At 66.3% G+C, this 55,724-nt stretch carries 56 protein-coding genes (1 of these 56 running past the window's edge); 30 read left to right on the forward strand and 26 right to left on the reverse strand.

The annotated features are described in order from the left end of the window. Positions 1–116: 116 nt before the first annotated feature. From AU193_RS05570 to AU193_RS05580, 3 genes are all read right to left on the reverse strand, one after another. Positions 117–1,310: a cytochrome P450 gene (locus AU193_RS05570; protein WP_064421370.1), complete on the reverse strand. Its 1,194-nt coding sequence runs from the start codon at positions 1,308–1,310 to the stop codon at positions 117–119. A gap of 2 nt (positions 1,311–1,312) precedes the next feature. Beyond that, positions 1,313–2,017 (reverse strand): acetoacetate decarboxylase family protein, encoded by a 705-nt coding sequence (locus tag AU193_RS05575; protein ID WP_064421371.1) that lies wholly within the window; start codon positions 2,015–2,017, stop codon positions 1,313–1,315. 77 nt (positions 2,018–2,094) lie between these two features. Then, positions 2,095–3,135, reverse strand: coding sequence for an LLM class F420-dependent oxidoreductase (locus AU193_RS05580; protein WP_064421372.1), 1,041 nt, complete (start codon positions 3,133–3,135; stop codon positions 2,095–2,097). A gap of 58 nt (positions 3,136–3,193) precedes the next feature. On the opposite strand from AU193_RS05580, the gene AU193_RS05585 reads away from it, so the two are divergent. The 5 genes from AU193_RS05585 to AU193_RS05605 are packed head-to-tail and all read left to right on the forward strand — an operon-like array spanning position 3,194 to position 7,779. Beyond that, positions 3,194–4,198 (forward strand): Zn-ribbon domain-containing OB-fold protein, encoded by a 1,005-nt coding sequence (locus AU193_RS05585; RefSeq protein WP_064421373.1) that lies wholly within the window; start codon positions 3,194–3,196, stop codon positions 4,196–4,198. Between the two features lie 10 nt (positions 4,199–4,208). Beyond that, complete coding sequence (locus AU193_RS05590; RefSeq protein ID WP_064421374.1) at positions 4,209–5,294, forward strand: thiolase domain-containing protein; 1,086 nt, start codon at positions 4,209–4,211, stop codon at positions 5,292–5,294. Beyond that, entirely contained in the window at positions 5,294–6,472 is a 1,179-nt protein-coding gene (locus AU193_RS05595) for a thiolase domain-containing protein (RefSeq protein ID WP_064421375.1), read from the forward strand. Before AU193_RS05590 ends, AU193_RS05595 begins: the two co-directional genes overlap by 1 nt. A gap of 5 nt (positions 6,473–6,477) precedes the next feature. Then, positions 6,478–7,356 (forward strand): TIGR03619 family F420-dependent LLM class oxidoreductase, encoded by an 879-nt coding sequence (locus tag AU193_RS05600; protein ID WP_064421477.1) that lies wholly within the window; start codon positions 6,478–6,480, stop codon positions 7,354–7,356. Between the two features lie 6 nt (positions 7,357–7,362). Further along, positions 7,363–7,779, forward strand: coding sequence for a nuclear transport factor 2 family protein (locus AU193_RS05605; protein ID WP_064421376.1), 417 nt, complete (start codon positions 7,363–7,365; stop codon positions 7,777–7,779). On the opposite strand, the gene AU193_RS05610 is transcribed toward AU193_RS05605, so the two are convergent. After that, positions 7,776–8,762, reverse strand: a complete 987-nt coding sequence (locus tag AU193_RS05610; RefSeq protein ID WP_064421377.1) for an MOSC domain-containing protein — start codon at positions 8,760–8,762, stop codon at positions 7,776–7,778. The genes AU193_RS05605 and AU193_RS05610 overlap by 4 nt on opposite strands. Before the next feature lie 106 nt (positions 8,763–8,868). Between AU193_RS05610 and AU193_RS05615 the strand changes: the two genes are divergently transcribed. Continuing rightward, entirely contained in the window at positions 8,869–9,528 is a 660-nt protein-coding gene (locus AU193_RS05615) for a hypothetical protein (RefSeq protein ID WP_156425135.1), read from the forward strand. A gap of 10 nt (positions 9,529–9,538) precedes the next feature. Here AU193_RS05615 and AU193_RS05620 read toward each other — a convergent pair whose 3' ends face one another. Next, on the reverse strand, positions 9,539–10,069 hold the full coding sequence (locus tag AU193_RS05620) for a gamma carbonic anhydrase family protein (protein ID WP_064421378.1): 531 nt from the start codon (positions 10,067–10,069) through the stop codon (positions 9,539–9,541). 130 nt (positions 10,070–10,199) lie between these two features. Here AU193_RS05620 and AU193_RS05625 point away from each other — a divergent pair, with 130 nt between their 5' ends. The 3 genes from AU193_RS05625 (at position 10,200) to AU193_RS05635 (ending at position 12,608) form a co-directional block, all read left to right on the forward strand. Beyond that, positions 10,200–11,366 (forward strand): Rieske 2Fe-2S domain-containing protein, encoded by a 1,167-nt coding sequence (locus AU193_RS05625; RefSeq protein WP_064421379.1) that lies wholly within the window; start codon positions 10,200–10,202, stop codon positions 11,364–11,366. Positions 11,367–11,503: 137 nt separating this feature from the next. Next, positions 11,504–11,914, forward strand: coding sequence for a hypothetical protein (locus AU193_RS05630; RefSeq protein ID WP_064421479.1), 411 nt, complete (start codon positions 11,504–11,506; stop codon positions 11,912–11,914). Between the two features lie 109 nt (positions 11,915–12,023). Then, entirely contained in the window at positions 12,024–12,608 is a 585-nt protein-coding gene (locus tag AU193_RS05635) for a sensor domain-containing protein (protein WP_371259146.1), read from the forward strand. 13 nt (positions 12,609–12,621) lie between these two features. Here the strand turns inward: AU193_RS05635 and AU193_RS05640 are convergent, their stop codons facing one another. The 3 genes from AU193_RS05640 to AU193_RS05650 are packed head-to-tail and all read right to left on the reverse strand — an operon-like array spanning position 12,622 to position 15,673. Beyond that, a complete protein-coding gene (locus AU193_RS05640) occupies positions 12,622–13,764 on the reverse strand; it encodes a sulfotransferase (protein WP_064421381.1) in 1,143 nt (380 codons plus the stop codon). Continuing rightward, positions 13,761–14,543: an SDR family oxidoreductase gene (locus tag AU193_RS05645; RefSeq protein WP_064421382.1), complete on the reverse strand. Its 783-nt coding sequence runs from the start codon at positions 14,541–14,543 to the stop codon at positions 13,761–13,763. Before AU193_RS05645 ends, AU193_RS05640 begins: the two co-directional genes overlap by 4 nt. 2 nt (positions 14,544–14,545) lie before the next feature. Further along, a complete protein-coding gene (locus tag AU193_RS05650) occupies positions 14,546–15,673 on the reverse strand; it encodes a hypothetical protein (RefSeq protein ID WP_064421383.1) in 1,128 nt (375 codons plus the stop codon). Positions 15,674–15,758: 85 nt separating this feature from the next. Here AU193_RS05650 and AU193_RS05655 point away from each other — a divergent pair, with 85 nt between their 5' ends. Together AU193_RS05655 and AU193_RS05660 are read left to right on the forward strand one after the other, a co-directional pair. Then, a complete protein-coding gene (locus tag AU193_RS05655) occupies positions 15,759–16,667 on the forward strand; it encodes an IclR family transcriptional regulator (RefSeq protein WP_064421384.1) in 909 nt (302 codons plus the stop codon). A 172-nt stretch (positions 16,668–16,839) separates the two neighbouring features. After that, on the forward strand, positions 16,840–17,244 hold the full coding sequence (locus AU193_RS05660; protein WP_064421385.1) for a hypothetical protein: 405 nt from the start codon (positions 16,840–16,842) through the stop codon (positions 17,242–17,244). Positions 17,245–17,394: 150 nt separating this feature from the next. Here the strand turns inward: AU193_RS05660 and AU193_RS05665 are convergent, their stop codons facing one another. Beyond that, positions 17,395–19,476 (reverse strand): RecQ family ATP-dependent DNA helicase, encoded by a 2,082-nt coding sequence (locus tag AU193_RS05665; protein WP_064421386.1) that lies wholly within the window; start codon positions 19,474–19,476, stop codon positions 17,395–17,397. A 398-nt stretch (positions 19,477–19,874) separates the two neighbouring features. Here AU193_RS05665 and fmdA point away from each other — a divergent pair, with 398 nt between their 5' ends. After that, positions 19,875–21,128 carry a formamidase gene (gene fmdA / locus AU193_RS05670; protein WP_064421387.1) on the forward strand — a complete coding sequence of 418 codons (1,254 nt, stop codon included), beginning with the start codon at positions 19,875–19,877 and terminating at the stop codon, positions 21,126–21,128. 16 nt (positions 21,129–21,144) lie between these two features. On the opposite strand, the gene dmpG is transcribed toward fmdA, so the two are convergent. Genes dmpG through AU193_RS05685 form a run of 3 tightly spaced genes read right to left on the reverse strand, consistent with a single transcriptional unit; the run spans position 21,145 to position 23,928 of the window. Further along, entirely contained in the window at positions 21,145–22,203 is a 1,059-nt protein-coding gene (gene dmpG / locus AU193_RS05675; RefSeq protein WP_064421388.1) for a 4-hydroxy-2-oxovalerate aldolase, read from the reverse strand. Continuing rightward, positions 22,200–23,129 carry an acetaldehyde dehydrogenase (acetylating) gene (locus AU193_RS05680; RefSeq protein WP_064421389.1) on the reverse strand — a complete coding sequence of 310 codons (930 nt, stop codon included), beginning with the start codon at positions 23,127–23,129 and terminating at the stop codon, positions 22,200–22,202. The genes dmpG and AU193_RS05680 overlap by 4 nt, the downstream gene beginning before the upstream one ends. A 13-nt stretch (positions 23,130–23,142) precedes the next feature. Then, positions 23,143–23,928 carry a 2-keto-4-pentenoate hydratase gene (locus AU193_RS05685; RefSeq protein WP_064421390.1) on the reverse strand — a complete coding sequence of 262 codons (786 nt, stop codon included), beginning with the start codon at positions 23,926–23,928 and terminating at the stop codon, positions 23,143–23,145. Positions 23,929–24,001: 73 nt separating this feature from the next. Here AU193_RS05685 and kstD point away from each other — a divergent pair, with 73 nt between their 5' ends. Both kstD and AU193_RS05695 read left to right on the forward strand, forming a co-directional pair. Further along, positions 24,002–25,684 carry a 3-oxosteroid 1-dehydrogenase gene (gene kstD, locus AU193_RS05690; protein WP_064421480.1) on the forward strand — a complete coding sequence of 561 codons (1,683 nt, stop codon included), beginning with the start codon at positions 24,002–24,004 and terminating at the stop codon, positions 25,682–25,684. 3 nt (positions 25,685–25,687) lie between these two features. After that, entirely contained in the window at positions 25,688–26,548 is an 861-nt protein-coding gene (locus AU193_RS05695) for a MaoC family dehydratase (protein ID WP_064421391.1), read from the forward strand. A 131-nt stretch (positions 26,549–26,679) separates the two neighbouring features. Here AU193_RS05695 and AU193_RS05700 read toward each other — a convergent pair whose 3' ends face one another. From AU193_RS05700 to AU193_RS05725, 6 genes are read right to left on the reverse strand one after another with little or no spacing between them, the layout of a single operon-like run. Continuing rightward, complete coding sequence (locus AU193_RS05700) at positions 26,680–27,846, reverse strand: lipid-transfer protein (RefSeq protein WP_064421392.1); 1,167 nt, start codon at positions 27,844–27,846, stop codon at positions 26,680–26,682. Continuing rightward, a complete protein-coding gene (locus tag AU193_RS05705; RefSeq protein ID WP_064421393.1) occupies positions 27,846–28,250 on the reverse strand; it encodes a MaoC family dehydratase in 405 nt (134 codons plus the stop codon). Before AU193_RS05705 ends, AU193_RS05700 begins: the two co-directional genes overlap by 1 nt. Beyond that, entirely contained in the window at positions 28,247–29,227 is a 981-nt protein-coding gene (locus AU193_RS05710; RefSeq protein ID WP_064421394.1) for a bifunctional MaoC family dehydratase N-terminal/OB-fold nucleic acid binding domain-containing protein, read from the reverse strand. Before AU193_RS05710 ends, AU193_RS05705 begins: the two co-directional genes overlap by 4 nt. A gap of 28 nt (positions 29,228–29,255) precedes the next feature. Beyond that, positions 29,256–30,419 carry an acyl-CoA dehydrogenase FadE29 gene (fadE29, locus tag AU193_RS05715; RefSeq protein ID WP_064421395.1) on the reverse strand — a complete coding sequence of 388 codons (1,164 nt, stop codon included), beginning with the start codon at positions 30,417–30,419 and terminating at the stop codon, positions 29,256–29,258. Between the two features lie 2 nt (positions 30,420–30,421). Beyond that, complete coding sequence (locus tag AU193_RS05720; protein ID WP_064421396.1) at positions 30,422–31,468, reverse strand: acyl-CoA dehydrogenase family protein; 1,047 nt, start codon at positions 31,466–31,468, stop codon at positions 30,422–30,424. A 51-nt stretch (positions 31,469–31,519) separates the two neighbouring features. Then, on the reverse strand, positions 31,520–32,773 hold the full coding sequence (locus AU193_RS05725) for a cytochrome P450 (RefSeq protein ID WP_064421397.1): 1,254 nt from the start codon (positions 32,771–32,773) through the stop codon (positions 31,520–31,522). Between the two features lie 129 nt (positions 32,774–32,902). Between AU193_RS05725 and AU193_RS05730 the strand changes: the two genes are divergently transcribed. Further along, a complete protein-coding gene (locus AU193_RS05730) occupies positions 32,903–34,066 on the forward strand; it encodes a steroid 3-ketoacyl-CoA thiolase (RefSeq protein ID WP_064421398.1) in 1,164 nt (387 codons plus the stop codon). On the opposite strand, the gene AU193_RS05735 is transcribed toward AU193_RS05730, so the two are convergent. Then, positions 34,063–34,443, reverse strand: a complete 381-nt coding sequence (locus AU193_RS05735; RefSeq protein WP_064421399.1) for a hypothetical protein — start codon at positions 34,441–34,443, stop codon at positions 34,063–34,065. The two genes, AU193_RS05730 and AU193_RS05735, sit on opposite strands and share 4 nt — an antisense overlap. Before the next feature lie 23 nt (positions 34,444–34,466). Between AU193_RS05735 and AU193_RS05740 the strand changes: the two genes are divergently transcribed. Beyond that, positions 34,467–34,922, forward strand: a complete 456-nt coding sequence (locus tag AU193_RS05740) for a nitroreductase family deazaflavin-dependent oxidoreductase (RefSeq protein ID WP_064421481.1) — start codon at positions 34,467–34,469, stop codon at positions 34,920–34,922. Positions 34,923–34,937: 15 nt separating this feature from the next. Here AU193_RS05740 and AU193_RS05745 read toward each other — a convergent pair whose 3' ends face one another. From AU193_RS05745 to AU193_RS05755, 3 genes are all read right to left on the reverse strand, one after another. Further along, positions 34,938–36,320 carry a PE-PPE domain-containing protein gene (locus tag AU193_RS05745; protein WP_253867638.1) on the reverse strand — a complete coding sequence of 461 codons (1,383 nt, stop codon included), beginning with the start codon at positions 36,318–36,320 and terminating at the stop codon, positions 34,938–34,940. A gap of 221 nt (positions 36,321–36,541) precedes the next feature. Then, complete coding sequence (locus AU193_RS05750; protein WP_064421401.1) at positions 36,542–37,459, reverse strand: SDR family oxidoreductase; 918 nt, start codon at positions 37,457–37,459, stop codon at positions 36,542–36,544. Between the two features lie 18 nt (positions 37,460–37,477). Beyond that, positions 37,478–38,233, reverse strand: coding sequence for an SDR family oxidoreductase (locus tag AU193_RS05755; RefSeq protein ID WP_172798227.1), 756 nt, complete (start codon positions 38,231–38,233; stop codon positions 37,478–37,480). 92 nt (positions 38,234–38,325) lie between these two features. Here AU193_RS05755 and echA20 point away from each other — a divergent pair, with 92 nt between their 5' ends. From echA20 to AU193_RS05790, 7 genes are read left to right on the forward strand one after another with little or no spacing between them, the layout of a single operon-like run. Continuing rightward, positions 38,326–39,081 (forward strand): (7aS)-7a-methyl-1,5-dioxo-2,3,5,6,7,7a-hexahydro-1H-indene-carboxyl-CoA hydrolase, encoded by a 756-nt coding sequence (echA20, locus tag AU193_RS05760; protein WP_064421403.1) that lies wholly within the window; start codon positions 38,326–38,328, stop codon positions 39,079–39,081. Further along, positions 39,078–39,953: a cholesterol ring-cleaving hydrolase subunit IpdA gene (ipdA, locus tag AU193_RS05765; protein ID WP_064421404.1), complete on the forward strand. Its 876-nt coding sequence runs from the start codon at positions 39,078–39,080 to the stop codon at positions 39,951–39,953. The genes echA20 and ipdA overlap by 4 nt, the downstream gene beginning before the upstream one ends. Further along, complete coding sequence (gene ipdB / locus AU193_RS05770; RefSeq protein ID WP_064421405.1) at positions 39,950–40,696, forward strand: cholesterol ring-cleaving hydrolase subunit IpdB; 747 nt, start codon at positions 39,950–39,952, stop codon at positions 40,694–40,696. The genes ipdA and ipdB overlap by 4 nt, the downstream gene beginning before the upstream one ends. Continuing rightward, positions 40,693–41,769 carry a (3aS,4S,5R,7aS)-5-hydroxy-7a-methyl-1-oxo-octahydro-1H-indene-4-carboxyl-CoA dehydrogenase gene (gene ipdC / locus AU193_RS05775; protein ID WP_256364328.1) on the forward strand — a complete coding sequence of 359 codons (1,077 nt, stop codon included), beginning with the start codon at positions 40,693–40,695 and terminating at the stop codon, positions 41,767–41,769. The genes ipdB and ipdC overlap by 4 nt, the downstream gene beginning before the upstream one ends. A 43-nt stretch (positions 41,770–41,812) precedes the next feature. Beyond that, entirely contained in the window at positions 41,813–42,466 is a 654-nt protein-coding gene (locus AU193_RS05780) for a SatD family protein (RefSeq protein WP_064421406.1), read from the forward strand. Beyond that, the gene (locus tag AU193_RS05785; protein WP_064421407.1) at positions 42,463–43,188 is read left to right on the forward strand and encodes a hypothetical protein; all 726 of its coding nucleotides are present in this window, start codon (positions 42,463–42,465) and stop codon (positions 43,186–43,188) included. The genes AU193_RS05780 and AU193_RS05785 overlap by 4 nt, the downstream gene beginning before the upstream one ends. A 45-nt stretch (positions 43,189–43,233) precedes the next feature. Further along, complete coding sequence (locus AU193_RS05790) at positions 43,234–44,346, forward strand: NDMA-dependent alcohol dehydrogenase (protein WP_064421408.1); 1,113 nt, start codon at positions 43,234–43,236, stop codon at positions 44,344–44,346. A 14-nt stretch (positions 44,347–44,360) separates the two neighbouring features. Here AU193_RS05790 and fadA6 read toward each other — a convergent pair whose 3' ends face one another. From fadA6 to ipdE1, 4 genes are all read right to left on the reverse strand, one after another. Next, positions 44,361–45,518 carry a steroid 3-ketoacyl-CoA thiolase FadA6 gene (gene fadA6, locus AU193_RS05795; RefSeq protein WP_064421409.1) on the reverse strand — a complete coding sequence of 386 codons (1,158 nt, stop codon included), beginning with the start codon at positions 45,516–45,518 and terminating at the stop codon, positions 44,361–44,363. 7 nt (positions 45,519–45,525) lie between these two features. Then, positions 45,526–46,110, reverse strand: a complete 585-nt coding sequence (gene kstR2, locus AU193_RS05800) for a TetR family transcriptional regulator KstR2 (protein WP_064421483.1) — start codon at positions 46,108–46,110, stop codon at positions 45,526–45,528. A 93-nt stretch (positions 46,111–46,203) separates the two neighbouring features. Next, positions 46,204–46,992 (reverse strand): (5R,7aS)-5-hydroxy-7a-methyl-1-oxo-2,3,5,6,7,7a-hexahydro-1H-indene-carboxyl-CoA reductase, encoded by a 789-nt coding sequence (gene ipdF, locus AU193_RS05805; protein WP_064421410.1) that lies wholly within the window; start codon positions 46,990–46,992, stop codon positions 46,204–46,206. Then, positions 46,989–48,170 (reverse strand): acyl-CoA dehydrogenase IpdE1, encoded by a 1,182-nt coding sequence (ipdE1, locus tag AU193_RS05810; protein WP_064421411.1) that lies wholly within the window; start codon positions 48,168–48,170, stop codon positions 46,989–46,991. The genes ipdF and ipdE1 overlap by 4 nt, the downstream gene beginning before the upstream one ends. 47 nt (positions 48,171–48,217) lie before the next feature. Between ipdE1 and fadD3 the strand changes: the two genes are divergently transcribed. The 7 genes in view from fadD3 to AU193_RS05845 are tightly spaced (at most 52 nt apart) and all read left to right on the forward strand, a layout consistent with a single transcriptional unit that may run on beyond the window. Further along, positions 48,218–49,798: a 3-((3aS,4S,7aS)-7a-methyl-1,5-dioxo-octahydro-1H-inden-4-yl)propanoate--CoA ligase FadD3 gene (gene fadD3, locus AU193_RS05815; protein WP_064421412.1), complete on the forward strand. Its 1,581-nt coding sequence runs from the start codon at positions 48,218–48,220 to the stop codon at positions 49,796–49,798. Beyond that, positions 49,798–50,922 carry an acyl-CoA dehydrogenase family protein gene (locus AU193_RS05820; RefSeq protein ID WP_064421413.1) on the forward strand — a complete coding sequence of 375 codons (1,125 nt, stop codon included), beginning with the start codon at positions 49,798–49,800 and terminating at the stop codon, positions 50,920–50,922. The genes fadD3 and AU193_RS05820 overlap by 1 nt, the downstream gene beginning before the upstream one ends. A 4-nt stretch (positions 50,923–50,926) precedes the next feature. Further along, positions 50,927–51,883 carry an acyl-CoA dehydrogenase family protein gene (locus AU193_RS05825; RefSeq protein WP_064421414.1) on the forward strand — a complete coding sequence of 319 codons (957 nt, stop codon included), beginning with the start codon at positions 50,927–50,929 and terminating at the stop codon, positions 51,881–51,883. Continuing rightward, entirely contained in the window at positions 51,880–52,821 is a 942-nt protein-coding gene (locus tag AU193_RS05830) for an acyl-CoA dehydrogenase family protein (RefSeq protein ID WP_064421415.1), read from the forward strand. Before AU193_RS05825 ends, AU193_RS05830 begins: the two co-directional genes overlap by 4 nt. 52 nt (positions 52,822–52,873) lie before the next feature. After that, positions 52,874–53,986, forward strand: coding sequence for a pyridoxal phosphate-dependent aminotransferase (locus AU193_RS05835; protein WP_172798229.1), 1,113 nt, complete (start codon positions 52,874–52,876; stop codon positions 53,984–53,986). Between the two features lie 13 nt (positions 53,987–53,999). Then, positions 54,000–55,166, forward strand: coding sequence for an MFS transporter (locus tag AU193_RS05840; RefSeq protein ID WP_064421417.1), 1,167 nt, complete (start codon positions 54,000–54,002; stop codon positions 55,164–55,166). 46 nt (positions 55,167–55,212) lie between these two features. Next, positions 55,213–55,724, forward strand: partial view of a DUF222 domain-containing protein gene (locus tag AU193_RS05845; protein WP_064421418.1) — the 5' portion only. It continues 769 nt past the right edge of the window; the window shows 512 of its 1,281 coding nt (coding positions 1–512); its start codon is at positions 55,213–55,215; its stop codon lies beyond the right edge, outside the window.

The following is a 55,724-nucleotide window of genomic DNA, read 5'->3' on the forward strand; positions in this document are numbered from 1 at the left end:
AACCGAAACTCCGAACGGACTCGGCATAGCGCAACTCCAATCACAACAGATGTTGCACTGACCGTATGAATCTGCCGTCGGATTCCGTCGCTCGTTTCACAAACGGCGCACTGGGACTAGAGCACTTTCGCGGTCGGCATGAACACGACGGGCATCTTCTCCAGTCCCGACACGAAATTGGCGGGCCGCAACGGCAATTCGTCGTCGGAGGCCAGCCGCAGATCGGGCAACCGCTGCAGCAGTTTGGTCTGCATGATCGACAGCTCGAGCCGCGCGAGCTGGTTACCGAGGCAGAAGTGGGTGCCGAACCCGAAGGCGAGATGGTTGTTCGGATAGCGCTCGATGTCGAAAGACTCCGGATCGTCGAACACCTTCTCGTCGAAGTTCGCCGACTCGAACAGCAGGATCATCTTCTCGCCCTCTTTGAGGGCCGTCCCGTGGAACTCGGTGTCGGCGGTGACCGTTCGGGCCATGTTCTTCACCGGCGCCGTCCAGCGCAGCATCTCCTCGATCGCGTTGGGCAGCAACGACAGATCGCTCGCCAGCCGCCGATGCTGGTCGGGGTGCAACAGCAACTGCCGGGTGCCGCCGGACAGCGTATGCCGAGTGGTCTCGTCGCCGCCGATCAACAGCAGCAGCACCTCGGTGACGATCTGATGGTCTTCGAGCTTGCTGCCCTCGACCTCGGCGTGCACCAGCACACTGACCAGGTCGTCGGTCGGCTCGTCCTTACGGGCCGCGATCATGCCCATCATGTATTCGCTGTAGGCCGCGAAGGCGTCCATCGTGAGCTGGAACTGCTCCGGGTCCGCGGTGCTGCTCAGGAAGCTGACGAGGTCGTCGGACCACTTGAGGAACATCTCGCGTTCTGCAGGACGGACCCCGAGCATGTCGCCGATGACGGCCATGGGCAGCGGCGCGGCGATGTCCCAGACGAAGTCACATTCACCACGCTCACACACATTGTCGATCAGGGTGTCGCACAACGTCGCGATCGAGCCTTCGAGGTCTTTGACCCGCTTTCGCGTGAAGCCTGAGTTGACCAGCTTGCGCCGCAGCAAGTGCTGCGGATCGTCCATCTCGATCATCATTTCGACGCCCGGTTGGTCGGGGCGAATACCGCCGGCGTTGGAGAAGAGTTCCGGGTTGCGCTCCGCCTCGATGACGGCGGCATACGTTGCGGCCGCGGCCAATCCGTTTCGGTCGCGGAAGACCGGTTCGTTCTCGCGCATCCACTTGTAGGCCGAGCGCGAGTCGCCGGCGTAGAACGCGCCGTCGGTGAGGTCGACATCGGGTTTCGTGAGCGTCATCGTCAAACCTCCCGGGCGTCGCCGAACGTCATCGCAATGTTCTCAGAAGAATTCGAAACCAGTGCCCGCTTCGGCAAGCCAAGCGTGGCAAGCTCTTTCGCGAGTGGGTGATCACCCAGCCAGACCCGCGCTCCACCCGGGCGAACGCGCGCACCGGTTGGCGCCATCTCGAACCGGCTCTCCCGGCGAACTCCGTCGAGACACGAGTACGACGACAACTCTTGCTGCCGCGACGCCGCCGCCGGAAGTCTCACACCGGGTGAGAATTCCATTCCGACCACCAGTCGACCGTCGATACGGGCATCGAAGCCGAAGTGCTTGCCATCGCGGATGTTGTAGTCGGCCATGACCTTCGGGAAGCCCCAGATCGTCCGGCCGGCCTCCAAGGTGAAGGACTGGTCGACGAACATGTGGTGGACGAACGCCGTTTGCAGAGACCGCAGACCGGGCTTCGAGCCCGGCGGATTCACGCTCACACAGGTGCTGTACTCGTGGTAAGCGCCGAGATCGCTGTCGATGAAATGGGTCATGATCAGCGTCACGATCGCACGGCCCGGCAGCGGACGGTAGACCTGCAGGCCGCTGTAGTCGATCATCCGCTGCGTGGCGTCGGCGTCGACGGCGAACATCGCAGTGTGTTGGGTGGCAGTGCGAACCCGTACCGGCATCGTGAGCACGGTCCCGGCGATCGTGTGTCGCGAGGTCATCGCGTCAATCTAGAACGCCGGGTAGACAACAAGCAAGAAGTGTCTACTCGGGCTCGATGGGCGGCTCGCCGCCGGAGCTACACCAGCGCGGCGAGATCCCGAATCTGCTCGGGCGAACGCGCGCCGACGACCATCATCGTCACGCCCGCGGCCTCCCAGGCCTTGATCTGCTCCTGCACGTACCCGAGGTCGCCGACGATCGCCGAGTCGTCGACCAACTCGTCGGGGATGATCTTGGCAGCTCGCTCTTTGCCGTCCTTGGTGCCAGAGCGGAACAGCCGCGTCACGTCGTCGACCACTTCCGCATAACCCATCCGGCGGTAGACGTCGGCGTGGAAGTTGGTGTCCTCGGCGCCCATCCCGCCGATGTAGAGGGCCAGATGCGGCTTCATCAGCTCCATCATCTCGGCGCGGTCGTCGGTGACGACCACCTGCGCCGTCGCGCAGATCTCGAAGTCCTCGCGGCTGCGGCGCGCGCCGGGCCGGGCGAAACCCTCGTCGAGCCACTCGTTGTACATGTCGGCGATGCGCGGCGAGTAGAAGATCGGCAACCAGCCGTCGCAGATCTCCGCGGCCAGCGCGACGTTCTTCGGCCCTTCGGCGCCCAGCATGACCGGGATGTCGGCGCGCAGCGGATGCGTGATCGGCTTGAGGTTCTTGCCCAGACCCGTCGTTCCCTCGCCGGTCAACGGCAGCGGATAGTGCGGACCGTCGCTGCGCACCGGCGCCTCGCGCGCCCACACCTGGCGCAGGATGTCGATGTACTCACGGGTGCGGGCCAGCGGCTTCGGGAACCGCTGGCCGTACCAACCCTCGACGACCTGCGGCCCGGACACCCCGAGCCCGAGAATGTGCCTGCCGCCGGAGAGGTGGTCGAGCGTCAGCGCCGCCATCGCGCACGCGGTCGGGGTGCGCGCCGACAGTTGGATCACCGATGTTCCCAACCGCATGCGTTTGGTCTCGCGGCCCCACCAGGCCAGCGGCGTGTAGGCATCCGAGCCCCAGGCTTCCGCGGTGAACACCGTGTCAAAGCCGACCTCCTCGGCGGCGGCGACCAGTTCGGCGTGATTCTCCGGCGGTTGCGCGCCCCAATACCCCAGTTGCAGTCCGAGCTTCATTCGCAGACCTCATAACGGTGTCTTGAAACCATTCTTAGAACCTGTTCTACTCGATGCCGTGACCACCAGCCACAGCAGCCCGGTGCAGATCGATCCCCATCAGCGGCCCCTTTCGGCGCCGCTGCGGCTCTCATTCGACTACACCCGTTCAGTCGGACCACTCCTCGGCCAATTCTTCACCGCCCTCCGCGAGCGACGCATCCTCGGAGTGCGCGGTTCGGACGGGCGCGTACTCGTGCCGCCCGCCGAGTTCGACCCGGTCACATACGAGCGATTGACCGAGATCGTACCGGTGTCCGGCGTCGGGACTGTGGTCTCGTGGACCTGGCAGCCGAGCCCGCTGGAGATGCAGCCCTTGGACCGCCCGTTCGCCTGGGCGCTGATCAAACTCGACGGCGCCGACACCCCGTTGCTCCACGCCGTCGATGCCGGATCGCCCGACGCGATCAGCACCGGAACGCGGGTGCACGCGCACTGGGTCGACGAGCCCGTCGGCGCAATCACCGACATCGCTTACTTCGCGCTCGGTGAGGACGCCGAACCCGAGGGCGAGACGGACGACCGTGACCCGATCGCGGTTCAGCTGACCCCGTCAGCGATCGAGATCCAGCACACCGCGTCGTTCCCCGAGACGGTGTTCCTCAAGGCGCTCGAGGACGGCAAACTGCTTGGGGCGCGGACAAAGCGCGGCCGCGACGGCAAGCCCGGCAAGGTGTACTTCCCGCCGAAGGAGGCCGACCCCGCAACCGGTCTGGAGCTCGACGAGTTCATCGAGCTGCCGGACAAGGGCACGGTTACGACGTTCGCCGTCATCAACATCCCGTTCGCCGGGCAGCGCATCAAACCGCCCTACGTCGCCGCCTACGTTCTGCTCGACGGCGCCGACATCCCGTTTCTGCATCTGGTGACCGAGATCGACGTCTCCGAGGTACGGATGGGCTTGCGCGTCGAGGCGGTGTGGAAGCCTCGCGAGCAATGGGGCCTGGGCATCGACAACATCGACCACTTCCGGCCGACGGGTGAGCCCGACGCCGAGTACGACACCTACAAGCACCACCTGTAAAGGGCTGGACGTGACCGATTCAAGAGATGTAGCAGTCGTCGGCTTCGCGCACGCACCACATGTGCGCCGCACCGACGGAACCACCAACGGCGTCGAGATGCTGATGCCCTGCTTTCACCGGCTCTACGACGAGCTCGGGCTGCAGCAGACCGATATCGGGTTCTGGTGCTCCGGATCGTCGGATTACCTTGCGGGCCGGGCGTTCTCGTTCATATCTGCGATCGACTCGATCGGTGCGGTGCCGCCCATCAACGAGTCGCACGTCGAAATGGACGCGGCCTGGGCCCTCTACGAGGCCTACATCAAGTTGCTGACCGGCGAGGTCGACACCGCGCTGGTATACGGCTTCGGCAAGTCCAGCGCCGGCATCCTGCGCCGCGTGCTGGCGCTGCAGACCGACCCCTACACCGTCGCCCCGCTGTGGCCGGACGCCGTGTCGATGGCGGGTCTGCAGGCCCGTTTCGGACTCGACGCCGGCAAGTGGACCGCCGAGGACATGGCTCAGGTCGCGCTGGACTCGATGGCAGTTGCGCAGCGCACCGACAGCGAGAAAGCTCCTACTGCCTCAGACGAGGCGAAGGCGATCTCCGAGCTGCTGTCGCGTCCCTACTTCGCGGATCCCCTGCGGCGCCACGACATCGCGCCCATCACCGACGGCGCGTCGGCGATCGTGCTGGCGGCGGGCGAGCGGGCGCGCGAATTGCGCGAGAACCCGGCGTGGATCACCGGTATCGAGCACCGGGTCGAGACACCGGTGCTCGGCGCACGCGATCTGACCACCTCGCCGTCGACGTCCGCCTCCGCGCAGGCGGCGACGGGGGGTGACGCGGGTTCCATCGATGTCGCCGAGATCTATGCGCCGTTCACCCACCAGCACCTGATCCTCAAGGAGGCCATCGGGCTTGGTGACGCGACGAAGATCAACCCGTCGGGCGGCACGCTGGCGGCCAACCCGATGTTCTCCGCCGGCCTGGAGCGGATCGGTTTCGCCGCCCAGCACATCTTCGAGGGCAACGCGCAGCGAGTGCTTGCCCACGCCACGAGTGGCCCTGCGCTGCAACAGAATCTGGTGGCCGTTCTGGAAGGACACGCCTGATGTCGAAGAATCTCGCTGCGGTGCTGGGCACCGGGCAGACGAAGTACGTCGCCAAGCGTCAGGACGTGTCGATGAACGGCCTGGTGCGAGAGGCCATCGACAGGGCCCTGGCCGATTCGGGTTCGACGATGGACGACATCGACGCCGTGGTGGTCGGCAAGGCACCGGACTTCTTCGAGGGCGTGATGATGCCTGAGTTGTTCATGGCCGATGCCGTCGGTGCCACCAACAAGCCGCTGATCCGGGTGCACACCGCGGGCTCGGTCGGTGGGTCCACCGGTGTGGTGGCCGCGTCGCTGGTGCAGTCGGGCAAGTACCGTCGCGTGCTGGCGATGGCCTGGGAGAAACAGTCGGAGTCGAACGCCATGTGGGCGTTGAGCATTCCGGTACCGTTTACCAAGCCGGTCGGCGCCGGGGCGGGCGGCTACTTCGCCCCGCACGTGCGCGCCTACATCCGTCGTTCCGGGGCGCCGAACCACATCGGCGCGATGGTGGCGGTCAAAGACCGGCTCAACGGCGCGAAGAACCCGTTGGCACACTTGCACCAGCCCGACATCACTCTGGAGAAGGTGATGTCTTCCCAGATGCTGTGGGATCCCATTCGGTTCGACGAGACCTGCCCGTCGTCCGACGGCGCCTGCGCGCTGGTGATCGGAAACGAGGAGATCGCCGATCGCCATGTCCAGGAAGGCAATCCGGTCGCCTGGATCCACGCCACCGCGTTGCGCACCGAACCGTTGGCGTACGCAGGCCGCGACCAGGTCAACCCACAGGCGGGCCGCGACGCCGCCGCGGCGTTGTGGAAGGCGGCCGGCATCAAGAGCCCGATCGACGAGATCGACGCCGCCGAGATCTACGTGCCCTTCTCATGGTTCGAGCCGATGTGGTTGGAGAACCTCGGGTTCGCGCCCGAGGGCGAGGGCTGGAAGCTGACCGAGGCCGGTGAGACGGCGATCGGCGGGCGCATTCCGCTGAACCCGTCGGGTGGCGTGCTGTCGAGCAATCCCATCGGCGCGTCTGGCTTGATCCGCTTCGCCGAGGCCGCGATCCAGGTGATGGGCAAGGCCGGTGAGCACCAGGTGCCGAATGCCCGCAAGGCTTTGGGCCACGCGTATGGCGGTGGGTCGCAGTACTACTCGATGTGGGTGGTCGCGAGCGACAAGCCCGGCAAGCGGTGACCGTGATGAAATACACCTGCGCGGTGCCGATGTGTCAGATCGACCACCTGGTCGACATCGCCAGAACGGCCGAGGAAGTCGGCTTCACGTCGATCGCGTTGCCCGACTCCATCTTCTACATGGAGAAGCAGTCGGCGGACTACCCGTACACCCCGGACGGTTCCCGAATGTGGGACGAGAACACCCCCTGGGTGGACCCGCTGATCGCGGCCGCTGCGATGGGTGCGGTGACGTCGACGCTGCGCTTTTACACCAACGTGATGAAGTTGGGCTCGCGCAATCCGCTCCTGCTCGCGCGCCAGGTCGGGTCCGTGGCCAACCTGACCAACAACCGGTTCGGCTTCGGTGTCGGGATCGGCTGGGCGCCCGAGGAATTCGAGTGGTGCGGCCAGCCGTATGCCCGACGCGGCAAGCGGGTCGACGAGATGATCGAGGTGATCAGGCTCGTGCTGGCCGGCGGCATGGTCGAGTTCCACGGTGAGTTCTACGACTTCGACAGGCTGCAGATGAGCCCTGCGCCCACCGAACCGGTGCCGTTCTACGTCGGCGGCCACACCGACGTCGCACTCAAGCGTGCGGCGCGCGTCGGTGACGGGTGGACCAGCGCGATGATGACCGGTGAGCAGTTGGCCGAGACGATCGCCAAGCTGAAGTCACTCCTTGCCGAACACGACAGAGCCGACGACCCGTTCGAGTTCCAGGCCGTGTGCATCGACAAGTTCGGCGTCGACGGCCATCGCGAACTCGCCGAGTCCGGTGTCACCGACAACATCGTGATGCCATGGGTTTTCGAGGGGCTGGGCTTCGACGCACCGCTGCAGGCGAAGCTCGACTCGATGAAGCGCTTCGCCGACACCTACATCCATTCGGGCTGGCAGGACTGATTTCCGATGACCGTCACCAATCCCGACGCACTGGTTCATCTGGCGGGTAAGCGCTCCCGCGAGGCGGCGATCGCGCATGACAGGCAGGCGTGGCTGGACAACTTCGCTGACGACGCCATCGTCGAGGATCCGATCGGACCGTCGCACTTCGACCCTGAGGGCAAAGGCCACCGCGGCAAGGAAGCGATCGCGAAGTTCTACGACAAGGCGATCGCGCCCAGTGAGCTGCAGTTCAACTTCGAGAAGACGTATCAGTGCGGCAACGAGGAAGCCAATGTCGGGTCGATCGTGATCCGGTCCGCCGGCTACGAGGTGACGGCCGAGGGTGTGTTCACCTACCGCGTCGACGACAACGGCAAGCTGGTGGCGTTGCGCGCATATTGGGAACTGGACCGCGCTACCGCCAGCGCCCGCAAGATTTAGCGGCCGAACCGATCCGCGGCTGACGCGGCCAGACTCAAGGTGAGTCGTTTCGCACGCCTGGCCGCGTCGGTGAGGACGCGTTTGGGGGTTCCCGGCGCGCGAAGGTCGACCGCGTCGCCTACGCGCACGGCGCCCGCGGCGTCCACCCAGCAGTAGCTGCCCAGGCACCGCTGCGCTCGCCCGGCGACGGCTTTGGTGATGCGGCGGTCGACCTCGAGGCCCGGTTGCGCGCGACTCGGGACGACGCAGCGGATCGTTGGCATCGTCACCTCGAGCACCGCGCCGCCGACGGTGAGGTGCCCGCCGGTCCACTGCCGTTCGGGCAGCCCGTCGAACGAGTCCTCAAGCGCGACAAGCACATTCGGCCGGAATCGGCGTACGTCCAGCGGGTCACCGTCGACCTCGGCACCGATTGTCGAAAGACTCGTCGTGCTCAGCACATGGACCGGCGCCAGGTCGACGAACATGCCCGGCGGCGTCGAGTAACGGGCGAAGGTCGCGAGGTCGGCGATCCGGAACATCGAGACATCGGGCAACCTCTCACCCTGATCGATTCCGAAATCGGCGCGCAGCGATGCGATCGATGCGTTGTCGCGTTCGTGCTTGCTCAACCGGTGAAGGCTGGTGTCTTCGACTGGCGGCAGTGCGGTCAGGTGCATTTCACGCCCGGCCAACTCCGACAGCTTCGCGTTCACCGCTTCGTCGCTGCTGGAGAACTCACTTCCCTCCGGGAAGGTGATGACGACCTCAGGCACATTGCCCGGACCCGCATCCGGCGGCAGCGGTCCCGCATAACGGGCCGTAGCGGTCAGCAGCGCGGGGATGCGGCGCGCCGAGGCGGTCACGTCGCGTTCCAGGTCTCGAACGGCCCAGAGCCGGTCGCCGAACACTCCGCGCGGTCCGACGCCGACGTGTTCGACGCGTTCGCCGCCCAGCGACTTCACCGGGTAGCGCCAGAGTTCGGCAACCTCGCCGATCACCATGGCCGTCAGGCTACCCCCATCTGGCGGGCCGCAGACCTGCGGCCAGCGAATACGCCGGGATCAGTACGTTGTGTTGGGACCAGCGAAGCCACCGACACGAAGTCAGATGCAATTGTTTGAAATCCGCCGATTCACCGGTTCGATATCGACCGCCGCAGTGGCGGTGATGGTCGTTGCGGCCGCGGTCGGGTGTGAACCGTCCGGCACCAGCCCGAACGCCGCCCTAAGCAGCCAATCTGCGTCACCGACAAGCTCGTCAGCGCAGGCCGCTCCCACGACCAGCCGGCCCGGGGACGCCGAAGCGACGCAGGATTACGCTCGCCTACTGCTCGAGGCATCCGACCTCAGCGACGACGAGGACACCTTCACCGTCCAGTCGACGAACCCGGCTCCCGGAGGTCTGCCCGGGGCCAGCGCCCTGTTCGTCAACCGGGACGACACCCGTGCGATCTCCAACACGATCGTCGTCTACCCGGACGCCGAAACCGCGACCAGAACACTGCGCGAGGCCATCCCCCGGCTCGACCAGGTGGTCACCGACGCGACACCGCGACCGGTTCCGGTCGGCACCGACGGCACCATCGCCGTCGGCCAGTCGGTCGACGGCAGCAAGGCCGTCACGCTGCTGCTGTTCACGCATGGGCCGGCGCTGGTGCGGCTGGAGTTCCAAAGCGCGCTCGGCGACGCCACCACCGACGAATTCGTGATCAAAGTCGGCAAGATGCAGGACATCGCCCTTCGCACCGGACTTCCGGACCCGCAGTGAGCCCGCGACCTCATTCCTCCACGCGCCGCAAACCCGTCGAGTAGCGGCGGGCCAGATCCTGGTACGCGCCGGGGTTGGTGTTCACCCACATCTCCGCGCCGGTGCCCGCGATCGGACCGCGCACCTTCGCGGGCGCGCCGGTCACCAGCACCTCGTCGGGGATCTTCGTGCCACCGATGACAAGCGAGTGCGCCGCGATCAGGGAGCGCGCTCCAATGACCGCGCCGTCGAGGACGGTGCAGTGGTTGGCAAGGACCGCCTCCGCCCCGATGTGGGCGCCGTGCACGACGCACGCGTGGGCGACCGTGGCACCGGGCCCGACGTCCACCGGGATGCCGGGCGGGGCGTGCAGGACGCAACAATCCTGTACGTTGGCGCCCTCGCGGACCACGATCGGCGCGAAGTCGGCCCGCAGCACCGCGTTGAACCACACCGACGCACCCGCCTCGACGTGCACGTCACCCACCACAGTGGCAGTCGGCGCGATGAACGCGCCCCGATCGATCGTCGGTTCGCGCCCCTCGAAGGAGTACAACGGCATCGTTTGGTTATACCCCTAGTTGGCGCGCAATGAGCGCTTCACGGGAGGCGGATTACCTGCATAGATTGCGTGTGGAGCGGGAAAAACTGTAACGTGTTCTAGTTAGAGACACAGAACCGGGAGGCCCACCGTGACTACCCACAGCGCGGGAATTCGTGAGATCGACACCGGCGCCCTGCCCGACCGGTACGCCCGGGGCTGGCATTGCCTCGGACCGGTGAAGAACTACCTGGACGGTAAGCCGCACGGCATCGAGATCTTCGGCACCATGCTGGTCGTCTTCGCGGATTCGGAAGGTGCGCTCAAAGTTCTTGATGGCTACTGCCGCCACATGGGCGGCAACCTCGCCCAGGGCACGATCAAGGGCGACGAGGTGGCATGCCCGTTCCACGACTGGCGTTGGGGTGGTGACGGCAAGTGCAAGCTGGTGCCCTACGCCAAGCGCACACCGAGGTTGGCGCGCACCCGCGCCTGGGAGACCGACGTTCGCGGCGGGCTGCTGTTCGTGTGGCACGACCACGAGGGCAATCCGCCGCAGCCCGAGGTCCGGATCCCCGACATTCCGGAGTTCGAGAGCGACGAGTGGACCGACTGGAAGTGGAACTCGATCCTGATCGAGAACGCCAACTGCCGGGAGATCATCGACAACGTCACCGACATGGCGCACTTCTTCTACATCCACTACGGCCTGCCGACGTACTTCAAGAACGTCTTCGAAGGCCACATCGCGTCGCAGTATCTGCACAACGTGGGTCGGCCCGATATCAACGACATGGGCACCACCTACGGTGAGGCGCACCTGGATTCGGAGGCATCGTATTTCGGCCCGTCGTTCATGATCAACTGGCTGCACAACAACTACGGCGGTTACAAGGCCGAGTCGATCCTGATCAACTGCCACTACCCGGTCACGCAGAACTCGTTCATGCTGCAGTGGGGTGTCATCGTCGAGAAGCCGAAGGGCCTGGACGAGAAGATGACCGAGAAGCTGGCCAACACGTTCACCGAGGGTGTCAGCAAGGGCTTCCTTCAGGACGTGGAGATCTGGAAACACAAGACCCGCATCGACAATCCGCTACTCGTCGAGGAGGACGGTGCGGTGTACCAGATGCGGCGGTGGTACCAGCAGTTCTACGTCGACGTCGCCGACGTCACCCCGGACATGACCGACCGCTTCGAGATCGAGGTGGACACCACGGCCGCCAACGAGAAGTGGCATGTGGAGGTCGAGGAGAACCTCAGGCGTCAGGCAGAAGAGAAGGACCAGAAGGAAAGAGCCGAGCAGCACTCGTCATGAGCCCGCGCGAGGAAGCCCCCGACTCCGGCCAGATTGTCGGCCCCGCCGACTCCGGCCAAATTGTCGGCCCCGCCGACTCCGGCCAAATTGTCGGCCCCGCCGACTCCGGCCAAATTGTCGACCGGTTGGCCCGGGCGATGTTGCTGCTGCACGGCGCGCATGACGACGACCACCATGACCATGGGCACAGCCACGGCTCCGTTCCGGTCACCTCGAAGGCACCCTCTTTCGGTGGCGAACGCGCGGCGGCGCTGCGGGAGGCCACTCAGCGGGATCGTGAACGGTATCTGAGGTCGGGCCTGGTGTCCGTCGACTGCCGCTTCTGCCACGTCTCGGTCGACGTCAAGAAGCTGGGGCCTGCGCACACATCGGTGCAGTGGAACACCGAGGCAACGAAACGCTGTGCGTACTTCACCGAGATCCGGCAGTCCGGCGGCGACCCTGCCCGCGAAAAGTCCTGTCCCCGCCTGGCCGACAGCATCAAGCACGCCGTGGCCGAAGGATGCCTGGAAGAGGTCTCGCCGGTTCCGTCCCCGGGCGACGGCTAGAGCCTTCACGGCTCGCCGTTGGGTGGCGAGAAGTCGTAAAGTCGGCTGAATGCGGCGTTTTCGGGTGCTTATCTGTCTGTTCGCACTGAGTGCTGCATCCTGCACGCGGGTGATTGACAACCCGCAGCCGACGGCCGAACCGCCGGTCGCCCCGATCCCCGCCGGACAGATCGGCGACCTGCTGAGCCCCGACGTCACGAAGGGCGACGGCAACCTGTTCGTGACCGTCGACCCCGACGACTGCGCGGGAGTGGCGCGGGAGGTGGACCCGCCGTTCATCGTCGACCACGATCCCGCGGCATACGACGGCGGGCACTGGACGACGCTCCATGGCGGCCTCGACGTGTACGTCGAGGAGATGGTCGGTGTGTACCGCTCAGATTTCGACGCGAAAGATGCACTGGCACAGGCCGAGCACACGATCGACTCCTGTCGCGGGACACCGTTTCGGGTTACCAGCATGGCCGAACGCGAGTATGGCTTCGAGCTCCTGCCGGCGGTCGATTCCGGTTCACGCGAGATCCTGCTGTGGTCGTTCAAGGGTGAGGACTGGGCATGCGACAGCGCGCTGGTCGCCGCGTACAACGCCGCCATCGAGATCTCGACATGCGGACCCGCCAACGGCTACGACGTGCGTTCACTGGCCGAGGACGCGCTCGGACGAATCCAAGCGCTGGCGAACACGACCGCCTGAGCCGGATACCAACTCAGAGCCCCTCGAAGCGCTCCTTGACCTCGTCGGGGGTCAGGCCGTAATCGGCCAGCGAGTAGGTGTGTTTGGGCGCCCGCGGGCCCTTCTTGCTCTCCTCGTGTGTCGCGGTCATCGCCTCACGCGCGGGATCGGTGAACTCGATCCCGAACGCACGGTAGATGTCGGCAACGGCGCCGATGGGATCCTTGATCAGCTTGAAGTAGTCGAGATCGTAGAACTGGGCCGAGTCATGTTGGGCCCGTTCGGCATTGAACAGTTCAAGTCCGCGTGACCAGGTCTCCAACGAGTCGCGCCCGATCGTCTCCCCGACGAAGGTGTTCGACCAGCCCTCGGTGGTGTGCTGGGCCAGCGAGCACATCGACGCCATGATCGTCTCCGGCGGCCGGTGACACTGGATGACCAACGCGTCCGGATACGTCTTGAACAGCGCGCCGAGCGCGAACAGGTGGCTCGGGTTCTTCAGCACCCACCGCTTCTCGGGTTCGTTGAGCCCGATCAACTGGAGGTTCCTGCGGTGCCGCTGATAGGGCTTCGTCCAGTCCTGTCGGGCCAGCCACTGGGAATACGTCGGGATGTGGGCCAGCGTCTCGTAGGAGACCGAATGCAGCGACTGCCGGAGCAGCTGCCAGCATTCCTCGACCTCGTCGGCCGTCATGTAGTGCAGCCCGGTGTAATCCGGGTTCTCCGCGTGCGCCTTGCGGAACTGGGCGTCGAGTTGGGCGAAAACGGGGTTCTCAGACCAGGTTTCGCGCGGTGGTCGGGGCTGGGGGAATTCGGCGAGCCACAGCTCCAGGCCCTGGTGGCGTGGGTCGGCGGCCAGGAGCCGATGGACGGCGGTGGTGCCGGTGCGGGGCAGACCCGTGACGAAGATCGGCTTCTCGATCGCGACGTCGGCGTGTTGCGGGTGCTGCTTCCACGCCGCTTCGGACACCAGTCGGGCGACCAGCGCGTTGCGCACGAAGAACCGTTGCATCTTGCTGCCGAACTCGGTGAGATCCGCGTCGCGGCGGTAGGACTCGAGCAGCACCCCCAGGGCTTCGAGGTAGTTGTCGTCGTCGCTTCCGAAGTCGTCGAGTCCACAGGCCTTGGTGGCCGAGGCGTGCAGATCCTCGACCGTACCGACGTCGGTGCGCGTCACGCCTTGTACTCCCCACAGTTGACATCCAGTGCCTGGCCGGTGATTCCGCTCGACAGGTCGCTGGCCATGAACAGGATCGCCGAGGCCACCTCGTCCTCGGTGGGAAGTCGTTTGAGATCGGATGCGGCGGCGGTCGCCTCGTAGATCTCGTCGACGGTGGTGCCGTACTTACCGGCCTGGTGGTTGAAGTAGCTTTCCAGCGTGCCGCCCCAGATGTAGCCGGGCAGTACCGAATTCACGCGGATGCCCTGTTCACCGAGTTCGGTCGCCAACGACTGTGACATCGCCAGCAGCGCCGACTTCGCCATCTTGTAGGCGCCGTACTTTGCCTGCGAGTGACGCACCACCATGGAGTTCACGTTGACGACCGATCCATTGGCCTCCGCCAGCGCCGGCGAGAACCCCTGAATCAGTCGCAGAGCGCCAAAGACGGTCAACTCGATCGCATCGCGCATGTGCTCAAAAGTGGTGTTGGCCAACGGTTTCATCGACGGCACCCGAAACGCGTTGTTGATGAGCACGTCGACCTTGCCGAACGCCGTCATCGTCTCGTCGACCAGGTTGTTCACCTGGGCCTCGTCGGTGATGTCCGTGCCCACCGACAGCGCGCGCCTGCCCAGATCGGTGACCTGCTTGGCGACATCCTCCAGACGTTCCACGGTGCGGGCCGCCAGCACCAGGTCGGCACCCTCCTGGGCGCACCGGCGCGCAAGCGTGGTGCCCAGCCCGGGGCCCACGCCGCTGATGACGACGACCTTCCCATCGAGCATCCCGGCCATGATCAGCCCACCATCCTGCTCTGAATCTGCTGTTGCCGCAAGGCGATCCTCGCGCGCCAATCGTCTTCGGAGATCTTGTTGGTGTCGTAGTACGGCAGCGCGTCGCCGACCTTGTCCACGTCGATGACCTCGACCGTCGGGCCGTCGGCCTCGGTCAGCGCACGAGACAATCGCTGCCATCGGAACTGCAGATATCCCTTTCGATGGCCCAGCGTTTCGCACCAGTTCGTGACGCCGGGGTTGGCATCGGAGACGACGATGCGAATCTTGTCGTCCGGATCGGCTTGCGCCTGAGTGCCGTTCAGCGAGGTCTGGTGGTTGATGTAGTCCAGCGAGATGTACCACAGGCTGCCGAGCTGGAATCCGAGATAGGGTGCGTCGCTGACCGGCAATGTGATGATCATCGCCTGGTCCGTTGCCAGGTCGAAGTGACCGACCGACGAGTACTGCGTGGCCAGGCCGCCCGGGGTTAGTCGCGGCGCCACCATCGTGTTGACCGGCAGGGTGTTGTAGAACCACTGCGGGAACTGCAGCCACGTCTTGACCCGCTGGACCAGTTGCTTACCGGCCACCGCATATCGCTTCTCGATGAGCTCCTTGGTCAGCGGCGGTGGCGCGGTGCCCGCGGTGTCGGTGCGCGCGATGCTGATGTAGCCGCGCTGTGCCGACCAGTCGTTGTAGACCTCGCGGACCACCAGTTGCGACGGGCTGTTCGGAGTGAACCGCCATTCGTACGTGCCGTCCTCGGCGACGTCGAGTTCTCGGTCGTCGAACGCGGCCTGACTCGGCGGCACGTTGTCGTCGGTGTACTCCCCGCCGAGCAGCTGGAAGGCCAAGTCGGTCGTCGTGCCTCGTTTGCCGGTGACGACATACTCGTGGCCCGGCTGCACGCGGGTGCCGAAATACAGGGCGTCGGGATTGTCGAGGCCCATCTTCGTGAACGGCCCGGTTCCGGACTGCATGAACGGATGGTCGCGGTCGTAATCGAATGCCAGGTGCGTGCAGGCCGCGACGCATCCCGCGAGGTACTGCAGACCCTCGATCAGGTCCGCCTCGGACTCAATGAAGGGTGCGGTGGCGACGAGGTGCTCGGCTTCGGCGATCGCATCGATCAGCGGCTGGGAATACACCCTGCTGAAACTAGAACGCGTTCTAGCGGGAGTCAACATATCGACCGGCATGGTCCAAATATGGAACCGGCAGTAGCCTACGCACGTGAGTTACCCCGAGACCACCCGGCGCGCATCGCCGCCGACCGAGCGCGTCGTGCGAATCCTGGATTTCCTCGCCGCCCGCCCCGACCAGCGCTTCGGCGTCTCGGAGTTGGCGCGGCGCACCGGCTTGAGCAAGCCGACCTGCCTCGGGTTGGTCGGTACACTCGCCGACGCGGGATATCTGGTCCGCGATCCGACCGACAAGACTTATCGGCTGGGCCCGTCGCTGATCACGCTCGGGCACCGGGCCCAAGAGGCGTTGCGGGTGAGCCCCGCGGCTCGAGAGGAACTGCGCCGGCTGTCGGCCCGCTTCGCCGTCACCGCAGCGCTGTCGGCGGTGGTCGACGACCGCATCACGGTGCTCGACCTCGTGGCCCCGCCAGGCGTGCGGGCCGGCGTCGAGGTCGGGCAGAGCTATCCGTTCGCACCGCCGGTCGGGCTGATGTTCGTGCTGTGGGATGACGAGGCGGAACGCGACTGGCTGGCCAAGGAGCCGTCGCTGCCGCTGCGCACCGACACCGAACGGCTGAACCGGGTGATCGCAGAATGCCGTGCGGACGGTTACCTGGTCGAGCGGCTGACGCCCGGCGGTCGGCGCCTCTATTCGTTGATGGCCGGCATGCCGACGCAATTGCCCGACGAGTTGCGCGCGCTACTCGGGGAATTGGTGTCCGACATCGGTGAGCGGGTCTATCTCCGCGTGGACAACGACCACCGCAAACATCACGACATCAGCGTGATCTCGGCCCCGGTGTACGACCACTACCAGCGACAGATCATGGTGGCCTCGATGCACGTCGGAAGGGCGTTGACGGACAACGAGATCACCGAACGGGCCCGGGCATTGGTGTCGACCGCTGACGCGGTGACCGACCAGCTGGGCGGCGCGAAACCTCACGACAGCGCTTAGCCCAGCAAACAGTAATTTCTGGATCGGCAGGTTTTGCCCCCGCGGTCCAGGGGTAATCGAACTCGCGTCAGGGGGTCTTCAAGCCGCAACGTCAGTATCGGACGGGGCGGTTGTGAACAACAAGTCGATGTGACGTCGCTCTATCGGCGCCATCACGAACAAGGAGTTCAACGTGGAGATCAAGAAACTTGCAGCAAGCACGGCGATGGCCGGGGCGCTGGGATTTGCGGCATTCGGTCTGGGCAGTGGCTTCGCGCAAGCCGACCCGGGTCCGAAGTGGCCGCACATCCCCGGTCCGCCGAATCCGTCGCATTGGGCACCGGGCGATCCTCCGGGACACAACCCGTTCGGCCCGCCCGGGCAGGTCAAGAAGGACCCGACGAGCCAGTTCTACGGGGTTCCCCCGGGTCACTGGGATGACCGTGCCCGGCTTGGCATCCCCGATGTCTGGCTCCCGCCCGTCGAGTTGCGTCCGGACTTCCCGGACCTGACCACCCCGCTGAAGGTGGAATGGAACGCTGAGGCGAACGCATTCGGTGTGTTCTTGGCGGACGGCGAATTCGTCGCCTTCCGGTGACGTCACAGCCTCCACACAGCGGCCGCCCTGCCAAACGGCAGGGCGGCCGTTCCACTTTCGGACCTTTCGAGGCGTGCTAATGCGGTTGATCGCACGCAGGCGGCGCGTGGGATCAACCTGTTAAGCACCCCCGAGGTCCCGCTCTACAGCTCAACTCACGCCGGCCAGCGCAAACGGCAGCACCGCGGGAGCACCCGCCGCTCTGAGCAGCCGCGAAGCCATGGTCATCGTCCACCCGGTGTCGGTCACATCGTCGACCAGCAACACCGGGCCCGCTGCCAGACCGGCCGGCTCGGGCGGCGTCCACGCCCCGCACAGCGCGGCGACCCGATATGCCGAGTTCGCGGCGGTCACCGGCCTGCGACCAGGTGCGTAGCGGAGCACACCCAGATCGGTGAGCCGGCCGAGCCGGGCGAGTGCCCGCGCCAGCGAGGCGATCAACACCGGGTGGGTGTCCGAGTCCAAGGCCATGACCGCCGTCGGGCGCTTTTCCCAGTCCCAGGCGGCCAGCACCTGCACGGCCGCCGTCACCACGTCGTCGGGCACCTCCGCATCCGGTTCGTCGAGCAGATGCCGCAAGCGGGCACCCCAGCCGAGGTCGGTCAGCCGCCCGATCGCGCGGCCGGGCTCAGGACCGTCGGTGATCTTGCCCTTGAGGTCCAACCCGAGCAGGCTCAGCCCCGACGGCCACTGTTTGCGCGGCGTCAATTCGACCCCGGGGCGCATGAGCCTCGTCCGGGTGTCCTCTACGGCGGCAGTATCGACAGCTGCGTCGTAGTGAAAACCGGTGCAGTTGTCGCAGCGGCCGCACCGCTCGCCCTCGTTCAGTTCGGGGTCATCGAGCTGAGCCCGCAGGAACGCCATCCGGCATCGGTCGGTCGCCTGATAGTCGAGCATCGCCTGCTGCTCGCGTCGGCGCGCCGCGTCGAGCTTGCGGTAGCGGGCTTCGTCGTAGACCCACTGCTGACCGGTTCGGACCCAGCCGCCCTTCACCCGTCGGACCGCACCGTCGACGTCGAGCACCTTCAGCACCATCTCCAGCCGTGTCCGGTTGAGGTCGACCAGTGGTTCCAACGCGGCCGTCGACTGCGGCCGTTCCGCATCAAGGGCACGAATCACGTTGCGCACCATCGTCTCCGATGGGAACGCAACCGACGAGAAGTAGCGCCAGACCTCCTGGTCCTCGGCGCCCGGCAACAAGATCACCTCGGCGCTGGCCGTCGATCGGCCGGCGCGGCCCACCTGCTGGTAATAGGCGATCGGCGAGGACGGTGCCCCGAGGTGCACGACGAATCCCAGATCCGGTTTGTCGAACCCCATGCCGAGCGCCGACGTCGCGATCAGCGCCTTGACCCGGTTGGTCATCAGGTCCGCCTCGAGTTGTTCGCGCTCGGCGGCTTCCGTCGAACCGGTGTACGCCGCAACCCGGTGCCCCTGTTCGCGCAGCAGCGCGGCGATGTCGTGTGCCTGCGCGACGGTCAGCGTGTAGACGATGCCCGATCCGGGAAGCGAATCCAGTTGTGCGGCAAGCCAAGCCGCACGTTGTGCCGGGCTGCCGGCCGTGACGACGGACAGCCGCAGCGATTCACGATCCAGTCCGCCGCGCAACACCACAGTGTCGCGGCCACCGACGCCCAACTGCGCGGCGACGTCCTCGACCACCCGGTCGTTGGCGGTAGCGGTGGTGGCGAGCACGGGGATGTCGTCGCCGAGCTCACCGATCAGCGTGCGGATGCGCCGGTAGTCGGGCCGGAAGTCGTGACCCCAGTCAGACACGCAGTGTGCCTCGTCGACCACCACCAGCCCGGCGTCGTGCGCCAGTGCGGGCAGCACTGAATCACGGAAGTCGGGGTTGTTCAGCCGTTCCGGGCTGACCAGCAGCACGTCGAGTTCACCGCTGCGCACCCGCTCGTGGATTTCGGCCCACTCGGCGACATTGCTCGAGTTGATGGTGGCGGCGTGCACGCCTGCCCTTTCGGCGGCGGTCACCTGGTTGCGCATCAGTGCCAGTAGCGGCGACACGATCACGGTCGGACCGTGTCCCTCGGCGCGCAGCAGCTTGGCGGCGATGAAGTAGACCGCCGACTTGCCCCAGCCCGTGCGCTGGACGACGAGTGCGCGCCGACGGTGCACCACCAGCGCCTCGATGGCGGTCCACTGGTCGTCGCGCAACCTCGCCGTCGGCTCGGCCAACTGCTCGAGGATCGACTGAGCCTGTTCGCGAGTCGCCATGGCCCCATCGTGCCGGTCGAATCCGACGACCGCGCAGGGTTACCTCCGAAGCGGCGGGGTATGCGGGCTGAGTGTCCCCGCAAGCTCGAGCTGTACGGAGCTGACCATGGTGCTCTACCGGTTCCGATGCGAGTCCGGCTGCGGAATCACCGAGCAGAGGTTTTCCATGCACAGCTGCCCGGACGTCGTCGACTGCCCGCAGTGCGCCGGGGACGCGCTAAAGATGATGTCGATGCCACATCTGGGCCGCACCGGCATCGCGATGAAACTCCAGGACGCGACCCGCGCCAGCGCTGACCGTCCCGAGGTCGTCACCGCACCACTACCAACGGCTCGTCGCCGGCCAACGAGCACCAACCCGCGACACCGCACGCTTCCTCGACCCTGAAGGTGATCCCATGCCCGAACTGATCTTTCCGCTCGACTCCACGAAGACGTTCCCCGACCAGCAGATAGTCGGACACAACCGCTGGCATCCCGACATTCCCGCGGCTGTCACGGTCAAGCCGGGCGACTCCTTCCGGGTCCACTGTCGAGAATGGTTCGACGGCGACATCCACAACGACGACTCCGCAGAAGACATCCTCAACGCTCCAATGTCCAAGGTGCACGCGCTGTCGGGACCGATCGCAGTGGAGGGCGTCCGTCCCGGCGACCTCCTCATCGTGGACATCCTCGACGTCGGCCCCCTCCCGCAAGAGGACTCCGGACCGCTGGCCGGGCAAGGCTGGGGATACACCGGCATTTTCGCCAAGAGCAACGGCGGTAGCTTCCTGGTCGAGCAGTTCCCCGACGCGTACAAAGCGGTCTGGGACTTCTCCGGAGAAAAGGCGACCTCACGTCACGTGCCCGGGATCGAGTTCACCGGCATCACCCACCCCGGACTGATGGGGACCGCGCCGTCGGCGGAACTGCTCGGCAACTGGAACTCTCGTGAGGCCGCGTTGATCGCGACCGACCCGGATCGCGAACCGCCTCTGGCGCTGCCACCGAACCCCACCGACGCCGTCCTCGGCACTCTCACCGGCGACGCGTTCGACAAGGTCGCGTCCGAGGGGGCTCGCACCGCACCGCCTCGCGAGAACGGCGGCAACTTGGACATCAAGAACCTGACCAGAGGCAGCCGCGTCTTCTACCCCGTGTTCGTCGACGGCGCCAACCTGTCAGTCGGCGATCTGCACTTCTCCCAGGGCGACGGCGAAATCACCTTCTGCGGGGGCATCGAGATGGGTGGCTTCATCGACCTGCACGTCGACGTGATCTCCGGCGGAATGCAGACCTACGGGGTCAACGAGCATCCGATCTTCATCCCGGGCAACACCCAACCGCAGTACTCCGAATGGCTGACGTTCTCGGGCACCTCGGTCACCCTCGACGGCGAGCAGCGGTATCTGGATTCGCAACTCGCCTATCAACGGGCCTGCCTGCACGCCATCAACTACCTGACGAAGTTCGGCTACAGCCCGGAGCAGGCGTATCTGCTGCTCGGCGCCGCGCCCATCGAAGGCCGGTTCTCGGGCGTCGTGGACATCCCGAATTCCTGTGCGACGGTGTATCTCCCGACGGCGATCTTCGACATTCCCATCGCCCCGACCGCGGGCAAGCCGGCACAGATCGACCCCGGCATCGGCGCCCCGCGCGCTGCGGCGTAGGACTCGGTGGGGCCAGTCAGCTCGCCGTCGCCGCGTCTTGCTCGCGCTTGATCTCCAGCGCGATGTCGATCAGCTGATCCTCCTGGCCGCCGATGAGCTTGCGCTGGCCCGCCCGGTGCAGCAGCTGGTGGGCGGGCACGCCGTAGCGCTCGGATTGGCGGATCGCGTGCTTGAGGAAGCTGGAGTACACCCCTGAGTAGCCCATGATCAGCGCGTTGCGGTCCAGCAGGCACTCGGCCGGCATCGCGGGTGCGACGACCTCCTCGGCCGCGTCGGCGATGTCGAAGAAGTCGATGCCGGTCTTGACGCCGATCTTGTCGAACACCCCGATCAGCGCCTCGACCGGCGCGTTGCCCGCGCCCGCGCCGAACCGGCGGCAGGAGCCGTCGATCTGCTTAGCGCCCGCGCGCACCGCCTCGATCGAGTTGGCCACGCCGAGACCGAGGTTCTCGTGACCGTGGAAGCCCACCTGCGCGTCGTCGCCCAACTCCGCCACCAGCGCCGCAACCCGGTCACGAACGCCCTCGAGCACCAACGCGCCTGCGGAGTCGACGACATACACGCATTGGCAGCCGGCGTCGGCCATGATGCGCGCCTGTTGGGCGAGCTTCTCCGGCGGGATGGTGTGGCTCATCATCAGGAAGCCGACCGTTTCCAGACCGAGTTCGCGGGCCAGCCCGAAGTGCTGGATCGACACGTCGGCCTCGGTGCAGTGGGTGGCGATGCGGCAGATCGACCCGCCGTTGTTCTGCGCCTCTTTGATGTCCTCTTTGGTGCCGACGCCGGGCAGCATCAGGAAGGCGATCTTGGATTCCTTGGCCGTCTCGGCGGCCAGCTTGATCAGCTCCTGCTCGGGGGTCTTGGAGAAGCCGTAGTTGAAACTCGACCCGCCGAGACCGTCGCCATGGGTCACCTCGATGACCGGCACCCCGGCGGCATCCAGCGCCGCGACGATCGCGTGCACTTCCTCTTTGGTGAACTGGTGCCGTTTGTGGTGGCTGCCGTCGCGCAGCGAGGTGTCCGTCATCCGGACGTCCCAGATCGGGTTGAAGTAGATCTCGTCGGTGACGCTCATGCTTGGCCTCCTGTTGAAGCGGAGAGGGACGCCCCGGTCATTTCCTTGGCGATCTCCTCGCCGACTTTGGCCGCCGCCGCGGTCATGATGTCCAGGTTTCCAGCGTAAGGCGGCAGGTAGTCGCCCGCACCCTCCACTTCGATGAAAGTGGTGACGACGTGGTTGCCCCCGTTCACCACCGACGGTTCGTCGAACTGCGGATCGTTGAGCAGCCGGTAGCCGGGCACATAGGTCTGCACCTCGGCGACGACGTCGCGGATGGATTGAACGACCGCGGCTTGATCCGCATCGGGGGGGATCGCGCAGAAGATGGTGTCGCGCATGATCATCGGCGGCTCGGCGGGGTTGAGGATGATGATCGCCTTGCCGCGCTGAGCGCCGCCGATCACCTCGACGCCCTTGCTGGTGGTCTTCGTGAACTCGTCGATGTTGGCGCGCGTGCCCGGACCCGCCGACGCCGACGACACCGACGCCACGATCTCGGCGTAGGGCACCTCTACGGCCCGGCTCACGGCGTAGACGATCGGGATGGTCGCCTGACCGCCGCAGGTGACCATGTTGACGTTGGGCGCGTCGAGATGCTCGCGCAGGTTGGCGGGCGGGATGACGCCCGGCCCGATGGCCGCCGGCGTCAGGTCGATCGCGCGAATACCTGCCTCGGCATACTTCGGCGCGGCATCGCGGTGCACGTAGGCGCTGGTGGCCTCGAAGACCATGTCGGGCTTCTCGCTCTGGGCCAGCAGCCAGTCCACGCCCTCGTGCGAGGTCTCCAGCCCGAGCTTGCGGGCGCGCGCCAGCCCCTCGCTCTCCGGATCGATGCCGATCATCCAGCGCGGTTCCAGCCATTCGGAGCGCAGCAGCTTGTACAACAGGTCGGTGCTGATGTTGCCCGACCCCACGATCGCGACGGAAAGCTTCTCCGGCATGTGTCTCCCCTAGTTATTCGAAGCTCAGATGCACCGAGCCGAGCCCGGTGAAGTCTGCTACATAGTCGGCGCCCGGTGTGGCGTCGAAGGCCTTGGTGCAGGAACCCGGCAGCACGATGTCGCCGGCTTTGAGGCGGACACCGAAGCTGTCGACCTTGCGCGCCAGCCACGCCACCGCGGTCACCGGGTTACCCAGCACCGCGTCGCTGCGGCCCTTCGCCACCACCTCGCCGTTGCGCGTGAGCACGGCGTCGATCGCGGTGATGTCGATGTCCTTCGGCGACACGCGGTTCTCGCCGAGCACCCAGCCCGCCGAGGAGGCGTTGTCGGCGATCGTGTCGCAGAGTTTGATCTTCCAGTCCCTGATGCGCGTGTCGATCAGCTCGATCGCGGGTGCGAACGCCGCCGTCGCCGCCAGGACGTCGTCCTCGGTGCACCCCGCGCCGGGCAAGTCGTCGGCCAGGATGAATCCAACCTCCACCTCCACTCGGGGATAGAGGTAGTCGGCGGATTTGACGGGGGTGTCCTCATGGACGGCCATGTCGTCGAGCAGATGGCCGTAGTCGGGTTCGTCGACGTTCATCATCTGCTGCATCGCCTTCGACGACAGCCCGACCTTGTGGCCGATGACCTTGGCGCCTTCGGCGACCCGTTGCCGGATGTTGATCAACTGGATCTCGTAGGCGTCCACGACGTCGATGTCCGGATGGCCGTCCGTCAGCGGCGCGATGGGAACCTTGCTGCGCTCGGCCTGGGCGAGATCGGCGGCGAGGTTTTGCCGCACCTGATCGCTGAGCATCCTTATGAAGTCCCCTTGTTCTGTTGACCGGCGCGGTTGTGGGTCGGCCGGGCAATTCTATAACGTGTTCTACATGACTGGTCAGGAGTACGACGTCGTCGTGGTGGGCAGCGGCGCAGCCGGTATGGTCGCCGCGCTCACCGCAGCCCACCAGGGACTTTCCACAGTAGTCGTCGAGAAGGCTCCGCACTACGGTGGTTCCACTGCGCGGTCCGGTGGTGGCGTCTGGATTCCGAACAACGAGGTGCTCGAGCGCGACGGCGTCAAGGACACCCCCGAGGCCGCCCGCACGTACTTGCACAGCATCATCGGCGACGTCGTGCCCGCCGAGAAGATCGACACCTATCTCGACCGCGGTCCGGAGATGTTGTCCTTCGTGCTCGAGCGCTCACCGCTGCGTCTGTGCTGGGTGCCGGGCTACTCCGACTATTACCCCGAGACGCCGGGCGGCAAGCCGACGGGCCGTTCAGTCGAACCGAAACCCTTCGATGCGAAGAAGCTGGGCCCAGACCTTCCGGGGCTGGAGCCGCCCTACGGCAAGGTCCCGCTGAACGTGGTTGTCATGCAGCAGGATTACGTCCGGCTCAACCAGCTCAAGCGCCACCCCCGCGGTGTACTGCGCAGCCTGAAGGTCGGTGCGCGCACGATGTGGGCCAAGGCCACCGGCAAGAACCTGGTCGGCATGGGCCGGGCGTTGATCGCGCCGTTGCGCATCGGCCTGCGCGACGCGGGTGTGCCGGTGCGGCTGAACACCGCGCTGACCGACCTCTATGTCGAGGACGGTGTCGTACGCGGCATCTACGTACGCGACAGCACCGCACCGGAATCCGGTGAGCCCGAACTGATCCGAGCCCGCCGCGGCGTCATCCTCGGCTCGGGCGGCTTCGAGCACAACGAGCAGATGCGGGTGAAGTATCAGCGAGCCCCGATCACCACGGAGTGGACGGTCGGCGCGAAAGCCAACACCGGCGACGGCATCATCGCCGCCGAGAAGCTGGGCGCCGCGCTCGATGTCATGGAGGACGCCTGGTGGGGGCCGACGGTGCCGCTGGTCGGCGCGCCGTGGTTCGCGCTGTCGGAACGCAACTCGCCGGGTTCGATCATCGTCAACATGGCGGGCAAACGGTTCATGAACGAATCGATGCCCTATGTCGAGGCGTGCCATCACATGTATGGGGGAAAGTACGGCCAGGGTCCGGGGCCCGGCGAGAACATCCCCGCCTGGCTGGTGTTCGACCAGCAATACCGCGACCGTTACATCTTCGCCGGATTGCAACCGGGGCAGCGGATTCCGAAGAAGTGGCTGGAATCGGGCGTGATCGTCACGGCGGGCACGCTCGAGGAACTGGCGGAGAAGACCGGGCTGCCGGTGGATACGTTCAAGGCCACGGTCGAGCGCTTCAACGGCTTCGCGCGCTCCGGCGTCGACGAGGACTTCAGGCGCGGCGAAAGCGCCTACGACCGCTACTACGGCGATCCGACCAACAAGCCCAATCCCAACCTCGGCGAGATCAGCCACCCGCCGTACTACGCGGCCAAGATGGTGCCCGGTGACCTCGGCACCAAGGGCGGCGTGGTCACCGACGTGCACGGGCGTGCGCTACGCGACGACGGGTCGGTGATCGAGGGGCTCTATGCTGCGGGCAACGTCAGTGCGCCGGTCATGGGCCACACCTATCCCGGTCCGGGCGGGACCATCGGCCCGGCGATGACGTTCGGTTACCTTGCAGCACTACACATCGCCGGAAAGAGTTGACGCATGCCCATCAATCTCGACGAGGCGCTCGGCGCCGAGCTTCCCGCCGCCGAATTCTCCTGGACCAGCAGCGACATCCAGCTCTACCACCTCGGTCTTGGCGCCGGTACCGACCCGATGGACAAGCGCGAGCTGCGCTACCTGACCGACGAAACCCCCCAGGTGCTACCGACATTCGGCAACGTCGCGCAGAGCTTCCACATGACAGCGCCGCCGACGGTGAAATTTCCAGGTATCGACATCGAGCTTTCGAAGGTGTTGCACGCCAGTGAGGCGGTGTCGGTTCCGGGCCCGATACCGCCGTCGGGTACCGGAATCGCGGTCACGCGCTTCACCGACATCTGGGACAAGGGCAAGGCCGCGGTCATCTGGTCGGAGACCACGGTGACGGCACCCGACGGCACGCTCCTGTGGACCCAGAAGCGCTCGATCTTCGCGCGTGGCGAAGGCGGCTTCGGCGGCGAACGTGGTCCGTCTGGGTCATCGGAGCCCCCGCAGCGCGCGCCCGATTACGAGATCGCGATCCCCACGTCGCCCCAGCAGGCATTGCTCTACCGGATGTGCGGCGATCGCAACCCGCTGCACTCCGATCCCGATTTCGCGGCGGCGGCGGGATTTCCGCGCCCCATCCTGCACGGATTGTGCACCTACGGCATGACGTGCAAGGCGATGGTCGACACGCTGCTCGACGGCGATACCGCGCAAATCGCAAGCTACGGCGCGCGGTTCGCCGGTGTGGTGTTCCCCGGCGAGACGCTCCAGGCCAGTGTGTGGAAGGAGGGTGACGGCTTCGTCGCCACGGTGACCGCACCCGAGCGTGATGATGCGGTGGCGCTCGCCGGCGTGCATCTGACCCCGGTGTAGCGAATTCTGCGCGACGGGCCCGATTCGCCTGAGTCGAATCGGTCGCCTGTCGGTTGCACCTGGCGCGGACCCACCGTGAGCGGCTCTTCGAACCTGCGGCCCGAATTACCCCGCTCGTAGACGCACTCTTATCAGCCCAGGATCAACCCCGACGTGGGCACACCCGTGCCCGCGGTGACTAGCACATGCTCGACATTCGGCACTGGGTTCACCGACGTTCCCCGCAACTGCCGAACCCCCTCGGCGATCCCGTTCATGCCGTGGATGTACGCCTCACCCAACTGCCCGCCGTGCGTGTTGATCGGAAGCCGCCCGCCGACCTCGATCGCTCCGTCGGCGATGAAGTCCTTGGCGTCACCCTTGTCGCAGAATCCCAGCTCTTCCAACTGGATCAAGGTGAACGGGGTGAAGTGGTCGTAGAGAATCGCGGTCTGGATGTCTTCCGGCTTCAGACCGGATTGCTGCCACAGCTGCCTGCCGACGAGCCCCATCTCGGGCAGTCCGAGCTCAGGCCGGTAGTAGCTCGTCATCGAGTACTGGTCCGGGCTGGCGCCCTGCGAGGCCGCCTCGATGACCGCTGGGCGGTATTTGAGGTCTTTGGCCCGCTCGGCGGAAGTAACGACCAACGCGACGCCGCCATCGGTTTCCTGGCAGCAGTCGAGAAGCCGCAGGGGTTCGGCGATCCACCGCGAATTCTGGTGATCCTCGATGGTGATCGGCTTCTCGTAGAAGTACGCCTTGGGATTCTTCGCGGCGTGTCTGCGGTCGGCGACCGAGATCATCCCGAAATCCCGGCTGGTCGCGCCGGACTGGTGCATGTACCGCCGGGCGATCATCGCGACCTGTGCGGCGGGGGTCGACAAGCCGTGCGGGTAGGAGAAGGAATTGTCGACGCCGGTCGAGTCGGCGTTCTCGACCAAGCGCATCTGCACCTGACCGAACCGCACACCCGATCTCTCGTTGAACGCGCGGTACGCCACAACACAATCCGCGACACCGGTCGCCACGGCGATCGCCGCCTGCTGGATGGTCGCGCAGGCCGCGCCGCCACCGTGATGGATCTTCGAGAAGAACTTCAACTCGCCGATTCCCGTCGCGCGCGCGATCGCGACCTCGGTGTTGGAGTCCATCGTGAAGGTGACCATGCCGTCGACATCGGCGGGCGTCAAACCCGCGTCGTCGAGGGCGTCGAGCACCGCTTCCGATGCGAGCCGCAGTTCGCTGCGGCCGGAGTTCTTCGAGAAGTCAGTGGCGCCGATACCGACGATCGCCGCCTTCCCAGACAGTGCGCCCGGCATCAGGCGTTTCCTCCGATTGTCAAAGTCGCAGTGGCGATCACGTGGTCGCCGAGACTGTTGCTGCCGACGATCTTCAGCGTGATCAGCCCGTCGTCGATCGCGGTCACCTCGCCGGCAAACGTCACCGTGTCGTAGGCGTACCACGGCACGCCCAGTCGAAGTGAGATCGACTTGATGATCGCGGTCGGGCCCGCCCAGTCGGTGATGTAGCGCTGCACCAGACCGGTGTCGGTGAGGATGTTGACGAAGATGTCCTTGCTGCCCTTGGCCTGTGCCTTGTCCCTGTCGTGATGGACGTCCTGATAGTCGCGAGTGGCGATGGCCGTCGACACGATGAAGGTCGGGTCGCCGTACAGCGCGAGTTCGGGGAGCTTCGTCCCTACTTCGACTGCGGGGGCGCTCACGCCGCGGTCTCCTCGTCGGGCTCCCACGCGTAGAGCGTCCACGCCGGACCGGAGTCACCCTCCGGGAAGTCGATATATGTTGCGCGAACAGGCATTCCGATCTCCACCGTGGCCGGGTCGACGTTGCGGAGCTGTCCGAGCATCCGTACACCTTCCTCGAGCTCGACAAGGGCGATGACAAACGGCAACGTCCGACCGGGCACCTTCGGCGCATGGTGCACCACGAAGCTGAACACGGTGCCCTTGCCGCTGGCGACGACGTAGTCCGTCGGCTGGTCCTTGTCTTGCCAGATCGCGGGTACCGGGGGATGCACCAGCGTGCCGTCGCCACGCTTCTGAATGCGCAGCGCGTGTGCGTTGACGCCGTCCCAGAAGAACTTGGTGTCGCGGGACGAAGCCGGTCGCATCATCATGTCCGCGTCCAGATCATCGGGCACCGCCGCGCCGACGTCCTTCTCCGCGGGCTTGAACTTCATGATGCGCCAGATCATTTCGGCGACATTTTCGTCGCCATCGGTGCCGTTGGGCACCGTCCAGGTGATGAGCTGGTTGATGAAGTATCCCTCTCCCAGCGCTGTCTGCTTGGGACCCACCACATCTGTGATCTCGGCGTGGATGCTGACCTCTTCGCCCGGACGCAGATACCGGTGATAGGTCTGCTCACAGTTGGTGGCGACCACGCCGACGTAGCCGGCATCGTCGAAGAGTTGCATCATCTTGGTCAGCGGATCATCGTCCGAGCGGCCCTGGCCGAGCCCGCCCATCGTCCACACCTGGATCATCGCCGGAGGGGCCACGATGCCGGGGTGGCCGGCGGCCTTGGCCGCTTCCTCGTCCACATAGATCGGGTTCCGGTCACCGATGGCGTCGACCCAATGGTGGATCATGGGCTGATTGACCGGATCTCGGCCGGTGCGCGGCTCGCTCTTGCCGTCCGCCTTGATCTTCTCGATGTCCGTCCGCAGGTCGCCGCTCATCGGTGCCCTTTGCTCTTCGCGCAAGCGCTCATCGCGGCACCCTCGGGACCTTCAGCCCCGCAGCCGCGATCATCTCCCGCATCACCTCGTTGACACCTCCACCGAACGTGATCACCAGGTTCCGTTTGGTTTGCGAGTCAAGCCATTCCAGCAGTTCCGCGGTCTCCGGCTCGGCCGGGTTCCCGTACTTGCCGACGATCTCCTCGGCCAGGCGCCCGGCGTACTGGATCCGCTCGGTGCCGAACACCTTGGTGGCTGCGGCGTCGGCGACGTCGATGGTCTCGCCTGCCGCGGCGACCTGCCAGTTGAGCAGCTCGTTGATCCGCCACATCGCCTTGAGCTCACCGAGCGAGCGCTTGACGTCGTGGTGGTTGAGCGGAATATCGCCGTTGCCACCGGGTTTCGACGCCCACGCGTGCACGTGGTCGTACAGGCTGGCGAATCGGCCCGCGGGTCCCAACATCACGCGCTCGTTGTTGAGCTGCGTGGTGATCAGCTTCCAGCCGCCGTTCTCCTCGCCGACCAGCATGTCGGCGGGCACCCGGACGTCGTTGTAGTACGTCGCGTTGGTGTGGTGCGCGCCGTCGGACAGGATCATCGGCGTCCACGAATAGCCGGGGTCCTTGGTGTCGACGATGAGGATCGATATCCCCTTGTGCTTCACCGCCTCCGGGTCGGTGCGGCACGCCAGCCAGATGTAGTCCGCGTCATGCCCACCGGTCGTGAACACCTTCTGCCCGTTGACGATGTACTCGTCGCCCTGACGCACCGCGGTGGTCCGCAGCGACGCCAGGTCGGTGCCGGCTTCAGGCTCGGTGTAGCCGATTGCGAAGTGCACCTCGCCGGCGAGGATCGCGGGCAGGAACTTCTTCTTCTGCTCCTCGGTGCCGTACTGCTGCAGCGTCGGCCCGACGGTCTGCAGTGTGACGGCGGGAAGCGGCACGTCGGCCCGGTGCGCCTCGTTCACGAAGATCGACTGCTCGATCGCGCCGAAGCCGAGGCCGCCGAACTCCTTCGGCCAGCCGACACCCAGCTTTCCGTCCGTGCCCATCCGCTTGATGACCGCGCGGTACGCCTTGCCGTGGCGGTCGGTCTCCATCTCCTTGGCTTCTTCGGGCGAGATGAGATTGGAGAAGTACTCGCGCAGTTCAGCCTGCAGCTGCTTCTGTTCGGGCGTCAGTTCGATGAACATTGCTAGCTCCCGTCGTCCCCTGGCCACTGGCCGTGGCTCCATCCCTCGCCCAGTGCCGCTCCCACCACGTCGAGCCGGTGCGACGGACCACCGACCAGGCGGGCAAGGTCCTTGATCGAGGAGTAGTAGCGGTCCATCGGATAGGTGATGTCCATACCCATGCCGCCATGCAGGTGATGGCAGAGCTGCATCACCGGCGGCGCCTGCGAAGCGAGCCAGTATCCGAGGATGTCGATGTCTTGATCGGCATCGCGGCCCTCCGACAGCCGCCAGGTCACCGAGTTCGACGCCAATGTCAGTGTGCGCGAGGCGATGTAAACCTCGGCCAGCTGGGCGGCGACCGTCTGGAACGTCGACAGCGGCTTGCCGAACTGCTCCCGGTTGGCCACGTAGTCGGCGGTGAGCCGCAGTGCGCCGGCGACCAGACCCGATGCGAACGCGCCGATCGCGGCGAGCGCCAGCTGATTGACGCGGCGCGGCGGCACGCCGAGCACTCCGTCGACGGCGGTGTCGGTGAACGTCACCGAATACTCGTCCGCGCTGCTGGATGCCGGAGTCTTGGTCAGCATGACGCCGTCGTTTTCGGGCGAGACCACCACCACCGCGCTGTCGGCCGTGACCACGAGCCAATCCGCTTGCTCCGCATAGGGAACCGCGACTTTGGTACCGCTGAGCCGACCGTCGGTGAACGTCACCGCGGGCAGATCCGGCAGCGGCGCCCCGGGCTCGTTGAGCGCCGCCGAGAGCACCGCACCTTTCGCGACGCCGGCCAGGTAGCGGTCCTGCTGCTCGTCGGTCGCCGACTCGAGAAGCGGCAGCAGCCCCAGACCCAGGGTGGCCAACGCGGGGCTGATCGTGCCGTGCCTGCCGATCTCGGTGAGTGCGGTGGCCACCTCGGGCAGGCCGACACCGTCGCCGCCGAGACGCTCGGGAACCGCCAGCGCCGTCACGCCCCCGGACACCAGCGCGTCCCAGCTGTTGTCCCGGGTCAACACCGAGGTCACCACGTCGGCGACAGCCTGCTGCCCCTCGTCTGGACTGAAGTCCACCCGAATCCTCCTTGATACCGGGAAATTTCGCAGTCGCTACAACTTACGTCGTCAGCTGTTGGCGACCGGGCACTTTCCGGTGTAATCCACCTGCCAGTGCTTGATGCCGTTGAGCCAACCCGACTTGAGCCGCTCGGGCTCGCCGACCGGCTTGAGGTCGGGCATGTGGTCGGCGACCGCGTTGAAGATCAGGTTGATGGTCATCTTCGCCAGGTTCGCGCCGATGCAGTAGTGGGCGCCCGTGCCGCCGAACCCCACATGCGGGTTGGGGCTGCGCATGATGTCGAACTTGTGCGGGTTCTCGAACACCTCTTCGTCGAAGTTGGCTGAGCGGTAGGACATCACGACCCGCTGGCCCTTCTTGATCTGCACACCGCCCAACTCGACGTCCTCCAGGGCGGTGCGCTGGAACGCCGAAACCGGGGTGGCCCAACGGACGATCTCGTCGGCGGCGGTCTCGGGGCGCTCCTTCTTGTACAGCTCCCACTGATCCGGATTCTGGGAGAACGCGATCATGCCGTGGGTGATCGAGTTGCGAGTGGTCTCGTTGCCGGCGACGGCCAGCATCACCACGAAGAAGCCGAACTCGTCGTCGGAGAGCTTCTCGCCGTCGATGTCGGCCTCGATCAGCGTGGTGACGATGTCGTCGGTCGGATTCTTGGCCCGATCCTCGGCCATCTGCATGGCGTACTGGATCAGCTCGACGGACGACAGTGCCGGGTCGATGTGCGCGTACTCGGGATCTTCACCGGCGGTCATCTCGTTCGACCACCGGAACAGCTTGTCGCGGTCCTCCTGCGGCACGCCCAGCAGGCCGGCGATCGCCTGCAGCGGAAGCTCGCACGACACCTGCTCGACGAAGTCGCCACTGCCCGCGGCGGCCGCCTGTCTGGCGATGTTCTGCGCGCGCTGGTCGAGTTCGTCCTGCAGCCGCCCAACGGCCCGCGGAGTGAAACCGCGAGAGATGATCTTGCGCAGGCGGGTGTGTTGCGGAGCGTCCATGTTCAACAGGACGTTGCGCTGCAGATCGATGGCTTCGCGCGTCATGTCCTGCGGCCAGACCGGGATCGCCCCGTCGGGCGAGCTACCGAAGATGTCGTTGCGCTTGGACACCTCCTTGACGTCGGCGTGCTTGGTCACCAACCAGTAACCCTTGTCGCCGAAGCCGCCCGTGCCGCCCGGAACGTCGACCCAGTGGATCGGCTCGGACCTGCGCAACTCGGCCAGCTCTTCTACGGGCAGGCGCTCGAGGTTCAGGCTCGCGTCGAGGAAGTCGAAGTCGGCTGGGATATTGGGGCACGGCATGGGGGAAGCTCCTCCGCAACAGTTATTGCAACGTGTTCTAGTGCCAGTAAAACATGCCTTCTGCGCAGATAAAAGGCAGGTCATCAACGTCGCTTGTCAGAGTAATGAAACGTGTTCTAGCCTGACGGAATGGGTAACCCTGTCATCGTTGAAGCGACCCGCAGCCCCATCGGAAAGCGCAACGGCTGGTTGTCGGGCCTACATGCCACTGAGTTACTCGGCGCCACCCAGAAGGCTCTCGTCGAGAAGGCCGGGATCGACGCCGGCGACATCGAGCAGGTCGTCGGCGGCTGCGTCACACAGTACGGCGAACAGTCCAACAACATCACCCGGGTGAGCTGGTTGGTGGCCGGGCTGCCCGAGCACGTCGGGGCGATGACCGTCGACTGCCAGTGCGGCAGCGGCCAGCAGGCCAACGGGCTCGTCGCGGGTTTGATCGCGGCGGGCGCCATCGACATCGGCATCGCCTGCGGCATCGAGGCGATGAGCCGCGTCGGCCTCGGCGCCAACGCCGGACCCGACCGCAGCATCCTGCGGCCGGCGTCGTGGGACATCGACCTGCCCGACCAGTTCACCGCCGCCGAGCGGATCGCCAAACGTCGCGGGATCACCCGTGAGGAGATCGACCAGTTCGGCTTCGAATCACAGCGCAAGGCCAAGCAGGCGTGGGCCGAAGGCCGGTTCGACCGCGAGATCAGCGGCATCGAGGCTCCGGTTCTCGACGAACAGAAGCAGCCCACCAGTGAGCGCCACGTCGTGACGCGCGACCAAGGTCTGCGTGACACCACCCTCGAGGGCTTGGCAGCGCTGAAGCCGGTGCTCGAGGACGGCATCCACACCGCGGGTACCTCGTCGCAGATCTCCGACGGTGCGGCGGCGGTGCTGTGGATGGACGAGGATAAGGCGCGCGCGCTCGGATTGAAGCCCCGCGCCCGCATCGTCAGCCAAGCGCTGGTCGGCGCCGAGCCCTACTACCACCTCGACGGGCCGGTTCAGTCGACGGCGAAGGTGCTCGAAAAGGCCGGCATGAAGATGGGCGACATCGACATCGTCGAGATCAACGAGGCCTTCGCCTCGGTCGTGCTCTCGTGGGCGCGGGTGCACGAACCCGACATGGACCGCGTCAACGTCAACGGCGGCGCGATCGCCCTCGGTCACCCCGTCGGCAGCACCGGTAGCCGGTTGATCACCACCGCTCTGCACGAGTTGGAGCGCACCGACAAGAGCACCGCGTTGATCACGATGTGCGCCGGCGGTGCGCTGTCCACCGGGACGATCATCGAACGGATCTAGTCGCGCAGCAGTGCCGGGCGCACGCGCGCGCGGATGTGGTGGATCCTCCCGTCGTCAGCCGGGATGAGGAAGGTCTCCTCGGTGTGGGTGACCACGCGGCGCCCGGCGATTCTGGGCTTGGTGACGACGGTGAACGTTGCGTGCACTTCGTCGCCGTCGACCCTGAATTCCCGATCGACGATCGCCGAGATGATTCGGAACTGTGGTCCGCGGTTCAGGCTGCGCCGCAGATGCGCACCCGAAAAGCCGGTCTTGAGGCCGTTCTCGATCCTGATGCAGTCCGGCGCGAACGGGACGTCGTCGGCCCGATGGCTGACCAGCGCATCGATATAGGATTCGGCGGCCGCGATGCGATCGGTGTCAGGAAGTGTGCCCATCGACCGAGCATAAGATGATCGCCATGCCAAAGTCGCGGCCACGGTTCATGGATACGAAAGCCTCGGACGTCTTCGTCAAGTGGATGTCGAGGCTCAACACGTTCTTGTACCGCCGCAACAACGGTGAAGGACTCGGCGGCGAGTTCCAGGGCATCCCGGTGGCGCTGCTGACGACCACCGGCCGCAAGACCGGGCAGCCGCGGGTGAGCCCGCTGTACTTCCACCGCGATGGCGACAAGGTGATCGTCGCCGCGTCGAAGGGCGGCAGCGACAAGCATCCGATGTGGTACCTGAACCTCAAGGCCGATCCGCGGGTAAAGGTGCAGATCAAACGCGAGGTACTCGACCTGGTCGCGCGCGACGCCACCGAGGAGGAACGTGCGAAGTACTGGCCGCGGCTCGTCGAGATGTACCCGACCTACGAGGACTACCAGTCCTGGACCGAGCGCGTGATCCCGTTGGTGGTCTGCGAACCCTGACCGGAAGGCAGCCGTTTACTTGGTGGACGGCGTGTCGTTCGACTTCGCGCCGTCCGACGCGCTCGGCTTCGCGCCGGTCAAGCGGCTCGTCACTCTGTTGACCGTGTCGTTGACCCTGTCGGCGAAGTCGTTCAGGCCGTTTCGACCGATTGCCGACGAACCGTTCGACGGCGCGCGATCCTCCCCTGGCAGCTTCGGAGCGAACTTGTTCGGACTGCTGCGCTGAACCGTGCTTCCTGACACCGGCGGGCTCGTTGGCGTCGACCGAGACTGCGACGCGACGACCGGCGAATTGTCGGCTTCATCGAGGTTATCGGTCGTCAAGTTGCTGACCGTCCCGCCGCTCTCGACCGCAGTGGGCGAGCCCGCGTCCCGCTCGTCCAGAGTGGATACCTGCCCTCCACTCAAAGCGGTCAACGACGACCCCGGCTGCATAGGCCGCGTCACCGTCGGATCTTTCGGTATCGCGGGATGGCCGGGCAAGCCTTTGCCGTCGTTGTAGCCGGCGTTGACCAGTTGGGTCACCGTCGGATCGATTGCGTCGGCCACGATGTTCCCACCAGGGAGCAACCGCAGCGGACGGGTCAGCGGCAGGTTCTCCGACTGGACCGTGACGTACGTGGTTCGACTACCCGGCAGCTTCTGCTTGTTGAGAATGTTTCCCTGCGAGTCAATGACATAGGCGTAGTGCTCGGTATTGGGATCCGTGCTCAGCGCTTCCTTCATCACCTCGTCCGGAATCACGGTGTTCGATTGCGCGCCATAGCCGTACAGATAAGCGGCCAGGCTGTTCCCGACAGCGAACGGGTTGAGGGGATCGACCGGAGCGTCTGAGTTGATGTTGTACTCGTATGCGACATCGAGCGCCGGAACCCCTAGATCTTTGGACGTCGGTTCCGCCGAGGTTGCCAACAGGGGAGCGAACGGAGCGTAGGTCGTCCAGAAGCCGCCGCCGGCCCGGTTGGTGTTGTTGTCGAGGATGACGAAGGCGACGTTGTCCTTCTCCGAATCCGACATCTGCTTGAGCGCGGTTCCGGTTTGACCCGCACCCCATCCGGAGGACACGACGCCGGTCTTCTCAGGATCGGTTCTGTGCTCGATGATCGCGTTCTTGATGCCCTGCGGGCCTAAGAAGAACGGCACGACATGCTGCTCGCCGTACACCGTTGTCCAATCTGTGCCGTAGTACGTCGTGCCGGCAAAGATCTGCGACGTCGAGTTGGCCGGCGTGACCAGCGCGACCAGGTCCACTGCGGGCGCGACGGCCGTCGTGGTACCGGTCATCAATGCCGTCGACACGCTGGTCACGCCTACCGCGGCGGCCGCCAGACCTCCGGGGCCCAGCACCCGCGCGACGACCGCCGACGCGCGTGAAGATCTGCGATGTTTCGCGGCCACGCGAACCTCCCCCACTCGTGCCCACATGGGTGGGCGCATGCCGTGACCCCCGGACCGGGCAAATCTAACACCGCTTCAAGATCGTAACCACCCTGGTGCCCGAGAACGCTGGTCGACTGGGAGTTTGGGGTCTCATGCACCGCCGGCGGATCGAGAACCGCTCGTCGTCTCAGCAACGTGCCGCTGCTACTGGCCGATTCCGGCGGTGCAATCGGCGGGGCTCAGGCGCCGTAGACCGGCACGGGGGGACGCGCTTTGGCGAGCAGATCGGTGACCACCGGGCCGAGCTCGGCGGGGTCCCACCGCGCGCCCTTGTCGACCTGAGGCCCGTGTGCCCAGCCCTCGGCGACCCGGACGATGCCACCTTCGACCTCGAACATGCGGCCGGTGACGTCCTTCGACTCGACGCTTCCCAGCCAGACGACCAGCGGGGAGATGTTCTCCGGCGCCATCGCGTCGAAGTCCTGATCCTGGGTGGCCATCATGTCGGCGAACACGGTCTCGGTCATGCGGGTCCGCGCCGATGGCGCGATGGCGTTGACCGTGACGCCGTAACGCCCCATCTCGGCGGCAGCCACCAGGGTCAGGGCGGCGATGCCCGCCTTGGCGGCGCTGTAATTCGCTTGTCCCACACTGCCTTGCAGGCCGGCGCCCGAGCTTGTATTGATGATCCGCGCGTTGAGGGTGTCGGGGCCGGTGTTTCCGCTCTTGACTTGCGCGCGCCAATACGCCGCGGCGTGCCGCATGGTGGCGAAGTGCCCCTTGAGGTGTACGGCGATGACGGCGTCGAACTCCTCCTCGCTGGTGTTGGCGAACATCCGGTCGCGAACGATGCCGGCGTTGTTGACCAGGACGTCGAGTCGGCCGAACGTGTCGACCGCGGCCTGGATCAACCCCTCGGCCTGGGCCCAGTCGGCGACATCGGCGCCATTGGCGACGGCTTCCCCTCCGGCGGCGGTGATTTCGTCGACGACACTTTGCGCGGCGCTGCCGCCGCCCGCGGGTGACCCGTCGAGGCCCACACCGATGTCGTTGACCACCACGCGGGCGCCCTCGGCGGCGAACGCGAGCGCGTGCGCGCGGCCGATGCCGCCACCTGATCCCGTCACGATGACCACACGGCCGTCGAGCAAACCCATATCCGTTGTCTCCCTTGATTACTTTATGTCGGCAGTGGTGGTTGCCAGGTAATGTGGCGGCTCGCCGCCGCCGTGAACTTCGAGCGATGCGCCGCTGATGTAGGACGCCGCGTCGGAGGCGAGGAACGCTGCGGCCCAACCCACGTCCGCCGGTTTCGCAAGCCGGCCGAGGGGAACGTTGCGCGAGATCGCCGCGATGGAATCGGCGTCGCCGTAGAACAGTTCGGACTGTTCGGTCTCGACCATCCCGACCACCACCGAGTTGACGCGAACCTTCGGCGCCCACTCGACGGCCAAGGTGGAGGTCAGGCTCTCCATGCCGGCTTTGGCCGCCCCGTAGGGCGCGGTGCCCGGGGTCGGCCGGCGACCGCTGACGCTCGCGATGTTGATGATCGCCCCGCCCCGCTCCTGCTTCTGCATCAGGGCGTTGGCGTGGGTCGAAACCGAGAGTGGCCCAAGAAGATTGAGCTCCACGATCTTGCGGCTGAACTTCGCCGACGACTCGGCGGCGAGCACATACGGCGATCCGCCCGCGTTGTTGACGACCACATCGAGACGACCGTGACGTTCACCGACGGTCTCGATCAACGAGGCGACCGCATCGTCGTCACGCACATCGCATGCGTGGAACTCGTACGGCAGGCCCTCGACCGGCCTGCGGGCACACGTGACGACCGTGGCGCCCTGATCGGCGAACACGGCGCTGATGCCCGCGCCGACGCCGCGCACGCCACCCGTCACCAGGACCACCCTGTCCTTGAGGCCGAAGTTCATATCTTGCAGGTCGGTCACTGTGCTAGCGTACCAAGCAAGTGCTTGCTTTCCTACCGTCCCCTGGAAGTGCTCGGAGTTACTGAGGAGCCTTGATGACCATCACCACCACCCTCACAGAACCCGGCATCGTCTCGGTCACCGTCGACTACCCCCCGGTCAACGCGATCCCGTCGCGCGGCTGGTTCGAACTAGCCGATGAAATCACCGAGGCCGGTGCGAACCCGGAGACGCACGTGGTGATCCTTCGTGCAGAGGGTCGCGGTTTCAACGCCGGAGTCGACATCAAGGAGATGCAGCGCACCGAGGGCTTCACCGCGCTGATCGACGCGAACCGTGGCTGCTTCGCCGCGTTCCGAGCCGTCTACGAGTGTGCGGTTCCCGTGGTCGCCGCCGTGAACGGCTTCTGCGTCGGGGGCGGTATCGGCCTGGTCGGCAACGCCGACATCATCGTCGCCTCCGATGACGCGACGTTCGGGCTGCCGGAGGTCGAGCGCGGCGCGCTCGGCGCGGCAACACACCTGTCGCGCTTGGTGCCGCAGCACATGATGCGGCGGTTGTTCTTCACCGCAGCCACAGTCGACGCGGCGACGCTGCACCACTTCGGCTCCGTGCACGAGGTGGTGCCACGCGACCAACTCGACGAAGCCGCGTTGCGCGTCGCGCGCGACATCGCCGCGAAGGACACCCGGGTGATCCGGGCGGCCAAGGAGGCGCTGAATTTCATCGACGTGCAGAAGGTGAATTCGAGTTACCGGATGGAGCAGGGCTTCACGTTCGAGCTCAATCTCGCGGGGGTGGCCGATGAGCATCGCGACGCGTTCGCCGGGACTGACAAGGGATCCAAATGAGCGACAAGCGAACCACGGTCGACGACGCCGTCTCGCAGCTCCGCAGTGGTATGACCATCGGAATCGGCGGCTGGGGTTCCCGGCGCAAGCCGATGGCCTTCGTGCGGGCGTTGCTGCGCACCGATGTCACCGACCTCACCGTGGTGACATACGGCGGCCCCGATCTCGGGCTGCTGTGCTCGGCGGGCAAGGTGAAGCGCGTCTACTACGGCTTCGTGTCGCTCGACTCGCCGCCGTTCTACGATCCGTGGTTCGCCAAGGCGCGCACCAGCGGCGCGATCGAGGCCCGCGAGATGGACGAGGGCATGCTCCGGTGCGGCCTGCAGGCCGCGGCTCAGCGCCTGCCGTTCCTCCCTATCCGCGCCGGGCTGGGCAGCGACGTCCGCGCGTTCTGGGGCGACGAGCTGAAGACCGTGCGGTCGCCCTACCCCACCGGCGGGGGCTACGAAAAACTCATCGCGATGCCCGCGCTCACCTTGGACGCCGCGTTCGTCCACATGAATCTCGGTGACGCGCAAGGTAATGCGGCCTACACCGGCATCGACCCCTACTTCGACGACCTGTACCTGATGGCCGCCGAACGCCGGTTCCTGTCGGTCGAGCGGGTGGTGCCGACCGGCGAGCTGGTCAAAGCGGTTCCGCCGCAGGCGCTTTTGATCAACCGGATGATGGTCGACACCGTCGTCGAGGCACCCAACGGTGCGCACTTCACGACGGCCGAGCCCGACTATCGTCGCGACGAGAAGTTTCAGCGGCACTACGCCGAGGCGGCGAAATCCGACGACGCGTGGCAGGAGTTCGTGCAGACCTACCTGTCCGGAACGGAGGCCGACTACCAGGCCGCGGTGCGAGAATTCAAGGAGCAACAATGATGTCGGTGTCTCGTGCCGAAGTGTGCGCCGTCGCATGCGCCGAACTGTTCCGCGACGCCGGCGAGATCATGGTCAGCCCGATGACGACCATGGTCTCGATCGGCGCCCGGTTGGCCCGGCTGACCTTCTCGCCCGGCATTCTGCTGACCGACGGTGAGGCGCGCCTGCTGGCCGACACGCCGGCGCTCGGCGCCGCAGGGGCGATGGAAGGGTGGATGCCGTTCGGGCGGGTCTTCGAGACGCTGGCCTGGGGGCGGCGCCATGTGGTCATGGGCGCCAACCAGATTGACCGCTACGGCAACCAGAACCTGTCGGCGTTCGGACCGCTGCAGCATCCGACCCGCCAGATGTTCGGCGTGCGCGGGGCGCCGGGCAACTCCATCAACCACACGACGAGTTACTGGGTGGGCAACCACTCCAAGCGCGTGTTCGGTGAATCCGTCGACGTGGTCTCGGGCATCGGCTGGGACAAGGTCGATCCCGACAACCCGGCATTCCGGTTCGTCAACGTGTACCGGGTGATCACGAATCTCGGTGTGTTCGACTTCACCGGTCCCGACCATCAGATGCGGGCCGTGTCGCTGCATCCCGGTATCGAGCCCGAACAGGTCGCCGAGAACACCTCGTTCGAGGTGCACGGGCTGGACTCCGCCGAGCAGACCCGGCTCCCCACCGACGACGAGCAGAAACTGATCCGCGAGGTGATCGATCCCAAGGGACTGCGGGACAAGGAAATCCGGTGAGCAATCCAGGCAAGCCCACGCTGCGCACGCCGTTGACCGAGCTCGTCGGCATCGAGCATCCCGTGGTCCAGACCGGCATGGGCTGGGTTGCGGGCGCGCGGCTGGTCTCGGCGACGTCGAACGCCGGCGGGTTGGGGATCCTGGCGTCGGCGACCATGACGCTCGAGGAACTGCAGACAGCGGTCACCAAGGTCAAGAACGCCACGAACAAGCCCTTCGGCATCAACATCCGCGCGGACGCGGGGGACGCCGGAGAACGCATCGACCTGTTGATCCGCGAGGGCGTCAAGGTCGCCTCGTTCGCGCTGGCGCCCAAACCCGATCTGATCGCCAAGCTCAAAGAGGCGGGCGTCGTGGTGATTCCGTCGGTCGGTCTGGCCAAGCACGCCAAGAAAGTGGCGGGCTGGGGCGCCGACGCGGTCATCGTGCAGGGCGGCGAAGGCGGCGGCCACACCGGGCCGATCGCGACGACGCTGCTGTTGCCGTCGGTGCTCGACGCGGTCGACATCCCGGTCGTGGCGGCGGGTGGCTTCTTCGACGGCCGCGGGCTTGCGGCGGCGTTGTCCTACGGCGCTGCAGGCGTCGCCATGGGGACGCGATTTCTGCTGACGTCGGATTCCACGGTTCCCGATGCGGTCAAGCGTCGATACCTGGAATCGGGGCTGGACGGCACCGTCGTATCCACCCGCGTCGACGGGATGCCGCACCGGGTGCTGCGTACCGGCCTGGTGGAGAAGCTGGAAAGCGGATCGCGGCTTCGGGGGTTCTCCGCGGCTGTCCGCAACGCGCAGAAGTTCAAGAAGATGTCGGGCATGACGTGGCGGTCGATGATCCGCGACGGCCTGGAGATGCGGCACGGCAAGGAGTTGACGTGGTCGCAGGTGCTGATGGCAGCCAACACCCCGATGCTCCTCAAAGCCGGTCTGGTAGAAGGCAATACGGACGCGGGCGTGCTGGCATCGGGCCAGGTCGCCGGCATCCTGCATGATCTGCCGTCCTGCGCCGAGCTGATCGAGACGATCGTGGCCGACGCGGTCAAGCACCTGCGGCGAGCCAGTGATTACGTCCAGTGAAGGTTATTGCTTAATTCCTTGGTAGTGAAGCTATAATCTTCATATGTCGGCCTTGAAGCGATCGTCTTCACCAAACCGTCGCGCGACCCTGATCGGCGACGTGATCGGCTCACGCCGGTTGGCCGATCGAACGGCCACGCATCGTGCGCTGAGCACGGCGCTCGTCGAGGCCGCCGGTGGCGCACTCGATGCACCCGCGTTCACGGTCGGTGACGAGTTTCAGGGCAGCTATCGGACGGTCGGCGCGGCGATCGAAGCGGCGTTCGCCATTCGGCTGGCCGTGGCGCCGGGGATCGACGTTCGATTCGGCATCGGCTGGGGCGCGGTGACGATATTGGATTCGGACTCCGGGATCCAGGACGGGCCGGGTTGGTGGGCCGCCCGCGAGGCGATCGAGTGGACCGCCTCCGCACAACGCCAACCGGGGCTGGCGTTGGTGCGCACGTCGTTTCGGGCCGAGGACGACGTCCGCCACGACCTCGACGCGATCAACGCCGCGCTGTTGTGTCGGGACCATCTGATTGGATCGCTCGACGACCGCTCGTTGAGGATTGTGAAGGGACTGTTGACCGGCAAGACGAAGAAGGACATCGCGGCCGCGGAGGGCATCAGCGCGTCGGCCGTGTCCCAACGCGCGGGCCGCGACGGCTTGGACCTGATCCTGCTCGCGGCACAATATCTGCGGGACGTGCCATGAGCGCGGTCGCGGTGCTGCTGATCGCGATGGGTACCGCCGACGTCCTTCGACGGCTCGTCGATCGGGTGTGGTTGTCCGCCGCGGCGGCGCCCCTCGTCGTGATCGGATGCGCGGCGACGGCAGGGTTGTGGCGATGGGGCGACATCGTGCTGCTTGTTGTGGCGGCGATGGCCGGCGTCGCTTGGGTGGTGCTGAGTGCGCGGGCCGAACGCACCGGCCGGCGCCAGGTGACACCGCTGGTCGTCTTCGGCGGTGCGCTGGCATTGCTGCTGTTGCTCTCGGGCCTGGGCTCGGAGGTGGCGGGCGTGGCGGCGCGGTGGCCGGCATGGGTCGGCATCGCGGTGTCCCCCGACCGGCTCTTGATGATCGTCGGCGTGATGTTGATGCAACTGGTCACCGGAAATCAGTTGGTGCGCTTGGTGCTTGGCTCCGTCGGCGCGGTCAAGCCGGCAGGCGAGCCGCAGGCCTCGGACCGGTTGAAGGGCGGCAGGCTGCTCGGTCCGATGGAGCGGGTGCTCATCCTCGGGCTGGGGCTGGCGGGCCAGCTCACCGCCGCCACAGCGGTCGTCGCCGCCAAGAGCATCATCCGGTTTCCCGAGATCAATGCCCAGAAGGCCCGGGAGAACGGAGGCATCGGCATCGACGAAGTGACCGAGTACTTTCTCGTCGGCAGCTTCGCGAGCTGGATCGTCGCACTCGGCGGGCTCGCGCTGACCCTGTGACCGAATACGCCACGGCCGCCGAGTCGGCTTCCTAGACTCGGCTCGATGAAGACCAACGCGGCCATCCTCTGGGAGTACGGATCCGACTGGACCGTCGAAGAAATCGATCTCGACCCGCCCCGTGACGGCGAAGTGCTGGTGTCCTGGGAAGCGACCGGGCTGTGCCACTCCGACGAACACGTCCGCACCGGCGACCTGCCGGGACCGCTTCCTCTCATCGGCGGCCACGAAGGCGCAGGCATCGTCCGCGAAGTCGGACCCGGCGTGATCGGCCTGGCGCCGGGCGACCACGTCGTCGCCTCGTTCCTGCCCGCCTGCGGGCGGTGCCGGTTCTGCTCGACCGGCCACCAGAACCTGTGCGACCTCGGCGCCATGATCATGACCGGAACCCAGCTCGACGGCAGCTACCGGCGCCGCGCCCGCGGCCGGGACGTCGGGGTGATGGCGCTCGTCGGCACCTTCTCCCAGTACGGCACCGTGCCCGAGGCGTCGGTGGTCAAGATCGACGACGACATCCCGCTGTCGCGCGCGTGCCTGCTCGGCTGCGGCGTCACCACCGGCTGGGGTTCGGCGGTCAACACCGCCGATGTGGCGCCCGGCGACATCGTCGTCGTGATCGGGTTCGGCGGCATCGGCAGCGGCGCGGTCCAGGGTGCGCGGCTGGCGGGCGCGGAGAAGATCATCGTCGTCGACGTGGTGGAAACCAAGCGCGACAAGGCTTTACAGTTCGGCGCCACGCATTTCGTGACCTCGATGGAGGAGGCCACCGCGCTGGTCACGGAGTTGACCCGCGGCGTGATGGCCGATTCGGCGATCCTCACCGTCGGCCTGCTCGAGGGCTCGATGATCGAGGATGCGATGAACATCATCCGCAAGGGCGGAGCCGTGGTCGCCACCGCGATCGCCTCGATGACCGACGCCACACCGACGCTGGGCCTGATGATGTTCACGCTGTTCCAGAAGCGACTGCTGGGCAGCCTCTACGGCGAGGCCAACCCCCGCGCCGACATCCCCCGCCTGCTCAGCCTGTACCGCGAGGGCAAGCTGCTGCTCGACGAGACCGTCACCCACGAGTACAAGCTGGCCGAGGTCAACGAGGGCTACGAGGACATGCGGGCCGGGCGCAACATCCGCGGCGTCATCCTGCACGACCACTGAGGTCGTGACCGCGGCTAGAGGCGTTCGATGATCGTGACGTTGGCGGTGCCGCCGCCTTCGCACATCGTCTGCAGGCCGTAGCGACCGCCGGTGCGCTCCAACGTGTTCAGCATCGTCGCGAACAATTTCGCGCCCGTCGCGCCCAGCGGATGGCCGAGTGCGATCGCGCCGCCGCTGGGATTGACCTTCGCGTGGTCGGCGCCGGTCTCCTTGAGCCAGGCCATCACGACCGGAGCGAAGGCTTCGTTGATCTCGACGGTGTCGATGTCGTCGATCGACAGGCCGGTCTTGTTCAACGCGTACTCCGTCGCGGGGATCGGCCCGGTCAGCATGAACACCGGGTCGGCGCCGCGGGCGCTGATGTGGTGGATGCGGGCGCGCGGCTTGAGCCGGTGGTCCTTGACGGCCTGCTCGGAGGCCAGCAGCACGGCACTGGCGCCGTCGGAGATCTGGCTGGCCATCGCGGCGGTCAACCGGCCGCCGTCGACCAAGGTCTTGAGCCCGGACATCTTCTCCAGCGAGGTGTCGCGGGGGCCCTCGTCCGTGGCGAACCCTTCTACCGGGATGATCTCGTTCTCGAAGTAACCGGAACGGATCGCCTCCTGCGCACGCTGGTGGCTCGTCAGCGAGTACTGCTCCATCTCCTCGCGTGAGATGTCCCACTTCTCGGCGATCAACTCCGCGCCGCGGAACTGTGAGATCTCCTGATCGCCGTACCGGTGCAGCCAGCTCTTGGATTCGTTTGTGGGCGAGGTGAATCCGAACTGCTCGGCGACGGTCATCGCCGACGAGATCGGGATCTGGCTCATGTTCTGCATACCGCCGGCCACGATGAGATCGGCCGTCCCCGACATGATCGCTTGTGCGCCAAAGGAAATCGCCTGCTGGCTGGACCCACACTGGCGGTCGACGGTGACACCGGGCACCTCTTCGGGATAGCCCGCCGCCAGCCACGACAGCCGGGCGATGTTGCCGGCCTGCGGACCGATCGCATCGACGCAGCCGGCGATGACGTCGTCGACCGCGCCGGGATCCACGTCGACGCGGTCGAACAGCCCGCGCCATGCGGCAGCGCCCAGATCCACGGGGTGCACTCCGGCCAGCGATCCGTTGCGCTTGCCGACTGCGGTGCGAACGGCGTCGATGACGTAGGCCTGTGATGTTGGAGTCATGGTTTCCTCATTTTTTCGTGATGCCACCAAGAACGATAGCGAGGTACTGACGGCCGACCTCTTCGGCCGTGAGCGGTCCGCCAGGCTGATACCAGCGGACTGAAACCCAGGTGGTGTCGCGGATGAACCGGTACACCAGATCGACGTCGATGTCGGGCCGGAAATAGCCCTCTTCGACGCCCTGGTTGAGCAGGTCCAGCCACATCTTTCGCTGCTCTTTGTTGCGCTGCTCCACGTAGGAGAACCGCTCCTGGCCGGTCAGCCGCTTGGCCTCGTCCTGATAGATGACGACCTGCGCGTGCCGGTGCTCGATGGCCTCGAACGAGGTCATGAACAGGCCCTTGAGGCGCTCCAGCGGATTGGGCTCGGTGTCGACGATCTCCCGGTAGCGCGCGAACAGCCAGTCGAGAAAGCCCCGCAGAACCTCGTCGACCATTTCCTCCTTCGACGAGAAGTGGTGATACAGGCTGCCAGAGAGGATGCCCGCGGAGTCGGCGATGTCGCGCACTGTCGTCGCGCGCAGGCCCCGCTCGGCGAACATCGTCGCGGCGAGGTCGAGGAGCTCCTCCCGGCGCGTCGGCGGCTGGCTCACCGGCTGCTTCTGTGGCACCTGATCCACCGCCACAGGGTATCAACCAAGCGCTTGCTCGGCTACTCCAGCTCGGGCTGCCGACAGCACTGTTGGCTAAGCCCGCTGACTCGACACCGAAATCACTTCTCCAGTCAGATAACTGGAGTAGTCACTGGCCAGGAACGCGATCGTCGCGGCGACCTCCCACGGCTCGGCTGCGCGGCCGAACGCCTCGCCCTCCGACAGCCGATCCAGCAGATCCGCACTGCTGGTCTTCTCCAGAAACTTGTGCCGCGCGATGCTCGGCGAGACCGCATTGATGCGCACGCCGTACTCGACCGCCTCGATCGCGCTGCACCGCGTCAACGCCATGACCCCGGCCTTGGCAGCGGCGTAGTGCGACTGCGAGTGCTGTGCGCGCCAACCCAATACGCTCGCGTTGTTGACGATCACGCCGCCGTGGTCGGCATCGCGGAAGTACCGCAGCGCCGCCCGCGTCGCGCGCATCACCGACGTCAGCGTGACGTTGAGGACGCGGTCCCACTCTTCGTCCGTCATGTCGACGACGGGCGTCTGCCCGCCGAGACCGGCATTGTTGACCAAGACGTCCAGTCGGCCCATCCGCGCCGTCGTCGAGGAGACCAGCGCGTCCACTTGCGCAGTGGAGGTGACGTCGCACACCACGCTCTCGACCCGGCCCAGGCCGAGCTCGACCAACTGATCGCGGGTCTCACCCAGTCGCCGCTCGTGATGGTCGGACACCACGACGTCGGCGCCTTCGAGCAGCGCCCGGCGCGCCACCGCTGATCCGATCCCTGTGCCGGCGGCCGCGGTCACGACAACCACCTTGCCGGTCAGCAGGCCGTGTCCCTCAATTTCTTCAGGGGCTTCTGACAAGTTCACGAAGGCCTGACCTCTCGGGGTAGGCCGAGCACCCGCTCGGCGATGATGTTGCGCTGCACCTCGTTCGATCCGCCGTAGATCGTGTCGGCACGCGAGAACAGATACAGCCGCTGCCACTCATCGAAGTCGCCGTCGGTCAGCGTCAGGCCGTCCCGACCGAGCACGTCCATCGCGATCTCGCCGAGCTCGCGATGCCAGTTGGCCCACAACAGCTTCGACACGTTGTCTTGACCGCCACCCATGTCGCCACTGGGGCGGCTCCCGTGCTGCCCGAGATCCATCGTCGCGAGCGCATACGAGCGCATGGTCCGCAGGCCGGCCCACGATCGTGTCAACCGCTCCCTGATCAGCGGATCGTCGGCCGCGCCAGTGCGTTTCGCCATCTCGGCGACGCCGGACAGCTCGCGGGCGTACTCGATCTGCTGACCCAGCGTCGACACCCCACGCTCAAAGGTCAGCGTGCCCATCGCCACCCGCCAGCCGTCACCAGGCTCGCCGACCACCAACGACGCGTCCGTGCGCGCGTCGTCGAAGAAGACCTCGTTGAACTCCGAATCACCGGTCAGCTGGACGATCGGGCGGATCTCCACACCCGGTTGATCCAATGGCACCAGCAGATAGGACAGCCCGGCGTGCCGCTTGGAGCCCTTCTCGGTGCGGGCGACGACGAAGCACCACTGCGCCCAGTGGGCAAGCGAGGTCCACACCTTCTGCCCGTTGACCACCCACTGATCGCCGTCGAGTTCGGCGGTGGTCGACACATTGGCGAGGTCGCTGCCCGCGCCCGGCTCGGAGTAGCCCTGGCACCACAACTCGGTGACGTCGAGGATCTTGGGCAGGAAGCGCTTCTGCTGTTCGGGAGTGCCGTACGCGATCAGCGTCGGCCCGAGCAACTCCTCACCGAAGTGGTTGACCTTGGCTGGAGCGTTCGCGATCGCATACTCCTCGTAGAACGCCACCCGGTGCGCAACCGACAGTCCGCGTCCGCCGTGCTCCTCGGGCCAACCCAGACACGTCAACCCGGCCGACGCCAGGTGCTGGTTCCACGCTCGGCGTTCGTCGAAAGCCTCGTGCTCTCGGCCCGGGCCGCCGAGGCCTTTCAGTGCGGCGTACTCCCCGACGAGGTTGTCGGCGAGCCAGTCGCGGACCTCGGCCCGGAACTCCTCGACGTCAATCACCCTTGTAGGCTAACCTACCAAGCACTTGCTTTGTTAGAGGAGCAGCGATGAACTGGGGCGACGGCCAACGGCCAGGGGACGATCGGCGCACCATCCCCAGGGTCCTGGACCGGATCGCCGACCGGCTTTCCGACCACGACGCGCTGGTCACAGAGGCTCGCACGTTTACATTCGCCGAACTGCGCGACGAAGTCCGCAGGGCCGCCGCAGCGATGATCGAACTGGGAATCGCGGCGGGTGACCGCGTCGCGATCTGGTCGCCGAACACCTGGCACTGGGTGGTCGCATGCCTGGCCACCCACTACGCGGGCGGCGTCGTCGTACCTCTCAACACCCGCTACACGGCCAGCGAGGCCACCGACATCCTCTCCCGCACCGGCGCCCCGTTGCTGTTCGCATCGGGTGAGTTCCTCGGCGCCGACAAGGCTGCCTCGCTCCAGCGCGACGCCCTCCCACAGCTGCGTCACGTGATCCGGGTGCCGATCGAGCAGGACGACGGCACCTGGGACCAGTTCATCGCCCACGGCACCGATGTGGACGCCGTGGACGCCCGCGCCGACGCGGTTCGACCAGACGACGTGTCCGACATCCTGTTCACCTCGGGCACCACCGGGCGCAGCAAGGGCGTGCTGTGCGCGCATCGGCAGTCGCTCGACGCTCCCGCGGCATGGGCCGAGTGCGGCCGGTTGTCGAGGGAAGACCGTTATCTGTGCATCAACCCGTTCTTCCACAACTTCGGATACAAGGCGGGAATCCTGGCCTGTCTGCAGACCGGCGCCACGCTCATTCCTCAGCTGACGTTCGATCCCGAGAAGACGATGAAAGCCGTTCAGGAGCAACGGATCACGGTGCTGCCCGGACCGCCGACGATCTACCAGACGTTGCTCGACCATCCCAAGCGCACCGACTACGACCTGACCTCGCTTCGGTTCGCCGTCACCGGCGCGGCGACCATCCCCGTCGTGCTGATCGAGCGGATGCAGACCGAATTGGACATCGACATCGTGCTGACCGCGTACGGACTCACCGAGGCGAGCGGCTTCGGCACGATGTGCCGTCCCGACGACGACGCCGTCACCGTGGCCACCACGTCCGGACGGCCGATCGCGGATTTCGAACTGCGCATCGACGGAGCGGGGCTGAGCGGTGAAGATTCGGGCACCGGCGAGGTGCTGCTGCGTGGGCCGAACGTCATGTTGGGCTACCTCGACGACCCGGACGCCACCGCGGCGGCCATCGACTCCGATGGCTGGCTGCACACCGGCGACGTCGGCACCGTCGACGAGAACGGCAACCTGCGCATCACCGACCGCCTCAAGGACATGTACATCTGCGGCGGGTTCAACGTGTATCCGGCCGAGATCGAGCAGGTGCTGGCGCGACTGGACGGCGTGGCGGAATCCGCGGTGATCGGCGTGCCCGACGAACGGCTCGGCGAGGTCGGCAAGGCCTACATCGTGCTCAAACCCGGGGCCGAACTCGACGAAGAGACCGTAATCGCCTACAGCCGGCAGCATCTGGCGAACTTCAAGACTCCCCGCTCGGTGGAGTTTCTCGATGCTCTGCCGCGGAATCCGGGGGGCAAGGTAGTCAAACCGCTGCTGCGTGAGAGGGCTGGATCTTCCTGATGGACCTGAGTTTCGACGACGCCACACTCGAGTTCCGGGCCGAGGTGCGCGAGTTCTTGGCCGAGAACACCGACAAGTTCCCGACCAAGTCCTACGACACCGCCGAGGGTTTCGAGCAGCACCGGCGGTGGGACCGGGTGCTCTTCGACGCTGGGCTGTCGGTGATCACCTGGCCGGAGAAGTACGGCGGCCGCGACGCCAGCCTGCTGCAGTGGGTGGTGTACGAGGAGGAATACTTCCGTGCCGGCGCGCCCGGCCGCGCCAGCGCGAACGGCACGTCGATGTTGGCGCCGACTCTGTTCGCGCACGGCACCGAGGAGCAACTCGACCGTGTTCTGCCGAAAATGGCCAGCGGCGAGGAGATCTGGGCCCAGGCCTGGTCCGAACCCGAGTCCGGCAGCGACCTGGCGTCGCTGCGGTCGACGGCCACTCAGACCGACGGCGGCTGGTTGCTCAACGGTCAGAAGATCTGGAGTTCGCGCGCACCGTTCGGGGAACGCGCGTTCGGGCTGTTCCGCTCCGACCCCGGAGCCGAACGTCATCGTGGCCTCACGTATTTCATGTTCGACCTCAAGGCCGACGGCGTCACCGTCCGGCCCATCGCGCAACTGGGCGGTGACACCGGCTTCGGCGAGATCTTCCTCGACGACGTGTTCGTGCCCGACAACGACGTCATCGGCGACGTACACGAGGGCTGGCGCGCAGCGATGAGCACCTCGAGCAATGAGCGCGGCATGTCGCTGCGGAGTCCGGCCCGCTTCCTGGCCCCCGCTGAACGGCTTGTGGCGCAATGGAAAGAGAATCCGGATCCGGCGTACACCGACCGGGTGGCCGACGCCTGGATCAAGGCCCAAGCCTACCGGCTGCACACGTTCGGCACGGTGACCCGGGTGGCCGCGGGCGGTGAACTCGGTGCTGAATCGAGTGTGACCAAGGTGTTCTGGTCCGACCTCGACGTCGCCATCCATCAGACCGCTCTGGATATGCGGGGTCCCGACGCCGAGCTCGCCGACACCTGGACCGAAGGATTGCTGTTCTCCCTTGGCGGCCCGATCTATGCGGGTACCAACGAGATTCAGCGCAACATCATCGCCGAGCGCCTGCTGGGCCTGCCGCGGAAGTAGTCACATGAACTTCGAATTGGACGCGCAGCAACGCGATTTCGCGGCAAGCATCGATGCCGCGCTCGGTGCCGCCGACCTGCCGGGCGCGGTCCGGGCCTGGGCCGCCGGTGATACCGCGCCTGGCCGCAAGGTGTGGGCACAACTGACCGATCTGGGTGTCACGGCACTCCTTGTGCCGGAGAAGTACGACGGCATCGACGCTCATCCGGTCGATCTGGCGGTCGCCGCCGAGCGGCTCGGCCGGTGGTGCGTGCCCGGCCCGGTCGCTGAATCCATTGCGGTCGCGCCGATCCTGCTTGCCGATGACGAGCGCTGTGCCGCCTTGGCCTCCGGTGAGGTGATCGCGACGGTCGCGCTGCCGCCGCAGGTACCGAGGGCCGTCGACGCCGAAACCGCGGGCCTGATTCTGCTGGCCGAGGATGGTCGAGTACGTGAGGGCGCCGCAGTTGCGCAGCACGAATCGGTCGACCCGAGCCGGAAGCTGTTTGACGTCAACGCTTCCGAAGAAGGCAGGCCTGCCGATGTGGCGCGCGCCTATGAGTTCGGTGTGCTGGCGACGGCGGCCCAGCTGGTGGGCGCCGGCCAGGCGATGCTGGACATGTCCGTCGAATACGCCAAGCAGCGCAGCCAGTTCGGCAAGGTCATCGGCACCTACCAGGCGATCAAGCACAAGCTCGCCGATGTGCACATTGCGGTTGAGCTGGCCCGGCCGCTGGTGTACGGCGCGGCCTTGTCGTTGGCCGACGGGTCCGCCGACACGGCGCGCGATATCAGCGCCGCCAAAGCCGCGGCCAGCGACGCGGCGCTGCTGGCAGCGCGCTCGGCGCTGCAGACGCATGGCGCGATCGGATTCACCCAGGAGCATGACCTGTCCCTGTGGTTGCTGCGGGTGCAGGCGCTGCGGTCGGCATGGGGAGATCCCGCCGTCCATCGTCGGCGGGTACTGGAGGCCCTCGCATGAGTGAAGAACGCCAACTGCTTCGCGAGACCGTCGCTGCGCTGGTGGACAAGCACGCATCGCCCGCCGCGGTTCGCGAGGCGATGGAATCCGAACGCGGGTACGACGAATCGCTGTGGACGCTGCTGTGCGAGCAGGTCGGGGCTGCGGCGCTGCTGGTGCCCGAGGAGCTGGGCGGCGCGGGTGGTGAACTCGCCGACGCGGCCGTCGTGCTCGAGGAGCTGGGCAAGGCGCTGGTGCCGACCCCGCTGTTGGGCACCACTCTCGCCGAGGTGGCGTTGCTGGCCGCAGACGAGCCGGACACCGAGGTGCTCGAGGGTCTGGCCGCGGGCACCCAGGTCGGCGCGGTGGTCTTCGACCCCGGCTATGTGGTCAACGGCGACATTGCCGACGTGGTGCTCGGGGCCGACGGCGACCGATTGACTCGGTGGACCGACTTCACCGCGACCCCGCTGGACGCGATGGACTTGACGCGCCGGTTGGCCCGCGTCGAGGCGTCGCAGACGGTCGACATCGGAGCGGACCCGGGGCTCTCCGACACGGCGGCGCTGTTGCTGGCCGCCGAGCAGATCGGTGCCGCGTCGCGTTGCCTCGATCTCACGGTGCAATACACCAAGGAACGGGTGCAATTCGGCAGGCCCATCGGCAGTTTCCAGGCGCTCAAGCACCGGATGGCCGATCTTTATGTCGCGGTGCAGTCCGCGCGCGCGGTCGTCGACGAGGCGATCTCCGCGCCGTCACCGACTTCGGCGGCCCTGGCCCGGTTCACGGCCAGCGAAGCCTTCACGAAGGTGGCCGCGGAGGCCGTCCAGATGCACGGCGGCATCGCGATCACCTGGGAGCACGACATCCAGCTGTATTTCAAGCGTGCGCACGGCAGCGCACAGCTGCTCGGGCCTCCGCGCGAGTACCTGCGCCGGCTCGAATCCGAAGTGTTCTAGCGTTGACGCCGTGAGCGCATCGCTGCGGTCCGGGATTCCCCCGTTCTACGTCATGGACGTGTGGCTGGCCGCCGCCGAGCGGCAGCGCAGCCACGGCGACCTGGTCAACCTGTCTGCGGGCCAGCCGAGCGCGGGTGCCCCGGCGGCCGTTCGGGCGGCTGCCAAGAAGGCGCTGGAGACCGATGTCCTGGGTTACACGGTCGCGCTGGGGATTCCGGAACTGCGTGCCGCGATTGCGGGTTCGTACCTGGATCGGCATGGGTTGCGGGTGGATCCCGATGACGTGGTGATCACCACCGGTTCGTCGGGTGGCTTCCTGTTGGCGTTTCTCGCCTGTTTCGACGTCGGTGAGCGGGTGGCGATCGCGAGCCCGGGCTACCCCTGTTACCGCAACATCCTCTCCGCGCTGGGGTGTGAGGTCGTCGAGGTGCCGTGTGGCCCAGAGACGCGCTTCCAGCCGACGGTTCAGATGCTCGAGAAGCTCGATCCGCCCGTCGACGGCGTGATCGTGGCGAGCCCCGCCAACCCGACCGGCACGGTGATTCCGCCGGACGAACTGTCCGGGATCGCGTCGTGGTGTGCGTCGCGCGGTGTGCGATTGATCAGCGACGAGGTCTATCACGGGTTGGTGTACGAGGGTGCGCCCGCCGTCAGCTGCGCCTGGGTGACTTCGCGGGATTCGGTTGTGGTGAACAGCTTTTCGAAGTACTTTGCGATGACGGGTTGGCGGCTCGGGTGGCTGTTGGTGCCGCAGGAACTGCGGCGCGCGGTCGACCGCCTGACCGGAAACTTCACGATCTGCCCACCGACGCTGCCTCAATATGCCGCGATCGCGGCATTCACCGCGGAGTCGATCTCCGAGTCGGATGCACTGCTGCACCACTACGCCGCCAATCGGCGCCTGCTGCTCGACGGGCTGCGTGACGTCGGCATCGATCGCCTGGCCCCGACCGACGGGGCGTTCTACGTGTACGCCGACGTGTCGCATCTGACCTCTGATTCACTGTCGTTCTGTTCGAAGCTGCTCGCCGACACCGGAGTTGCGATCGCACCCGGCATCGACTTCGACCCCACCCAGGGCGGATCCTTCGTCCGGTTGTCGTTCGCGGGGCCGTCGTCGGACATCGAAGAGGCGTTACACCGGATCGGCGCGTGGCTGGACTGACGTTGCGCGCGTCATGAGCGGCGCCGCTCAGCGCGCGCCGTTGTTGGCGGCCGGCTTCACCACCGCCTTCGGGGCGCACGCTGTGGCCGGCATGCTCGGCACGACCACCACCGGCACCGCCGCCTCACTGCTGGCGCTCGGTGCGCTGCTGGCCATCTACGACGGGGCGGAGGTGGTGCTGAAGCCGGTGTTCGGAACGCTGGCCGACCGCATCGGCGCCCGCACCGTGCTCATCGCGGGACTGGTCATCTTTGCCGCGGCGTCGATGACGTACGTGGTGGCCGACGACCCCGCGTGGCTGTGGGTGGCCCGGTCCGGCCAAGGCATCGGCGCTGCAGCGTTCTCGCCCGCAGCATCCGCGCTGGTCGCACTGCTGACTCCGGCGGGCTCGCACGGCCGTGCGTTCGGCACGTACGGTTCCTACAAGTCGGTCGGCTACACGCTGGGCCCGCTGCTCGGTGGGCTGATCGTGACAATCGGTGGGTTACAAACGCTTTTCGCGGTGTTGGCTGTACTCGCCGGCGGGGTGGCACTGTGGGCCACTGTCGCGGTGCCCGCCGTCAGACCGCAGCCGAGGCGACGCCAGACGTTGCTCGACACCTTGCGTAGATTCTCCGAATCCTCCTTCGTCACACCGACTGTCGCGCTCGCAGCGGCGACGGCGGCCCTCTCGGCAGGCGTGGGATTCCTACCGGTTCTGGCTACCCAGGCCGGACTCAGCCCGGTCGCGACGGGCGCCATCGTCTCCGTGCTCGCAATGACCACCGCTGTCGTGCAGCCCATCGTCGGTCGCTTGCTCGACGCAGGAAGGACGACCTTCAGGACCGGCATCGCCGCTGGATTCGTCCTCACCCCTGCCGGTTTGGCAGCCGCGGTACTGCCCGGCCTCGCGGGACTGCTGTGTGCGGCAGTTGTCATCGGTGCGGGCTGCGGTGTCATCACACCACTGGCCTTCACGATGCTGGCCCAGACGACGCCCGCTGAGCGCCTCGGCCAGACGATGGGCGCCGCGGAGATCGGCCGGGAGGGCGGTGACGCGGCGGGTCCCCTCATCGTTGCGGCGGTCGCGGCGGCTTCTTCCGTACCACTCGGTTTCGTTGCTCTGGCGATAATCATCACCACGGCTGGGACGGCCCTAGCCGGAGTTGAGCGGGGCCGCGGACGCACGAGGTCGCCTTGACCTGGCACGCGGTTACTTGTCGGTGCCAGTGGGTAGCGTCCGGAGCATGTTCGAAAGTCTGTTCGATGTCGACCCGGACGCCTCGGAGGCCGACCTGCGCGACGCGGTCGAGCGATTCGAGCGGTTGAAGTCGTGTGCAGCCGCGGCACAAGCGCGCGCGACCGCGTTGTGGAAGGCGAAGCGCCACGCCACCGAGGAGGCCGCGGGTGTGCCTGCGAACCGTCGGGGCCGCGGCCTGGCGACCGAGGTCGCACTGGCACGACACGATGCACCGGTGCAGGGTGGCCGTCACCTGGGCTTCGCAACGGCTCTGGTCGACGAAATGCCTTACACTCTTGCGGCTTTGGCGTCCGGCGTGCTCTCGGAATGGCGCGCCACCCTGATCGTGCGCGAGTCCGCCTGCTTGAGCGTCGAGCATCGCCGCCGTCTGGACGCCGAGATGTGCCGCGACACCACGCGGCTCGAAGGGTGGGGTGACAAGCGGATCGCCGCTGAAGCCAAGAGGGTCGCATGTGCGCTCGACGTCGCCGCGGTCGTTGATCGCAGCGCCAGAGCCGC

The sequence above is a fragment of the Mycobacterium sp. GA-1285 genome (genome assembly GCF_001499905.1).
Taxonomy (GTDB): Bacteria; Actinomycetota; Actinomycetes; order Mycobacteriales; family Mycobacteriaceae; genus Mycobacterium.

What these genes read in the sequence shown, in the direction of transcription:
- fadE29 (WP_064421395.1), bottom strand. Translation starts at nt 30,419, where the DNA reads ATGTTCATCGAACTGACGCCCGAACAGAAGCAGCTGCAGGCTGAACTG.
- AU193_RS05835 (WP_172798229.1), top strand. Translation starts at nt 52,874, where the DNA reads ATGGACGTGTGGCTGGCCGCCGCCGAGCGGCAGCGCAGCCACGGCGAC.
- AU193_RS05730 (WP_064421398.1), top strand. Translation starts at nt 32,903, where the DNA reads ATGGGTAACCCTGTCATCGTTGAAGCGACCCGCAGCCCCATCGGAAAG.
- kstD (WP_064421480.1), top strand. Translation starts at nt 24,002, where the DNA reads ATGACTGGTCAGGAGTACGACGTCGTCGTGGTGGGCAGCGGCGCAGCC.
- AU193_RS05615 (WP_156425135.1), top strand. Translation starts at nt 8,869, where the DNA reads ATGCAATTGTTTGAAATCCGCCGATTCACCGGTTCGATATCGACCGCC.
- AU193_RS05600 (WP_064421477.1), top strand. Translation starts at nt 6,478, where the DNA reads ATGAAATACACCTGCGCGGTGCCGATGTGTCAGATCGACCACCTGGTC.
- AU193_RS05725 (WP_064421397.1), bottom strand. Translation starts at nt 32,773, where the DNA reads ATGCCGTGCCCCAATATCCCAGCCGACTTCGACTTCCTCGACGCGAGC.
- ipdB (WP_064421405.1), top strand. Translation starts at nt 39,950, where the DNA reads ATGATGTCGGTGTCTCGTGCCGAAGTGTGCGCCGTCGCATGCGCCGAA.
- AU193_RS05665 (WP_064421386.1), bottom strand. Translation starts at nt 19,476, where the DNA reads ATGGCGACTCGCGAACAGGCTCAGTCGATCCTCGAGCAGTTGGCCGAG.
- AU193_RS05825 (WP_064421414.1), top strand. Translation starts at nt 50,927, where the DNA reads ATGAACTTCGAATTGGACGCGCAGCAACGCGATTTCGCGGCAAGCATC.
- ipdA (WP_064421404.1), top strand. Translation starts at nt 39,078, where the DNA reads ATGAGCGACAAGCGAACCACGGTCGACGACGCCGTCTCGCAGCTCCGC.
- AU193_RS05830 (WP_064421415.1), top strand. Translation starts at nt 51,880, where the DNA reads ATGAGTGAAGAACGCCAACTGCTTCGCGAGACCGTCGCTGCGCTGGTG.
- AU193_RS05620 (WP_064421378.1), bottom strand. Translation starts at nt 10,069, where the DNA reads ATGCCGTTGTACTCCTTCGAGGGGCGCGAACCGACGATCGATCGGGGC.
- AU193_RS05820 (WP_064421413.1), top strand. Translation starts at nt 49,798, where the DNA reads ATGGACCTGAGTTTCGACGACGCCACACTCGAGTTCCGGGCCGAGGTG.
- AU193_RS05570 (WP_064421370.1), bottom strand. Translation starts at nt 1,310, where the DNA reads ATGACGCTCACGAAACCCGATGTCGACCTCACCGACGGCGCGTTCTAC.
- AU193_RS05710 (WP_064421394.1), bottom strand. Translation starts at nt 29,227, where the DNA reads ATGAGCGGCGACCTGCGGACGGACATCGAGAAGATCAAGGCGGACGGC.
- AU193_RS05580 (WP_064421372.1), bottom strand. Translation starts at nt 3,135, where the DNA reads ATGAAGCTCGGACTGCAACTGGGGTATTGGGGCGCGCAACCGCCGGAG.
- AU193_RS05755 (WP_172798227.1), bottom strand. Translation starts at nt 38,233, where the DNA reads ATGAACTTCGGCCTCAAGGACAGGGTGGTCCTGGTGACGGGTGGCGTG.
- AU193_RS05735 (WP_064421399.1), bottom strand. Translation starts at nt 34,443, where the DNA reads ATGGGCACACTTCCTGACACCGATCGCATCGCGGCCGCCGAATCCTAT.
- AU193_RS05575 (WP_064421371.1), bottom strand. Translation starts at nt 2,017, where the DNA reads ATGACCTCGCGACACACGATCGCCGGGACCGTGCTCACGATGCCGGTA.
- AU193_RS05700 (WP_064421392.1), bottom strand. Translation starts at nt 27,846, where the DNA reads ATGCCGGGCGCACTGTCTGGGAAGGCGGCGATCGTCGGTATCGGCGCC.
- AU193_RS05780 (WP_064421406.1), top strand. Translation starts at nt 41,813, where the DNA reads ATGTCGGCCTTGAAGCGATCGTCTTCACCAAACCGTCGCGCGACCCTG.
- fadA6 (WP_064421409.1), bottom strand. Translation starts at nt 45,518, where the DNA reads ATGACTCCAACATCACAGGCCTACGTCATCGACGCCGTTCGCACCGCA.
- fadD3 (WP_064421412.1), top strand. Translation starts at nt 48,218, where the DNA reads ATGAACTGGGGCGACGGCCAACGGCCAGGGGACGATCGGCGCACCATC.
- AU193_RS05685 (WP_064421390.1), bottom strand. Translation starts at nt 23,928, where the DNA reads ATGCTCAGCGATCAGGTGCGGCAAAACCTCGCCGCCGATCTCGCCCAG.
- AU193_RS05610 (WP_064421377.1), bottom strand. Translation starts at nt 8,762, where the DNA reads ATGGTGATCGGCGAGGTTGCCGAACTCTGGCGCTACCCGGTGAAGTCG.
- AU193_RS05695 (WP_064421391.1), top strand. Translation starts at nt 25,688, where the DNA reads ATGCCCATCAATCTCGACGAGGCGCTCGGCGCCGAGCTTCCCGCCGCC.
- AU193_RS05680 (WP_064421389.1), bottom strand. Translation starts at nt 23,129, where the DNA reads ATGCCGGAGAAGCTTTCCGTCGCGATCGTGGGGTCGGGCAACATCAGC.
- AU193_RS05605 (WP_064421376.1), top strand. Translation starts at nt 7,363, where the DNA reads ATGACCGTCACCAATCCCGACGCACTGGTTCATCTGGCGGGTAAGCGC.
- dmpG (WP_064421388.1), bottom strand. Translation starts at nt 22,203, where the DNA reads ATGAGCGTCACCGACGAGATCTACTTCAACCCGATCTGGGACGTCCGG.
- AU193_RS05785 (WP_064421407.1), top strand. Translation starts at nt 42,463, where the DNA reads ATGAGCGCGGTCGCGGTGCTGCTGATCGCGATGGGTACCGCCGACGTC.
- AU193_RS05645 (WP_064421382.1), bottom strand. Translation starts at nt 14,543, where the DNA reads ATGGCCGGGATGCTCGATGGGAAGGTCGTCGTCATCAGCGGCGTGGGC.
- AU193_RS05740 (WP_064421481.1), top strand. Translation starts at nt 34,467, where the DNA reads ATGCCAAAGTCGCGGCCACGGTTCATGGATACGAAAGCCTCGGACGTC.
- AU193_RS05790 (WP_064421408.1), top strand. Translation starts at nt 43,234, where the DNA reads ATGAAGACCAACGCGGCCATCCTCTGGGAGTACGGATCCGACTGGACC.
- AU193_RS05840 (WP_064421417.1), top strand. Translation starts at nt 54,000, where the DNA reads ATGAGCGGCGCCGCTCAGCGCGCGCCGTTGTTGGCGGCCGGCTTCACC.
- AU193_RS05630 (WP_064421479.1), top strand. Translation starts at nt 11,504, where the DNA reads ATGTTGCTGCTGCACGGCGCGCATGACGACGACCACCATGACCATGGG.
- AU193_RS05595 (WP_064421375.1), top strand. Translation starts at nt 5,294, where the DNA reads ATGTCGAAGAATCTCGCTGCGGTGCTGGGCACCGGGCAGACGAAGTAC.
- echA20 (WP_064421403.1), top strand. Translation starts at nt 38,326, where the DNA reads ATGACCATCACCACCACCCTCACAGAACCCGGCATCGTCTCGGTCACC.
- fmdA (WP_064421387.1), top strand. Translation starts at nt 19,875, where the DNA reads ATGCCCGAACTGATCTTTCCGCTCGACTCCACGAAGACGTTCCCCGAC.
- AU193_RS05750 (WP_064421401.1), bottom strand. Translation starts at nt 37,459, where the DNA reads ATGGGTTTGCTCGACGGCCGTGTGGTCATCGTGACGGGATCAGGTGGC.